Raw genomic sequence first — 57671 nt, 5'->3', positions numbered from 1 at the left:
AAATAAAATAATCGTTTGTGCACGTTATGAACCAAATAACCCGTTTTCGTCTGAATGCATGACGCGAACGTGTAAGGGGTTCTCGCTTGTCGCACACGCTCTGAACAAGGAGTTCATACCATCATGACCACGGCTGCTGATACGCAGACGCAATCTGTGCTGCCTTTGGGTTGCATATCCTTTGCGGTATTTCTCACTTATTTAACCGCAGGGCTGGCGCTCCCGGTCATCCCGCTGTACGTGCATCAGGAATTGGGCATGAGCAACCTGATGGTGGGTGTTGCGGTAGGGATTCAGTTCTTCGCCACGCTGCTGACGCGCAGCTTCGCCGGACGCCGAGCCGATCAGCACGGCGCAAAGCTCACCACGCAACACGGTATGATCGCCATCGCGCTGGTGGGTGTGGCGTATCTGGCCGCGGCGCTGTTGCCCGTATCGCCGTGGGCAAAATTTGGTTTGCTGGCAGTGGGGCGTTTGTTACTCGGATTTGGTGAAAGCTTGCTGCTCACCGGCAATCTGACCTGGGGCATGGGGTTGGTGGGCAGTAAACGATCCGGCCTGGTGATGTCGTGGAACGGTATGGCGATTTATGGATCGCTGGCCGCGGGCGCACCGCTGGGTTTGCTGATCAATCAGCATGGCGGATTTGCGGCACTCGGTGGTGTCGCGCTGTTACTGCCACTGCTCTCGCTGGCGATTAATAGCTGGGTCACTAAAGTGCCGGTGGTGGGTGGCGAACGTCCTTCATTGCTCAGCGTGGTGAAAACCATCTTTCAACCCGGCATGGCGCTGGCGCTACAGGGCACCGGCTTCGCCGTGATCGGCACCTTTACCTCGCTCTATTTTGCTGCAGAGAACTGGGGCAATGCCGGTTTTGCCCTGACCGCATTTGGCTGTGCTTTTGTATTGGTGCGTGTTTTCTTTGGTGGCCTGCCGGATCGTCACGGTGGCGTCCGCGTCGCAATGATTTCGCTGCTGGTGGAAACTGCCGGTTTGCTGGTGCTGGCATGTGCAACCTCTGGCTGGATGGCGCTGGTGGGTGCCGCGCTCACCGGTTGCGGCTGTTCACTGATCTTCCCGGCGCTCGGCGTCGAGGTGATCAAACGCGTCTCGCCGCAAATTCGTGGCACGGCGCTGGGCGGTTTCTCTGCTTTCCAGGATATCGCTTACGGTGCCAGCGGCCCACTGACCGGCCTGCTCGCCACGGCGTTGGGTTATGGCTCGGTCTACCTTGCGGGTGCCTGCTGCGCAGCCCTGGGCATTCTCGTCACCTGGTCGTTTGCGCGTAGCGCGACAGCAGCGTAACCAGTTTATCGCAGGCGCTGACAATCTCACCCGGCGTCAGCGCGGCAAAGCCCAGCAGCCAGCCCGGCTGCGGCTGACTGCTGGTGTACAACGGCGACAGACGTGGCAACAGCAGACCAATTTCACTGGCCTGCTGCGTGAGTTGTGCTTCCTCACCCTGATGCAATGATACCGTCAGCTGTAGCCCGCCAGACGCCTGCAGCGGCGTCAGCCACGGCTGCAGGCGCGTGTTAATCTGCTCCAGCAATCGATCGCGGCGGCTGTGATAAAGCTGACGCATTAGCCGCAGGTGGCTGGCAAAGTGACCTTGCTGCAGAAACTCTGCTGTGATCGCTTGTGGTAACAGCGCACTGTGTCCATCAAGAATGCTGCGTGCGCGACCAACGGCATCCACCAGCGCTGGCGGGACCACCATCCACGCCAGCCGCAAGGAGGGGAAGAGCGTTTTGGAAAAGGTGCCGAGGCAGATAACCCGGCTATGATTCTCCAGGCCCTGCAAGGCGGGAATCGGGCGATCGTCATAGTGAAACTCACTGTCGTAATCGTCTTCTATCAACCAGCTTTGATGTTGGCGCGCCCAGTCGAGCCATTGCAGACGGCGGGTCAGGCTCATCGCGGTGCCGGTGGGATAGTGATGTCCCGGCGTCAGATAAACCAGCCTGGCATCGCCTTCGAGCGGCATTGCCCCTTCGCCATCCAGCGGCATCGCGCGGCAGTGTGCACCCGCCGCGAGGAATGCATTACGCGCGCCGGGATAGCCCGGCTCCTCAAGCCAAACTTCATCATTGGCATCCAGCAACATCAGTGCCAGTAACTGCAAGGCCTGCTGTGAACTGGTTAGGATCACCACTTGCCCGGCAGCACAGCGTACGCCGCGTGATAATGCCAGATAATCCGCCACCGCCTCACGAAGCGGCATAAAGCCCAGTGGATCGCCATAGCCCATCACCTGGCTACCCAGCGAGCGCTGCACGCTGTTACTGATCCGGCGCCATTGTGTGTGCGGGAAAGCGCGTAATTCAGGCGAACCGGCGGCAAATGCATGGGGGAACGGCGGATCCTGGCAGCCGCCGGTCGCCAGGATCTGCTCGCCGCGTCGGGAGAATCGGGGTGAACTCTGTGCGGGTGTGGTCGCCGCCCGTGCAGGCATCGCAATCGATACAAAAGTACCCCGACCCGCCCGTCTCTCCAGATAGCCTTCACTCTCTAACTGCGCATAAGCGGCTTCCACCGTCACCCGCGACAGTGACAAATCCTCGGCTAACTGACGGCTGGAGGGTAAGCGTTGCTGATGGTGTAAATGACCGCTGGTAATGGCCTGGCGTAACGTATGGCACAAACGTTCACGCAAGCCGCCGGATGACGCATGATTAAACAGTGCTAAAAAAGAGTGGCGCATGGTGGTCTTATCACTGTGGAAAAAGTGGTATCAGATTGCAGACCACTTTGCCGTAAACTCAGGGAAAATTACACAAGGAGAATGCGATGTCATCAGTCTTACTCTTCCCACCCGCCGATCCTCAAGAGAGCGTGGCCTATCTGCAGCACAAACTGAGTTACTACACTGACGCCTGGGATTTGGCAGAAGATCTGGCGCAAGGCGTGAGCGCGATTGTGGTGATCGATGCACGATCCACTGAGGTTTATCAGGCGGGGCATATCACCGGGGCGCTTTCGTTTCCGCATCGCACTATGAATGCCGAATCCACAGCACAGTTGGATCGCAGCAAGGTGTATATCACTTACTGCGATGGCATCGGCTGCAACGGCTCAACGAAAGCGGCATGGAAACTGGCTTCGCTGGGTTTTCAGGTCAAAGAGTTGATAGGTGGGCTGGATTTCTGGAAACGTGATGGGCATCCGTTAACGTGGGGAATGTCGCCCGGCGAATGGCCACAGGCCGCACCCGGTGCGCACTGTGGCTGTTAAGTTACAGAAATAGCCAGAGTAAAAAGAAGAACAGCGCCAGGCCAAGGATTAACGTCAGTGCCGGGCGCTGAGCCAGTGGACGCGGTAATATCTCGATCCACGGCGACCAGATCGGCTGCGGGCGCAGATCGCTGGCAGTGTGCGGCTGCTCCAGCGTTTTCTCGACGCGACGACTGAAGAGTAAATTGAGGAGATCCTGGGTTTGCGCGGGCGTCAGCACTGTCTGTGGCGTGGCCTGGAAACGCTGCTGGCTGTAATCCTCCAGCAAACGCTGTTCGTCATGCGTCAACGGCTGCTTCAGCGAGGTTTCCAGCATTTGTAAGGTCGGTGCGCTGTGTTGACCCAACGTCTGACGTACCTGCAAATATTGTGTTAGCAGCGGGAAGTGGCGAGAGGGAATCGGATCGCCACTCTTCAGATTGACAAGTTTCAGCGCTTCAGACAGCAGCTTGACCGGTGATTCACCGGTCGTTGCCGCGAGGCGCGTTACCTGTTGATTCAGCGATTGCTGTTCAGCCGGCAGCAGCGTGCGGTCGGACGCGCGCGTTTGCTGTGGTTGCGGGATCGCCATCTGCCCATTTTGCAGCATGGTCAGCACCTGACGTAGCTGATCCTGCGAGAGCGCACTCAGCACCGTTTGATTGAATTGCTGACGGATAAAGTCACTCACCGCCTGACGATTATTTCCCTGCGGCAGCTTCTCCAATAGCTGCTGCAACAGCTGGCGTGTTGCAAGGCTGTTCTGCACCTGGGTTAAACGCCCATTCAAATGCTGTTCGGCAGCAGGAAAATGACGCGATTGCAGCTCAGCATCATTCTTTACGCCCACTTCATGGCGTACGCCAGCCCACAATTCAGGGGCTTTCAAGGTACTGAGTGACATGATGCGCACAATCAGACGTTCCAGCGTGGTGCGCTGGGCAGGGGAGAGTGGCTGTTCGCCCGCCGGTCCGCCAGGACGAGTGGGGCCAGTCGCATGAGTGAGCGTTGAACGATCGCCCGCAGGCACACCGGGACCGCTGAGAGGTTGCATGGCGGAATCCTTGAAAAACGAGGTCAGATCCGGGTGCGCCGGAAAAAAGAGGCCATATGATAACAAAAGCCCCCGGGAAATCCACGGGGGCAGTGAGGGGAAATCGCGTCAGGTCTGGATTTATTCAGCTTCAGCGAGTTTAAGACGCTTACGACGCCAACGTATCCACAGTGGCGGCACGACCAGGACGGCGATCGCCAGCACCAGCAGCACTTTGCAGATTAGGCTTTCCCACAGAATTGGCAGGTTGCCGTTACTGATGGAGAGCGCACGACGCAGGTTCTGCTCCAGCATCTCTCCCAGCACGAAGCCCAGAATCAGCGGCGACATCGGGAAGTCCATTTTACGCAAAATATAGCCAAAGATACCCAACCCGACCATCAGCAACAGGTCAAAGGTGGTGCTGTGCACGGCGTAAACCCCTACCGCAGATATCGCGGCGATGGCGGGTACCAGGAACCACAGTGGGATGGTCAGCATACGGGCGAAGATGTTGATCATCGGGATGTTCATGATCAGCAGCATGACGTTACCAATCAGCAGTGCTGCAATCAGACCCCAGACGATATCTGGCTGTTCGGTAAACATCGCCGGACCGGGTGTGATGTTGTACAGCGTCAGTGCACCGACCATCACCGCTGTGGTGCCGGATCCCGGAATCCCCAGTGTCAGCATCGGAATAAAGGAGCCGCAGGCCGAGGCGTTGTTGGCTGCTTCAGGCGCCGCCACGCCGCGAATATCCCCTTTACCAAACTGGTCGCTGCCGCTGATTTTCTTCTCGCTCATGTAAGCGATGGCACTGGCGATGGTGGCACCCGCGCCTGGCAGTACGCCAACAAAGAAGCCGATAAAGGAGGAGCGCAAGGTGGCACCGGTTGCCTGCGCTGCTTCTTTCATATTGAACATCATGCGACCACTGGCACGAACGACTTTCTGGCCGCTGCTGGTGGATTCCAGCATCAATAGTATTTCACTGACAGAGAACAGCCCGATCACCACAACCACAAACTGAATACCGTCGGAGAGGTGCACACTGTCGAAGGTGAAGCGATAGACGCCGGTATTCGCATCAACGCCAACGGTGGCCATGCCCAAACCGATCAGGGCTGCTAAAAACGATTTCAACGGATTGTGGCTCATCATGCTGCCCAGACAAGCAATGGCGAACACCATCAGCGCGAAATACTCGGCCGGACCGAAGGCGAGCGACCAGTTGGCCAGGATTGGGGCAAAGAGAATAATGCCGAGAATCGCGATTGTGGATCCAATAAACGAACTCACCGCCGAGATCGACAGGGCCACACCGGCTTTCCCCTGTTGCGCCATCGGGTAGCCGTCCAGCGCGGTCATGATCGCCCCGGCATCGCCTGGCACATTGAGCAGAATAGAGGAGATACGCCCACCGTACTCGCAACCTATGTAGACCGTAGCGAGCAGAATCAGCGCGGACTCGGCGGGTAAGTGCAGCGCAAACGCCAGCGGCATCAGGATCGCAACACCGTTAATAGGCCCAAGTCCGGGCAGTAAGCCGACTATGGTGCCAATAAAGCAGCCGATGAGTGCGATCATCAGGTTTTCCGGCGTCATCGCGACGGCAAACCCTTGCATCAGAAAAGACCAGGTATCCATGTGAGACTCCTGTTAATTGAACCAGCTGCCAACGGGCAAGGTGACATCGAGCAGGCGGTCAAAGGCATAAAACAGCGCGATGCCCATCACCACACCGGACACCGCAGCCGCCCACCAGCGCGCGCCAAACAACAGCCCAATGCCAAAGGTCAGCAGCGAAGTGCACAGAGCAAAACCCAGACGCTCAAACAGCCAGCCATATACCATCAGCATGACGCACATCAGCAGGAGCTTTTTCAGTGTGGCGGCGGAAGGCCACTGCACCAGATCGGGTTTGCGCATTAACATCATCACGGCGCAAATCGCCATTAATCCCAGCAGCAGCATCGGGAAAGGGCGTGGACCGACCGGTTCATAGCTGTATTCACTCTGGATTTGCCAGGCGATAAACAGCCCGGCAATGCACAGCAGTAGCCAGATACCGGCGAAGATACGATCGCTCATCATCGACTCCGTTATTTGGCCAGGCCAAAGGATTTGGCTTTCTCACGGTAATCAGCCACTTGTTTTTTCACATAAGCATCCAGCTCGTTGCCGAACATGTTGAACTCAAACAGTCCACGCATATCTCGCTGTTGCTGGAACTCTTTGGTGGTGACCAGCTTTTTGAAGGCGTCTTCCCACCACTGATACTCCGCGTCAGTCACTTTCGGGCCAAGGTAATAACCGCGAATAATCGGCCACTCGACGTTGTAGCCTTGCTCTTTGGCGGTCGGCACATTCGCCAGTTCACCCGGTAAGCGTTTGTCAGACATCACCGCCAGCACGCGTAACTTGCCCGCCTGCAGATGTGGCACCATCTCACTCATGTCACCGGAGACGACCTGAATATGGTTGCCAAGCAGTGCCGTTACCGGCTCACCGCCACCCTCAAAGGCCACATAGCGCATCTTGCGTGGGTCAATGCCCGCCTCGCGAGCCAGCAGGGCGGTTTTCATCCAGTCCTGGCTACCGATCGAAGCACCCGCGCCCACCACCACTTTGGTGGGATCGCTCTTCATGGCTTCCATCAGTTCGCCGAGGGTTTTCCATGGGGCGTCATTGCGCACCGCCACGATGCCGTAATCGGTGCCGACAGCAGCCAACCACTTCACGTCACTTTCTGAATAACGGCCAAACTTGCCCTGAGAGAGATTGAGCAACGAACCGCCGGAGAAGGCCACCAGCGTGCCTGCTTCGGCGGGGCGCTGAGCAATGATGGCGTTGTAAGCCACCGCTCCCACACCGCCAGGCATGTAGGTCACGCGCATCGGTTTACTGATTTCGCCGGTTTCCTGCATGGAAACCTGAATCAATTTACAGGTCAGATCAAAGCCACCGCCGGGTTTGGCCGGGGCAATACATTCTGTCCGGTCCGGCGCTTCCGCCAGCGCAGAGGATATCGACAAAGCCACCAGGGTTGAGGCGAGGGCGAGGGGTAAGATTTTTTTCATTATTCGCTCCATTCATGCTTCCAGAGTGTGACAACTGCCGAACATTCGGCGTTGCTGAATTGTTAATGGTGTAACCTTTCATTTACCTTTCAGCGTTCGGGAAAAATATCAGGATGTGATATGCGTCTCTTACTGGTGGAAGATACGGTTGACCTGGCCAGCTGGCTGCAAAAAGCCCTGACACAGAAAGGCTTTGCGGTAGATTGGGTCGCGGATGGCCTGGCGGCCGACCATGTGTTGCAGAGCGAAGACTATACGGTGGTGGTGCTGGATGTGTCGCTGCCGCGGTTGGATGGTTTGGCGGTGCTGGCGCGTTTGCGTAAGCGAGGGCAAACCACGCCAGTATTGTTGCTCACAGCCAAAAGCGCACTCGAACAGCGCGTACAGGGGCTTAATGCGGGCGCGGACGACTATCTCACTAAACCCTTTGAACTGGATGAGCTGGAGGCGCGCCTGCGTGCGCTGTTACGCCGCAGCCAGGGGCAAACCGCGCAATCACAGACCGTTGGACAACTGGAGCGTGACGGTGAAGGCTATTTTCTACTGAATCACAAACCGTTGATGCTCACCCCACGTGAATCCAGCGTACTCTCGACTTTGATGCAACGTCCTGGACGCCCGGTGTCACGCCAGCATCTTTATGAACAGACCTTTACCCTAACCGATGAAGCCAGCCTGGAAAGTATTGAGCTGTATGTGCATCGGGTGAGGAAAAAGCTGCAGGGCAGCGATGTTGCCATCGTGACGCTACGTGGGCTGGGATACAGTCTGGAGTGCCAGCCGTGCGCCTGAGCCATTCGCTGCGCGGTGAACTGCTGTTGTGGCTGGGCGCTCCGTTGATGTTGTTGTGGGGGTTGTCGGTTTATACCCATTACCAGAGTGCGCTGCAGGCGGCGAATCAAGCCTATGATCGCTCACTTCTCGCCTCGGCACGCACGGTGGCAGAAAGGCTGGTGGTGCGGCAGAACCATCTGGAGGTGGATGTGCCCTGGGTGGTGCTCGACAGCTTTGAGCGCAACATGAACGACCAGCTGTTCTATCAGGTGATTTCACCGGAAGGCAAAACCCTTTCAGGCTACCCCGATCTGCCCGCTTTACCGCGCAATGCGCCGCTTTCTGAAGCCTATCCCGCATTAGTGCACTTTTACGATGGCAGCTATCGTAAGCAGCCGATTCGTATTGCGGCGTTATGGCAACCGGTAAACGAGCAGGGCGTAGAGGGGATGGCGCTGGTTCTGGTAGCCGAAACCCTGAATTCTCGTCATGGGTTTGCGGAGGGATTACTGCGCACCGCTTTGATCAGTCAAAGCTTTCTGGTGTTGATTACTCTGTTGTTAGCCAGCTTGTTATTACGCAAAGTGTTGCGGCCGCTGCGCCGATTATCGCGCATCATGCTACGTCGTGCGCCTGGCGAATTGACGCCATTGCCGTCACTATTGCCCTGGTCGGAATTGCAGCCGTTAATTATTGCCTTTAATCGACATCTGGAACGACTGCGCGGTTTGCTGGCACGACAGGAACGTTTTAGTGCCGACGTTTCACACCAATTACGTACACCGCTCACCATTTTAAAAACGCAGGTTGGCGTTGCGCTTAACAGTGATGATCCTGCGCAGTGGCGGGAAAGTTTGCTCGGCATGCGCCACACGCTCAACGATACGGTGCAACTCACCGATCGGTTATTACAATTGGCACAAATCAAAGCCCGGCACGGTGAGGACAAGCCCTTTTCTCGGGTCAATTTGAATGAAATTGTGGAACAGGCTTGCTTCAGCAGCTATGCCGGCGCGCGCCACAAACACATCGATCTGGGGTTTGAAGGTGACATTCTCTGTGTTGTTCAAGGTGATGGCTTATTACTGGCCGAACTTTGTGCCAACCTGCTGGACAATGCGATTAAATACACACCAGAAGGTGGGATCGTCACGGCGCGATTGCGGGAGAAGCAGCTGGAAATTGAGGACAGCGGGCCGGGCATTAGTGCCGCGCAACAGCATCAGGCTTTGCAGCCGTTTGGTCGCCTGGATAATGCCAGCCAGCCCGGTGCGGGCATCGGGCTGGCGCTGGTCAAAGATATTTGTGCCTGGCACGGTGCGCAGTTGCTGCTGGATCGTAGCCCGCAACTGGGCGGGCTGCGCATCATCATCAGCTTTCGCTAAGCTGCACTGTGCCTTCACGTGGCTTGCGCAGGGGTGTTTTCAGGCGTTGCGCCAGAATCACACCGACTAAGGTCATCCCGCCACCTATCCAGTGATAAGCGTGCAACTGCTCATGCAGGAACATCACCGCGATAATGGCGGTAAACGCGGGTACAAAATTCATAAAAATGGTGGTGGTGCTGGCGCCCAGACGTTGCACGCCAAGGATCCACAAGAACGGCGCAATAATGGACGCGAATAGCCCGGCAAACAGCACCAGCGGAATGTTATGCAGATTCAGCGTGACGTCTGGTGCGCGCAAGAATCCAGGCAGTAACAGCAATACGCCAAAGAAAATCTGTACGTACAGGCTCTGCCAGGTCGGCAGAGGGATCGCCCAGCGTTTAGTCAGCACACCGTAAAGCGCATACGAGGTGGAAGCCGCCAGCATCATCAACTCGCCGTTGCCAAGACGCTGATTCAGTAACTGTGCCGGATTCCCTTCACTTACCAGCCAGACCAAACCGGCAAAGGACAACAGGCCACCAATTAAAATGCCGCGCGTCGGCGCAAGGCGTAAAACGAACAGGCTGAGCAGAATGGTCAGCAACGGAATCGTGGCGCCTAATATACCCATCATCACCGCCGACACGCTGTGGGCGGCATAGTAGGCGAGACTCTGATAAAGCACCATGCCCAACAGGCCGAGGATCAATAATCGCCACAGATTGGCCTTCACGGCGTGGCGATGGCGCCACACGCCGGGCAGGCAGAAGGGGGCCAGCACGATCAATGCCAGCAGCCAGCGATAAAAGGAGATGGCGGCAGGATCGATGCTCCCGGCAGAGAGTTTGCTGACAATGGTATTGATCGACCAGATCATGACCGCGATCAGCGGAAACAGTAAATTCATCGTACGACTCCTGAGTTTAATCGCGAATAGTTTACATTTGACCGGTTTTGTTTAGATAGTTAAAATCGGACAATATTCGTTAATGACCGGACAGAATGAATTTACAGATCGAGTATCAACCCCCCGTTGATGCCCCGCTGCTGCGCTATTTTATGCGCTACGAGCAGGCTAACGCGAAAACCGAATATCTGCCGCATCTTCACAGTTGGGGTCAGGTGATTTTCGTCACCAGCCACGTGCTTGAAATGGAAGTGGAAGGGGAACGGTTATTAACGCCAGCTGATATGCCGATTTGGATCCCGCCAGAACAACGGCACAGTAGCTATAACCATTGCCATGCCCAGTTTCGTACCTTCAACCTCGCCGCCGATCTCTGTGCGGGTATGCCCGACAATGCCTGTTTGCTGCACGTTGATGCGATTGTGCACGCCATCATGAATGACTTTGCGCAGCGCGAGTTGGAACAACCTCAGACCGAAGCGGACTGGCGATTGTGTGAGGTCTTAATTGATCGTCTGCGCCAGGCACCGGTGCACACCAGTTATTTGCCCCTGTCGGACGACAAATTCCTCGCGCCGATTTTGCGTGCCCTGGAGGAAAATCCCGGTGACAACACCACGCTGGCACAATGGGCGAAGCGCGTGTTCACCACCGAGCGTACGCTGGCGCGACGTTGTCAGCAGCAGTTGAAAATGTCTTTCAGCGAATGGCGCCAGCGTTTACGGTTTTTGCGGGCCATTGCACTCCTGGAGCAGGGCTGCAGCGTGCAGGGCATTGCACACGAACTCGGCTATAGCTCGTCATCAGCCTTGATTGTGATGTTCCAGCAGCAGGCCGGCACCACGCCGGATCGCTACCGCAGCCGGTTAAGTTGAAATGGGTTAGACCTGAAATCATTCGCGTCGCAGAAAGGCGGCAAAGGTGTGGGGCCCTTGGTCAGTAACGGGGGGTATCTACGCAGCCAACGTATCTGTGGCTTGAAGTATGACGGGTATATGTAAGAATACGCGCCTCAAACGCCTCAGCAGACAGGACCGCCGCAGTGAAAATTCTCGTCGATGAAAACATGCCTTACGCTCGTGAACTCTTCAGTCGCACTGGTGAAGTATTGGCCGTGCCTGGACGTCCGTTACCCGAAGCAGAGTTGCAGGATGCCAGCGGACTGATGGTGCGCTCGGTGACCAAAGTGAATGCGGCGCTGCTGGCCGGTACGCCGGTGAAGTTCGTGGGTACCGCCACGGCTGGCACTGATCATGTGGACGATGCTTCTTTGGCGGCCGCCGGAATCGCCTTTTCGGCGGCACCTGGCTGTAACGCGATTGCGGTGGTGGAGTATGTCTTCTCCTCATTGCTGCTGCTGGCCGAGCGCGATGGTTTTGAACTGCGCGATCGTACCGTGGGGATTGTCGGTGTTGGCAATGTGGGGGGGCGTCTGCAAAAACGTCTTGAAGCCTGGGGAGTGAAAACCCTGCTGTGCGATCCGCCGCGTGCGGATCGCGGCGATCAGGAAACGTTCCACTCGCTGGATGAGCTGGTGGCGCAGGCCGATATTCTGACCTTCCATACGCCGCTGTTTAAAGACGGCCCCTATAAAAGCTGGCATCTTGCCGACATGGCATTGCTGATGGCACTCAAACCCAACACCATCCTGATCAACGCCTGCCGAGGCCCGGTGGTCGATAACGCCGCGCTTTTGGAAGTGTTGAAAATGCGCAGCGACCTCAGCGTGGTGCTGGATGTGTGGGAGCCGGAGCCGGATCTGAACCTCGATCTGCTGGATAAAGTGGATATCGCCACGGCACACATTGCGGGCTATACGCTGGAAGGCAAAGCGCGCGGCACGACACAAGTATTTGAAGCCTGGTGCGCGTTTATTGGTCAGCCGCAACAGGTGGCGCTGGAGAGTCTGCTGCCTGCACCGGAATTTGGCACCATTACGCTGCACGGCAAGCTCGATCAGCCAACGCTGAAACGACTGGTGCACCTGGTGTATGATGTGCGCCGCGACGATGCGCCACTGCGAAAAGTGGCTGCCAAACCGGGCGAGTTTGATCGCCTGCGCAAGCAGTATGAAGAGCGTCGTGAATGGTCATCGCTACAGGTAAAATGTGATGATGCCGACAGCGCCGCGATGCTGGAAAAGCTCGGTTTCCGCGCCAGTTTGTAAAGTTAAATCAATCCCCTGCGTTTTCGCGCGGGAAAAGTCTTAAATGTCAGGCGGTGTCATCACCGCCTTCTGTTTTTATGTCATTGTCTGGAGTAAACCAACATGTCTGACGGCTGGAATATTGCGCTATTGGGCGCAACAGGCGCAGTAGGGAACGCTGTACTGGAATTGCTGGCAGAACGCCAGTTCCCGGTTGGTGAATTGTATCTGCTGGCGAGCGAAAACAGCGCCGGTGAAAGTGTGCGTTTTGATGGTCGCACCCTGCGCGTGCAGGATGCGGCTGAATTTGACTGGACTCAGGCGCAGCTGGCGTTTTTCGCTGCCGGACGTGAAGCTTCCGCGCGCTACGCGGATGAAGCCGCAAGCCAGGGTTGCCTGGTGATCGACAGCAGCGATCTGTTCGCGCTGGAGCCGGATGTCCCGCTGGTGGTGCCGGATGTGAACCCACAGGTGCTGGCCGATTATCGCAATCGCAACATCGTGACGGTGGCCGATGCGCTGGTCAGCCAGCTGTTAAGCGCTATCAAACCGTTGGTGGATACTGCGGGTTTAAGCCGTTTGCAGGTGACCAATTTGATTTCGGTTTCCAGCCACGGTAAAGCGGCAGTGGATGGCCTGGCGGGCGAAAGCGCGCGCTTGCTGAATGGTGTACCGGCAGATGAGCACTATTTTGGTCGTCAGTTGGCGTTCAACCTGTTACCGCAGCTAGCGGATAGCCATGGCAGCGTGGAGAGTGAACGTCGTCTGGTGGATCAAGTGCGCAAAGTGCTGCAGGACGAAGGCTTGCCGATTGCCGTCAGCAGCGTGCAGGCGCCGGTGTTTTACGGCAACACGCAGATTGTGCATGTCGAAAATTTACGTCCGCTGTCAGCCGAAGAAGCGCGAGATGAACTGGATCGTGCCGAGGACATTAACCTCAGCGCAGACGGTGAATACCCGACGCCCGTCAGCGATGCATCAGGTAATGATGCGCTGAGCATTGGCAACGTGCGTAATGATTACGGTCTCCCTGAGCTACTGCAATTCTGGTCCGTGGCTGACAACGTTCGCTTCGGCGGCGCACTGATGGCAGTAAAAACCGCTGAGAAATTGGTGCAGGAGTACTTCTATTAATGTTGTCTGAAGAAACGACATTTAAGCTGGCGTTAGGCATTGAGTACGACGGCAGCCGTTACTACGGCTGGCAGCGACAGAACGAAGTGCGCAGCGTGCAGGAAAAGCTGGAGAAAGCGCTGTCGAAAGTGGCGAATCATCCGGTGGTGGTGTTCTGCGCCGGACGCACGGATGCCGGTGTGCACGGTACCGGGCAAGTGGTGCATTTCGAAACCACCTCGCAGCGCGCCGACAGCGCCTGGACGCTGGGTGTGAACGCCAATTTACCTGACGACATCGCCGTACGTTGGGTGAAAGCGGTGCCGGAAGAATTTCATGCCCGCTTTAGCGCCACGGCGCGTCGTTACCGCTATGTGATTTTCAATCAGCGGCTGCGACCGGCGATTCTTGGCAACGGCATCACCCATTTTTATCATCCGCTGGATGTCGAGAAAATGCAGCGTGCCGGTCAGTGTTTAATTGGCGAGAACGACTTTACCTCGTTCCGTGCGGTGCAGTGCCAGTCGCGCACGCCGTGGCGCAACGTGATGCACCTGAACGTCACACGTTACGGGCCTTATGTGATTGTCGATATCAAAGCCAACGCGTTCGTGCACCACATGGTGCGCAATATTGTCGGCAGCCTGATGGAAATTGGCTGCGGCAACCAGCCGGAAAGCTGGATGGCTGAGTTGCTGGCGGCAAAAGATCGTACTCTGGCGGCAGCGACCGCTAAAGCCGAGGGGTTGTATTTGGTGGCGGTGGATTACCCATCCCACTTTGCGTTACCTCAGCCTGCGTTGGGGCCTTTGTTCCTCGCAGATTAATTTAAATGAGTAAGGATGTTTGGGAGCCGGAACATTATGGAATTCATCCACTTTTTGATCGACTTTATTCTCCATATTGATGTGCATTTAGCCGAACTGGTGGCGCAGTACGGCGTCTGGATTTACGCCATTCTGTTCCTGATCCTGTTCTGCGAAACCGGCCTCGTGGTCACACCTTTCCTGCCAGGGGATTCGTTACTGTTTGTTGCTGGTGCGCTGGCGGCTCTGCCCGGTAACGATCTCAACGTGCATTTAATGGTCACGCTGCTGGTGATTGCTGCCATCCTCGGTGATGCGGTGAACTACACTATTGGTCGGTTGTTCGGAGAAAAGCTATTCAGTAATCCGAACTCAAAAATTTTCCGTCGCAGCTATCTGGATAAAACCCACGCGTTCTACGATCGCCACGGTGGCAAAACCATTATACTTGCGCGCTTTGTACCAATCGTGCGAACCTTTGCCCCCTTTGTGGCGGGGATGGGACACATGTCTTATCGCCACTTTGCGCTCTTCAACGTCTCGGGCGCGCTGCTGTGGGTGCTGCTGTTCTCCTATGCCGGATACAAGTTTGGTGATTTGCCGGTGGTGCAGGAGAACCTGAAACTGCTGATTGTGGGCATTATTGTGGTCTCAATTTTGCCAGGCGTGATTGAAGTATGGCGCCATCGCCGTCAGGCACGTCAGCAGAAGCCACAGTAAGCCCGTCACCAGATTTTTATCCACAGCGTGAACGGGTTGTGGTTTAATGAGCGACATTTACGACCTGCTGAAGGTGATTTCAGCAGTCACAAGAAGACTGGACCAGGTCAGCATTAAACAGAAAGGTCATCAATGAGCTGGATTGAACGCATACTGAATAAAAGCACCACCACGCCAACGCGCAAAGCCAGTATCCCGGAAGGGGTCTGGACCAAATGCGATAGCTGTGGTCAGGTGCTGTACCGCGCCGAACTGGAGCGTAATCTTGAGGTCTGCCCGAAGTGCGACCACCACATGCGCATGCACGCCCGTGAGCGTCTGCACACCATGCTGGATGAAGGTTCTCTGGTTGAATTAGGCAGCGAGCTGGAACCGAAGGATCTGTTGAAGTTCCGCGATTCCAAGAAGTACAAAGATCGTCTGGTTGCCGCGCAGAAAGACACCGGTGAGAAAGATGCGCTGATCGCCATGAAAGGGACGCTGCACGGAATGCCCGTGGTGGCGGTAGCCTTTGAGTTCTCCTTTATGGGCGGCTCAATGGGTTCTGTGGTTGGCGCGCGCTTCGTGCGTGGCGTTGAGCAGGCACTGGAAGATAACTGCCCGCTGATCTGCTTCTCTGCGAGTGGCGGTGCCCGTATGCAGGAAGCGTTGCAGTCGCTGATGCAGATGGCAAAAACCAGCGCAGCGCTGGCGAAAATGCAGGAGCGCGGCTTGCCGTACATCTCCGTGCTGACCGACCCAACCATGGGCGGTGTCTCTGCCAGCTTCGCGATGCTGGGCGATTTGAACGTCGCAGAGCCGAAAGCACTGATCGGCTTTGCCGGCCCACGCGTTATCGAACAGACCGTGCGTGAAAAACTGCCACCGGGCTTCCAGCGCAGTGAGTTCCTGATCGAAAAAGGCGCGATCGACATGATCATCCGTCGTCCGGAAATGCGCTTTAAGCTGGCCAGCCTGCTGGCGAAAATGATGAACCTGCCAGCGCCGCTGCAGGATGGTGATCAGCCTTCTACGGCTGTGCCGGAGAGCAACGAGGCCTGACAGGCAACGAAAAGCGGTGGTTAACGCTTTTCACCAATGAACCGTAAACACCCTGTCATTCGAGTTGCAGCAAGGCGGCAAACGAATGAATCCCCCGGCAGCTTACTCAGTAAGGGACCGGGGGGGGATTGAGTGCAGCCCACGCCGCTGCGGCTTGAATGACGATGTGTAAGATGAGTAAACGGGACACATGGACACTCTGCAGCTTCCTCAAGCCACGTCGCCTTTGGCCACGTGGCTTCATTATCTTGAACATCTGCATTCTCAGGCCATCGAATTGGGTCTGGATCGTATTCAACGCGTCGCCGCACGCCTTGACCTGCTAAAACCCGCTCCGTTTATCTTCACTGTTGCCGGCACCAATGGCAAAGGGACCACCTGCCGCACGCTGGAAACGCTGTTGATGGCAGCGGGCTATCGCGTGGGCGTGTACAGCTCGCCGCATCTGGTGCGCTACACCGAACGCGTACGCGTGCAGGGCTCCGAGCTGGATGAAGCGCTGCACAGCGCCAGCTTCGCCAGTATTGAAGCCGGACGCGGTGACATTTCACTCACCTACTTTGAATTCGGCACCCTCTCCGCACTGAATCTGTTCCGTGAGGCCAATCTTGATGTGGTGATCCTCGAAGTGGGTCTGGGCGGACGTCTTGACGCCACTAACATCGTGGATGCGGATGTTGCGGTGATCACCAGCATCGCGCTCGATCACACCGATTGGCTGGGACCGGATCGCGAAAGCATTGGCCGGGAAAAAGCCGGCGTGTTCCGCGGCGGCAAACCGGCGGTCGTGGGTGAGGCGGATATGCCGCACACCATCGCCGAAGTCGCGACAGAGAAGGGCGCGCAGTTACTGCAAATCAATCGCGACTGGCAGTGGCAGAAACAGGAAAACAGCTGGACGTTACAGGATGCACACGGTGAGCTGAAAGACCTGCCGTTGCCGCAGGTGCCGTTACCCAATGCGGCGACTGCACTGACCGCGCTGCGCGCATCAGGACTCAACGTCAGCGAAGCCGTGATTCGCGAACATCTGCCTTTAGCGATTCTGCCCGGGCGCTTCCAGACGGTGAGTGAAAGCCCGCGCGTGATTCTCGATGTGGCGCACAATCCGCATGCCGCGCATTATCTGGCTTCGCGTCTGGCGGAGTTGCCGAAAAGCGGTAAAGTGCATGCAGTGGTCGGCATGTTGCATGACAAAGACATCGCGGGGACGCTGGCCGCGCTGGCACCGCAGGTGGATAGCTGGTTCTGTGCACCGCTTGACGGTCCGCGTGGCGCCACCGCCGATGAACTGATCGCCCACCTTGAAGGTGGCAATGCGTATGATAACGTCGATGCAGCATGGCAGGCCGCGCGTCAGCAAGCCGCGCCTGAGGATGTGATTCTGGTGTGTGGTTCTTTCCACACCGTTGCACAGATTATGGAATCGATGTCAGCGGAGAATGGCAGTGGCAAGTAAGTTTCAAAATCGCTTAGTCGGTACCGTCATTTTGGTGGCGATTGGCGTCATCGTGCTGCCGGGGCTGCTCGACGGCAAGAAAAAGCATTATAAAGAAGAGTTCGCGGCGATTCCGCTGGTGCCAAAGCCGGACGATCAGCAGGATAGCGAAATGGTGCCGCCGGTGACGCAACCGCTCCCGGCGCAGCCGCCGGAAGGGGCGAGCACGGCGCAAACCCCGGATAACGGTAAAGCCAGCAGCTCGGCCAGCAATGGCAATGCGCAACCGGTGCAGAACAGCGAGCCTACGCTGGTGACACCGCCGCCGGTGCATCAGCAGACGAAGCCGGTTGAGCAGCCGAAGCCGAAAGTGGTCGAACAGCCCAAACCTAAACCGGTTGAACAGCCGAAACCAAAACCGGTCGAGCAACCCAAACCAAAAGTGGTAGAACAGCCGAAACCGGTTGAGCAGCCAAAAGCGGTCGAAACACCGAAACAGAGTGAACCGGAAGCGGCTCCTGCGGGGCAGGCGTTTGTGGTTCAGCTGGGTGCGCTAAAGAACGCGGCCAAGGTCAGTGAGATCGTGGCGCAACTGCGTCTGTCGGGATATCGTGCCTTTACCGTGCCATCCACGCCGGTACAGGGACAAATCACGCGCATTTACGTGGGTCCGGATGCCTCAAAAGCGAAGCTGCAGAGTTCGCTGAGTGAGTTACAAAGCATCTCCGGGCTCGGTGGCGTGGTGAAACCGTACGGCACGCGTTAATGCTGTGATAAGCCGCGCCGATAGCAGTAAAAGGCGCGGTATAGCACAAGCAGTTAAGCGAAAATGTTGTGGTAAAGCTGTTTTATATCAGTGAGTTAAATTGCTGATTTTACTCAGGGCGAGGAAAGTTTTTTTCATCGCCCTTTTTATGGATACAGAACCGGAAAACCCTACGCAAACGTTTTCTTTTTCTGTTAGAATGCGCCCCGAACTGGATGCAGGGGTGCATAAGCACTGGGTTGGAAGCGTTCATGATCTGGATTGATTACGTCATTATTGCGGTAGTTGGTTTTTCGGCTCTGGTCAGCCTGATTCGTGGGTTTGTCCGGGAAGCCTTATCTCTCGTTACCTGGGGATGCGCGTTTTTTGTCGCCAGTCATTACTACACCTACCTTGCAGTCTGGTTTACAGGTTTTGACGACGAACTGGTTCGCAACGGCATCGCGATAGCGGTGTTATTCGTTGCCACCCTGATTGTGGGTGCCATCGTGAACTATGTGATCGGCTCGCTGGTGGAAAAAACCGGCTTGTCGGGAACCGACAGGGTGTTGGGGGTCTGTTTCGGGGCGTTGCGTGGCGTGCTGATTGTTTCCGCTATGCTCTTCTTCCTCGATACATTCACCGGCTTTTCCAAAAGCCCGGACTGGCAACAGTCGCAACTCATTCCCCAGTTCAGTTACATCATCAGGTGGTTTTTCGATTACCTGAAAAGCACGTCCAGTTTTATACCCCGGTAACGCCACCGGGAGTGCGGCCAATGAGGAAATGACAACATGTGCGGTATTGTTGGTATCACCGGTTTTATGCCAGTAAACCAGTCGATCTATGACGCGTTAACGGTGCTGCAGCACCGCGGGCAAGATGCCGCCGGCATTTGTACCATCGATGCGCTTAACTGCTTCCGTCTGCGTAAAGCGAATGGCCTGGTGAGCGATGTCTTCGAAGCACGCCACATGCAGCGTTTGCAGGGTAATATCGGGATTGGCCATGTTCGCTATCCAACCGCGGGCAGCTCCAGCGCTTCTGAAGCGCAGCCTTTCTACGTAAACTCCCCGTATGGCATTACGCTGGCGCACAACGGCAACCTGACCAACGCGCACGAACTGCGTAAGCATCTGTTCGAAGTGGGTCGTCGTCACGTTAACACCACCTCTGATTCTGAAATCCTGCTGAACATCTTTGCGCAGGAGCTCGACCGTTTCCAGCATGACCCGCTGGAAGCTGACAACATTTTTGCTGCGGTAGCGGCAGTGCACCAACAGGTGCGCGGCGCTTACGCAGTGGTTTCGATGATTATTGGCCATGGTTTAGTCGCGTTCCGCGATCCAAACGGGATTCGCCCATTAGTTCTGGGTAAACGCGTGATTGCTGATGGTCGCACCGAATATATGGTGGCGTCTGAAAGCGTGGCACTGGATACGTTAGGCTTCGAGTTCATCCGCGATGTGGCGCCTGGTGAAGCGGTGTACATCACCGAGCAGGGCCAGCTCTCCACGCGCCAGTGTGCTGAGAATCCAAAAACCAACCCATGCCTGTTCGAATACGTCTACTTTGCGCGTCCAGACTCCTTCCTTGATAAGGTGTCGGTCTACAGCGCACGTGTGCGTATGGGCACCAAACTCGGTCAGAAAATTGCCCGCGAATGGGAAGATCTGGATATCGACGTGGTCATTCCGATCCCGGAAACCTCCACTGATGCCGCGCTGGAAATCGCCCGTATTCTCGACAAGCCATACCGTCAGGGCTTCGTGAAAAACCGCTATGTGGGCCGCACCTTTATCATGCCGGGCCAGCATATGCGTCGTAGCGCGATTCGCCGTAAGTTGAATGCCAACCGTGCCGAGTTCCGTGATAAGAACGTGCTGCTGGTCGATGACTCCATCGTGCGCGGCACCACTTCTGAGCAGATCATTGAAATGGCGCGCGAAGCCGGTGCAAAACGCGTTTACCTGGCGTCTGCCGCGCCGGAAATTCGTTTCCCGAACGTCTACGGTATCGACATGCCAAGCGCTACCGAACTGATCGCGCATGGTCGTGAAGTGGAAGAGATTCGTCAGCTGATCAAAGCCGATGCGCTGATCTTCCAGGACCTCGATGATCTGATCGAAGCAGTACGTGAAGAGAATCCGGATATCGCACAGTTTGAGTGCTCGGTATTCAACGGCGTTTACGTCACCAAAGATGTCGACCAGCAGTACCTCGAGTATTTGCAGTCACTGCGTAATGATGATGCGAAAGCGATTCAGCGTCAGAACGAAGTGGAAGGTCTGGAGCTGCATAACGAAGGCTAACTGCCTCGTGGTGCTTATCTTTAACAGGGCGGGGGAGACTCCGCCCTGTTTGTTTTTGTATTTTTGTTCAGTGAGCGGCTATCATTGCCGCAATCTGAACGGGTAGGGCTGAATAATGAAACGACTGATCATTGGTATTTCCGGCGCCAGTGGCGCGATCTACGGCGTGCGATTGTTGCAAGTGCTGCAACCTTTGGCCGATGTGGAAACCCATTTGGTGATCAGTCCGGCTGCGCGTCAGACGTTATCGCTGGAAACGGATTACAGCCTGCGTGATGTGCAAGCACTGGCTGATGTGGTGCATGACGTACGTGATATCGCGGCCAGCATCTCATCCGGTTCCTTCAAGACACTCGGTATGGTGATTTTACCCTGTTCAATGAAAACCCTTTCCGGCATCGTGCACAGCTACAGTGATAGTTTGCTGACGCGCGCCGCCGATGTGGTGCTGAAGGAGCAGCGTAAACTGGTCCTGTGCGTGCGCGAAACGCCGCTGCATCTTGGGCATTTACGCATGATGACCACTGCCGCGGAATTGGGCGCACTGATCATGCCACCGGTGCCCGCTTTCTATCACCGCCCACAAAAAATTGAAGATTTGGTCGATCAAACCGTCAATCGCGTCATCGATCAATTCGATATTGAGCTGCCGCAAGACCTGTTTACCCGTTGGCATGGCGCATAATGGTGCAATTTTGCACTAACTGTGTGCAATTTCGCGTGCCCGATCACTCTTCGTGCATCTTGTGCACCAAAAGTTAACAATGTCGCTTTTTCTTCCTCACGCCGCTGTTATATTTCCCTCACAAACTAAGTGCTTGCGCCCCTGAAGGGCGCGGTATTTAGTGCGCCTGAGCACGCTTTCGCCGTTTTGCATAACTGGCATGAAACCTGCAAATCATTCAGCGCAAACACACATCACGACCATATAACAATAAGCACTTCACTTGAGGGTTACCTATGAAAAAGCGAGTTCTGGCTCTTTCCCTGATGCTGGCCATGTCCAGCGCTGCGAGCGTGTTCGCTGCGGTACCAAAAACGCTGCGCATCGGGACAGACCCGACATACCCGCCGTTTGAATCCAAGAATGCACAAGGCCAGTTAGTCGGCTTTGACATCGATCTGGCGAACGAAATCTGTAAGCGTATCGAGACCAAATGTACTTATGTGGAAAGTGATTTTGATGCGCTGATCCCGTCGCTGAAAGCGAAGAAGATCGACGCTATCATCTCTTCTCTCTCCATCACCGAGAAACGTCAGGAAGAGATCGCCTTCTCTGAAAAACTCTACGCCGCAAACGCGCGTTTAGTGGCGAAGAAAGGTTCCAGCCTGCAACCAACCATTGAATCGCTGAAAGGTAAAAACATCGGTCTGCTGCAGGGCACCACTCAGGAAACCTACGCGAACGAAAACTGGCGTCCTAAGGGTGTCACCGTGACGCCATACGCCAACCAGGATCTGGTGTATCAGGATCTGGATGCAGGTCGTATCGATGCGGCTTTCCAGGATGAAGTGCAGGCGAGTGAGGGCTTCCTGAAACAGCCGGTTGGCAAAAACTATGCGTTTGCGGGTCCCGCGGTCAAAGATGACAAAATCTTTGGTGTGGGTACCGGTATGGGCTTACGCAAAGATGATGCAGACCTGAAAGCGGCCATCGATAAAGCGTTTGATGCCATGCGTAAAGATGGCACTTACGACAAGATTGCGAAGAAGTACTTTGATTTCAACGTATACGGCGATTAATTGTCCTGTTTTCTGACCTTGATGATTGATTTGCAGCAGGGTTGGTCATAACTATTCACTCCGGGCGCTTACTTATGTAAACTCCCGGGGTTCATACGCTTGCCGCCATCTACCCTGTGATTCAAATCCTGGTCAGGACTGTCCGTTAGTTGGGCAGCGTTTGTTATTTTCCCTCACGACAGGATCGAACCCATGCTGTATGGCTATTCTGAAGTAATCCTAAAAGGCACCCTGGTGACCCTTGAGCTGGCACTCAGCTCGGTGGTGCTCGCCTTAGTGCTTGGCTTAATGGGCGCTGGCGCCAAACTCTCTCGCAGTCGCCTGTTGGTGATGATTGCTGAAGGCTACACCACCTTAATCCGCGGTGTGCCCGATCTGGTTTTAATGTTGCTGATCTTCTACGGTCTGCAAATCGCCCTCAATACGGTCACTGATGCGCTGGGCATGGCGCAGTTTGATATCGATCCGATGGTGGCCGGTATCATCACACTTGGCTTCATCTATGGTGCCTATTTCACCGAAACTTTCCGTGGTGCTTTCCTCGCTGTGCCAAAAGGGCAGATTGAAGCGGCTACCGCTTTCGGTTTCACCGGTTCGCAAACTTTCCGTCGTATTTTGTTCCCGGCGATGATGCGTTTTGCGTTACCAGGCATTGGTAATAACTGGCAGGTGATTCTCAAAGCCACGGCGCTGGTGTCGCTGCTGGGGCTGGAAGACGTGGTGAAAGCCACGCAGCTGGCGGGTAAAAGTACCTGGCAGCCGTTCTACTTCGCGATCGTCGCGGGGGTGATTTATCTGGTGTTTACCACGCTGTCGAACGGCGTGCTGTGGTGGCTTGAACGCCGCTACACGGTGGGTGTGAAAAGGGCAGAGCTATGATCGATATTATTCAGGAGTATTGGAAACAGCTGCTCTGGACCGATGGTTACCGTTTTACCGGCGTCGCCATTACGTTGTGGTTGTTGATTCTTTCCGTGGTGATCGGTGGTTGCATGGCGGTGTTGCTGGCGATTGCGCGTGTATCGCCGAATCGTTATATCTCAACGCCCGTCTGGCTGTTCACCTATGTGTTCCGCGGTACGCCGCTGTATGTCCAGTTGCTGGTGTTCTATTCCGGCATGTATACGCTGGAAGTGGTGAAAGGATCGGAGCTGCTGAATGCCTTCTTCCGCAGCGGCCTGAACTGTACGCTGCTGGCCTTTACGCTGAACACCTGCGCTTACACCACCGAAATTTTTGCAGGGGCCATTCGCGCGGTTCCCCATGGCGAAATTGAAGCAGCACGCGCTTACGGTTTCTCCCCGTTTAAAATGTATCGCTGCATCATACTGCCGTCGGCGCTGCGTACTGCGCTGCCAGCCTACAGTAATGAAGTGATCCTAATGCTGCACTCCACCGCGCTGGCATTTACTGCCACGGTGCCGGATCTGTTGAAAATCGCGCGTGATATTAACTCGGCGACCTACCAGCCGTTTACCGCGTTTGGCATCGCTGCGGTGCTGTATCTGATTATCTCTTACGTGCTGATTAGCCTGTTCCGCAAGGCGGAACGCCGCTTCCTGGCGCACGTGAAACCTTCTTCATCGCATTGAGTATCACTATGGCTGACAACAAATTAAGCGTTACCGAACTGCACAAGCGTTACGGTGAACATGAAGTTTTGAAAGGCGTATCACTGCAGGCGAACGCCGGCGATGTGATCAGCATTATTGGCTCGTCCGGTTCCGGGAAAAGTACCTTCTTACGCTGCATTAACTTCCTCGAAAAGCCGAGCGAAGGCACCATTTCGGTCAACAACGAGCAAATCAATCTGGTGCGTGATACCGATGGACAGCTGAAAGTGTCCAACAAAGAGCAGCTGCGTTCACTGCGCACTCGTCTGACCATGGTGTTCCAGCACTTTAACCTGTGGAGCCACATGACGGTGCTGGATAACGTCACCGAAGCGCCAATCCAGGTGCTGGGGCTGAGCAAAGCCGAAGCGCGTGAGCGTGCGATTAAATATCTGGATAAAGTCGGCATTGATGAGCGTGCGCGCGCTAAATATCCGGTGCATCTTTCCGGCGGTCAGCAGCAGCGTGTGTCGATTGCCCGCGCCCTGGCGATGGAGCCGGAAGTGCTGCTGTTTGATGAACCGACTTCTGCGCTCGATCCCGAGTTAGTCGGCGAAGTGCTGCGCATCATGCAGAAACTGGCTGAAGAGGGTAAAACCATGGTGGTGGTGACGCACGAGATGGAGTTTGCTCGCCATGTTTCCAATCACGTGATTTTCCTGCATCAGGGCAAGATTGAAGAGCAGGGCTCGCCAGATGAACTTTTCGGCAACCCGAAAAGCCCGCGCTTGCAGCAATTCCTGTCGGGATCGCTGAAGTAATTGACCAGGTCGCCATCAATGGCGACCCTACCAATGTAGGGTGCGCACTATGCGCACCTGGCCAATCGCCGCACGGGCGAGATGAGGCATCGATGCGCACCTGGCTGATAACCGCACGGGCGAGATGAAGCAGCGATGCGCATTTGGCCGATAATCGCACGGGCGAGATGAGGCATCGATGCGCACCTGGCCGATAATCGTACGGGCGAGATGAGGCAATGGCGCGCGTACAGTTACTCCCGCAGTAACCTCAGCGCCGTATCTTCATCGGTTACCAGTCCCGATACCCAGCCACCCTGCAATGCAGCCCGAATCGCCGGGTACTTCCGCTCGCTGCCGGAAAAACCAATAATCTTGCGCTGTGTCTGGCTCTCTAGCAGTACGCTGGTCAGTAGCTCATCGGTTTCGCCCCACACGCGCTCACCTTGCTGATTGAAAAAGTGGCCGAGCATTTCGCCCACCACGCCGCGTGCATTCAGTGCCTCAACCTGCGCATCGGTGATAAATCCTTCGGCATTTAACGGACAACCCGGCATCACTTCCCCAATACCAACAAAGGCCACGTCCGCCTGCAATGCGCGATCGGTGACGCGCTGATACACCTGATGCTGCACCCACATCGCTTTATCCTGTGGCGTGTCGGCGTACAGCGGCGCAGGAATGAAGAAATATTTTCCCTGCATCTTTTCGGCCATTTTCAATGGCACATCGTAGCGGGTACCGGAATCATCGCGTGCAATCGCCCCAATCATCGAAACACACTGATGCTGCGGGCGATCCACCCACGGCAATGCATCGATCATTGAGCGTAGCGTCTTGCCCGAACCAATGCCGAACACCTGTGGCGTTTCCTCATTGATAAACTGTGACATCACCGCCGCGCCTTCTACCGCCAGCATTTGTTGAATGGCGTCATCATTCAGATTGGCCGATGGCACCACGCGGCACAGATCCAGAGCAAATTTCTCCTGCACCTCGCGCGCCAGCTGCAAACAGTGCGTGACGGGATGATCGATTTTTACGCTCACCATGCCCATCTCGCGTGCGCTGGAGACCAGGCGCTGCGCGACCTGACGTGATAATCCCAATGCCTGCGCAATCTCCTGCTGTGTCACGCCTGCAACGTAATACATCCACGCGGCACGTGCGGCCAGCTCCTGCTTTTTCTCTTCTCTGCTCATCACGCTGTTCCGTCAAAATCGATGCGTCATCTTAGCGCGTGTTTTACGAAAAGCACTAACTGAGCAAAAGCCCTAAAAAAGAGCAAAAGTATTATTTGTGATAAGGCTCGCAGAAAGAACCTCACCACGCGCACTATGCTACTGGCTATCGGGCAAATGCCCTTTTTTGTGGCAAATGTTTAATTGAGGCGATTATGACCAATCAATCAGTGTGGATGCACATCGGCGCGGGATCATTTCATCGGGCACATCAGGCTTGGTATCTGCATAAACTGCGCGAGCAGGGAGACGAAAGCTGGAGCATCGCGCTCGGCAATATTCGCAATGACGCTGTACCGCTGCTCAATCATTTAGCGTCACAGAACGGCGAATATGTGCTGGAAACCGTGACGCCTGAAGGTGAGCGCGATTATGAAACTATCACTTCGCTGCGCAAAATCTTGCCGTGGGACAGTGAAATCAGCGCGCTGGTTGAGCAGGGAGCCAATGCGGAAACTCGTGTGATTGGCTTTACCGTGACTGAAGCGGGTTACTACCTGACGCCTGAATTCACCCTGGATCTTAACCAGGCAGACGTGAAGGCCGACCTGAGCGGCGATATCCGCACTATTTATGGCGCACTCAGCCGCATCCTGACGCAGCGTGTTGTGCAGGGCGGCGCGCCAGTCACACTGCTGAACTGTGACAACCTGCGCCATAACGGCGAGCGTTTCCGTGAGGGGTTCCTCGCCTTCCTTGCGGCTAAAGGCGATACCGCGCTAGCCAATTGGGTGCGCACCCAGACCACTTCACCGAATACCATGGTCGATCGCATCACACCGCGCCCTACGCCGGATGTGGCGGAGCGCGTGCAAGCCGCAACCGGCAAACAGGATCGCGCAGCGGTGATGGCGGAGTCCTTTATTCAGTGGGTGATTGAGGATGACTTTATTGCCGGGCGTCCGGCGCTGGAAAAGGTCGGCGTTGAGCTGGTGGAATCGGTACTGCCGTGGGAAGAGGCGAAAATCCGCATCCTCAATGCGACGCATGCCGCGATTGCCTGGGCGGGCACGCTGATTGGCTTAAACTATATCGATGACAGCACCCGTCATCCGGCGATTTATCAACTGGCGCACGACTACGTCACTCAGGATGTCATTCCCTCTCTGTCGCCCAGCCCGCTTGATTTAGCCGATTACCGCGACGTAGTGCTGGCCCGCTTTAGCAACCCATACATCAAAGACACCAATCAGCGCGTGGGCGCTGATGGCCTGTCCAAAATTCCCGGCATGGTGACGCCAACCCTGCAAGAGTGCTACCAGCGCGGTGCACAGCCCAGCGCAACGGCGGTGATTCCGGCGCTGTTCTTCCTGTTTATGCAGCGCTGGGCCAATGACGATCTGCCGTATTCCTATCAGGATGGCGCGCTACAGGCCGATGCGCTGCGTAAACAATTCGCCAGTGCCGACCCATTGAAATCCTTCCTGAGTGACAGCGCGCTGTTTGCGGAACTGGCCAGCGACAAGGTGTTTCATGCGTTGGTGACGCGTCGTGTTGAGAGTTTGCAGCAGTGGCTGAAACAGCCAGAACTGGCGGCGGTGTAATCATGTATCTCGGCATTGATATCGGCACCTCAGAACTTAAAGCGCTGATCGTTAATACAGACGGCGAGATTGTGGCGTCTCAGCACGCCACGCTGGCTGTGCAGCGCCCACATCCTCACTGGGCAGAACAAGATCCCGAACGCTGGTGGCAAGCCTGTACCGAGGTACTGGCGGGATTGCGTCATCAATCCCCTGATGCGTGGACTGAGATTCGCGCTATCGGCTTATCCGGTCAGATGCATGGCGCTGTGCTGCTGGATGCGGACGGCAAGGTGTTGCGTCCATGCATCTTGTGGAACGACACACGCAGTGCGCCGCAGTGTGATGTGCTGCGTAAATGCTATCCACAGATGATGGCGATCAGCGGCAACATGATCATGCCCGGCTTCACCGCGCCGAAACTGCGCTGGGTGGCTGAACATGAGCCAGCGATCTTCAGCCGCATCGATAAGGTCTTACTGCCAAAAGATTACCTGCGCTGGCGTCTTACCGGGCGCTTTGTCAGTGAGCCTTCCGATGCTGCCGGTACGCTGTGGCTCGATGTGTCGCAGCGTGACTGGTCTGATGAACTGTTGTCTATTACCGGACTGACGCGCGCGCAGATGCCTGAGCTGGTAGAAGGCAGCGCGGTGAGTGGCCGCTTGCAACCGGCACTCGCGAGCGAGTGGGGCTTATCCACTTCGGTAACGGTGGCCGGTGGTGGCGGTGACAATGCTGCTTCAGCGGTCGGCGTGGGTGCGGTCAATCCCGGTGATGCCTTTATCTCATTGGGCACGTCCGGCGTGATCTTCGTGGTGAACGATCGCTTACAGGCCGATCCTCAATCCGGTGTGCATGCCTTCTGCCATGCGCTACCGGGCCGCTGGCATCAGATGAGTGTGATGCTCAGCGCCGCCAGTTGTCTGCGCTGGCTGTGCAATCTGCTGTCGGTAAGCGAAAGCCAACTGATGGAGGAGATGGCACAGCTCAGTGATGAACAACTGCGTCGCGCACCGGTTTTCCTGCCTTATCTGTCAGGTGAGCGCACACCGCATAACGATCCTGACGCCTCCGGTTCTTTCTTCAATCTACGCCACGAAACGCCGCGTGCCTTGCTGGGCTATGCGGTGATTGAAGGTGTGGCATTTGGGCTGGCGGATGGGTTAGCCGTGCTCGGTGACGCTCAGCATCACATTCAGCAATGCAGCCTGACCGGCGGCGGTGCGCGTAGCACGCTGTGGGCACAGCTGATTGCCGATGTGCTGCAACTGCCTATCGTCACCCATCCGGCCAGCGCATCCGGTGCGCTGGGCGCCGCGCGTTTAGCCTGGCTGGCGGATGGCGGTCTTGAGCATGAGGTGTGTCTGAAACCGGCGGTACAGGCGCGCTATGAACCGGACGTGACGCGCGGTGCGGTGCTGCAACAGCGGCTGCGTCTGTTCCGCGAACTCTACATCCAACAACAACAGGTGCGCAGCTTGCTGCCTGCATAACGGCTTACCGAACAGAAGGTGATGGTGATGCAATCGAACGAATACTGGTTTGGCTTACCGAAAAAGATGTTCTGGGGCTTCCTCGCTATCGCGATTTTCATGGCGGGTGATGGCTTCGAAATGGCGTTTCTGTCGCGCCATATCACCGACATGGGCTTTACGCCTGCGCAATCTGCGGTGGTGTTTACCTTTTATGGTTTAGCGGCGGCGCTGGCGGCCTGGGCGTCTGGCGTGGTGGCTGAGCTGATTACCCCGCAGCGCGCGATGATGATTGGCTTTGTGCTGTGGATCGTGATGCATGCGCTGTTTATGTCGCTGGGGCTTGGCCTGCGCAACTACCCGCTGATGGTGCTGTTCTACGGCATCCGCGGGCTGGCTTATCCGCTGTTTATCTACTCGTTCATGATGATGTTGGTGCAGGTCTTGCCACGTGAGAAACTGGCAGCAGCAACCGGCTGGTTCTGGGCAATGTATTCCGTCGGCATCGGCGTGGTTGGCAGCTATTTGCCAAGCCTGACTATCCCGATGCTGGGAGAAACCGGGACACTGTGGCTGGCGATTATCTGGGTGGCCTGTGGCGGTATTCTGGCGTACTTCAGCTTGCGCAACGTGCCAGTGGATCGCTCACGTGTGAATTTACCGATGCGTGACAAAATGACCGAGATGTCGCGGGCCGTGACCATCCTGTTCACCAATCAGCATGTGTTTTATGCCTGCCTGATTCGCATCATCAACACGCTGTCGCTGTTTGGTTTTGCCATCATCATGCCACTGCTGTTTGTCGATCGTCTTGGCTTCACCATCTCTGAATGGCTGCAGATCTGGGCAGTGTTCTTCTTTGTCACCATTTTCACCAACATCTTCTGGGGCATTACCGGTGAGAAGCTAGGCTGGATCCGTCAGGTGCGCTGGTTTGGCTGCCTGGGGATGGCGATCTCCAGCCTGATGTTTTACTACCTGCCGCTGTATGCCGGTCACAACTTCTGGGTGGCGCTGATTCCGGCAGTGATGCTGGGGATCTTTGTGGCGGCATTTGTACCGATGACGGCGGTATTTCCGACGCTGGAACCGCATCACAAAGGTGCCGCCGTCTCGATCTACAACCTGTCGGCGGGCCTGAGCAATTTCGTGGCTCCGGCTATCGCCTCAGTGATGTTGCCGTTCTTTGATATTGTCGGGGTGGTATGGGCTTACACCGCGCTGTACGTATTTGCGGGGGTGCTGACCTTTATCATTCGCGTGCCGCAGCCGGGGCACACGCGTGAAGAGAGGGCGGTGAAATCGCGAGTAGCGGAACAACGCAGCTAAGCGAAAAAACGGCGGCTCAGGGCCGCCGTCTGTTTATCAGACCACATCCTGCAGCGCTTCCTGCAAATCATACCAACGGAAGCCAAAACCCGACTCCTCCAGCCGTTTCGGCAGAACATGCTGCCCACCCAGTACCAGCACGGCGGATTCTCCCATCATCAACTTAATCGCGCTGGCTGGGGTGCGCATAAACGCCGGTCGATGCATCACGTGGCCGAGTGTGGCGGCGAACTGCTCATTGCGCACCGCATAAGGCGCAACCATATTGAACGGTCCGCTCAGGTGGTTATTGTCGATCAGCCAGATGATGGCGTTAACCAGATCGTCAATGTGAATCCATGGCAGATACTGCTTACCGCTGCCAATCGGACCGCCGACACCCAGCTTGAACGGCAGCTTCATTTTCGCCAGCGCGCCGCCTTCCTCAGCTAGCACTACGCCAGTGCGTAATAAGCAAACGCGGGTGCGATCGCTCTGTGCGTTAAGCGCCAGTTGCTCCCAGCGCGCGCATAGAGCATGGGTAAACTCATCGTGACCAGGATCATCTTCCGTTAATACCAGATCGCCGGTATCACCATAAAAACCGGTTGCGGATCCGGAAATTAAAAAATGCGGTGGATTGCTGCTGGCGTGGATCAACGAAACGATTTGTTCGGTAATCTGCCAGCGGCTTTCACACAGCCGCTGTTTCTGTTGTTCGGTCCAGCGTTTATCGGCGATCGGCTCGCCTGCCAGATTAATCACGCCATCAATACCGTCGAGATCGGTTTGCTGATTGATGCCGGACCACAGCGAAACGCGAGGATCCAGTTTGTCCCGTGCCGCCGCGACATCTCGGGTGACGACGTTCACCTGATGTCCGAGCAACAGCAGACGCGGTATCAAATGGCGGCCTATCAAACCTGTGCCACCGGTAATAAGCAGGTGCATGCTGAGCCTCCTTGTAATTTATTTTCTGCTCAGACTGATCATAGAAGAGAAGCGCACGGATAGCGTGACAGCGCTTACGCTAATGAAGAAAAAGGGAAAGTTTGTGTTGGCCTTAAGGTCAAAGATCCGACCAGCGCACCATTGCCTTAACAAATAAAAATCGGTAAATAGAAAGCACACCTGATGCTTATTGAGGCAGCCGATGAACTATCCATCCATCACCTTGTGGTCCGATGCATCCTTTTTTAGCCCTTACGCTATGTCGGTCTACGTTGCACTCACCGAGAAGGGCATTCCCTTCACCCTGAAACGCGTGGACTTAGCGCAAAACGCACAGCTTGATGATGACTATCGCGCCCTGTCGCTCACCTGCCGCGTGCCCACGCTGCAAATTGATGATCTGGTGCTCAATGAATCTTCAGCGATTGCTGAATACCTTGAGGAGCGTTTTCCGGCACCTGAATTTGAGCGTCTCTATCCGCGCGATCGTGAAAAGCGTGCGCATGCGCGTGAAGTGCAGGCGTGGTTGCGCAGTGATTTAATGGCGCTGCGTGCTGAACGCCCGACGGAAGTGCTGTTTGCCGGCGAGCGCTTTGCGCCATTAACTCCGGCAGGCGAACAGGCGGCCAGCAAGTTGATTGCGGCGGTTCAGCGCCTGCTACCGGATGGACAACAAAACCTGTTTGGTGAATGGTCGATTGCCGACACCGATTTGGCGGTGATGATTAACCGCCTGGCACTGCATGGCGACACGTTACCGGTGAAATTGCAGCATTACGCCGAGTTTCAGTGGCAACGCGCGTCAGTGCAATTGTGGCTGGCTGAATCAGGCAAATCGCGCTAAGCACGAAGAGCCTTGCGGAGGCGAAAAGAACGCTTTACCTTACCGCTCATTCTAATAAGGCATCGCAAACAGGCGCGTGCTGGGCACGCCGAAAACAGAAAAGGGTTACGGATGGTGGATCAAACGGCAGATAGCGGTATCGAGTGGGTTGATATCGTTAGTGAAGAGAACGAAGTCATTGCGCAGGCCAGCCGTGCGCAGATGCGTGCGCAGAATTTGCGTCATCGTGCGACCTACATCGTGGTGCATGATGGTATGGGCAAAATTCTGGTGCAGCGTCGTACTGAAATCAAAGACTTCATGCCGGGTATGCTCGATGCGACCGCCGGTGGCGTGGTGCAGAGTGGTGAGGACCTGCTGGAATCTGCACGCCGTGAAGCGGAAGAAGAATTAGGGATCGCCGCAGTGCCGTTTGCCGAACATGGTAAATTCTACTTCGAAGATGAGCACTGCCGCGTCTGGGGCGGATTGTTTAGCTGTGTGTCACATGGCCCATTCGCCATGCAGGAAGAAGAAGTGGATGAAGTGTTCTGGATGACGCCTGAAGAGATCACTGCACGCTGCGATGAGTTCACCGACGACTCGCTTAAAGCCGTATCACTGTGGCTGAGCCGCAACAGCGATGCCGCGCGTCGCAAGCAGAGCAGCGAATCCTGATTCCCGCTACGTTCGAACAAGGCGCCCAACGGCGCCTTTGTTGTTTCTAATGCTCACGCAAAATGTCTCTAAGCAGTTGCAGGGCCTTATCAAACTGTGGCTGCGGAATCGTCAGCGGATAAAGAAAGCGGATCACATTACTGTGTACGCCACAGGTCAGTAAAATCAGCCCTTGTGCCAGCGCCTGTAACTGAATCGCTTTGGTGATTTCTGCTGATGGTCGGCCTGAGTCATCCTGAAACTCTGCCGCAACCATTGAGCCGTAGCCGCGCACCTCAGCAAGGGATGCGCATCCTGCACTCCGCAAAGTGGCACTGAGTTGTTCGCCCAATTGGTTAGCGCGTGCGCACAGCTGCTCTTCATCAATAATATCCAGCACGGCATGCGCGGCTGCTATCGCGGGCGGGCTGCCCGCATAAGTGCCACCTAAACCACCCGGTTCAGGGGCATCCATCACTTCGGCACGCCCGGATACGGCCGATAACGGAAACCCGCCCGCCAGACTTTTTGCCATGGTGATCAAATCTGGCTGCACATCGTAATACTCACTGGCGAACAGCTTGCCGGTGCGCGCAAAACCGCTCTGAATCTCATCGGCGATTAACAAAATGCCGTGACGATCGCATAAGGCGCGTAACGCAGATACAAACGCTGGCGGCGCAATATAAAAACCGCCTTCGCCCTGTACGGGTTCGAAAATGATCGCCGCCACCTGCTGTGGGCTGATATCACTGCGGAAAATGGCCTCAAGACTCTCCAATGACTGATGCAAGCTCACGTTGTGCAGCGCATTGGGATACTGGGCGTGAAATACCGAACCGGCGAACGGCCCAAAGCCGGTTTTGTAAGGCACGACCTTACCCGTCAGTGACATCGTCATATGGGTGCGACCATGAAATGCGCCTGTGAACGCGATAATGCCGGGACGCCCGGTCGCCGCGCGGGCAATCTTCACCGCATTCTCCACCGCCTCCGCGCCGCTGGAGAAAAAAGTGGTTTTCACTGCGCCGCTTATCGGAACGCACTGGTTAAGCCTTTCAGCGAGATGAATATAGCTTTCATAGGGGATGATCTGAAACGCAGTATGGGTAAAACAATCCAACTGCTGTTGCACGGCCGCCATCACTTTCGGATGACGATGCCCGGTATTCAGCACCGCAATACCCGCCGCGAAATCAGTGTATTCTCGCCCTTTCTGATCCCACACCGTGGCGTTTTCCGCCTTGACCGCATAGAAATCACACATCACACCCACGCCGCGCGGCGTGGCCTTCAATCGACGACTGTGCACATCACTGTTGCTCATCATTAACCTCGCAATTCACGGGGACTGTCATCAGTGTGAGCGGCAGGATGTTTTTTCGCCAGTAAACAACTGCGTGAAAATCGCCTCGTTATATAAGGTCTGAATGTGGAGGTGTGTACCCTAAAAGCGATGATGCAGTTTAAAGGAAAGGGAAGGAGAGTGCCCACTAAAACAGACGCTAGATCCGCCCTTCACAAACGGTAAGAACGCGGAGGTTTGCAGCACAAAAGCGATGATGAAGTTTGAAAGGCAGGGAAGGAGAGTGCCAACAGAAATGCACGAGAACCCTTCTCACAAACGGTAGGAATGCGAAGGTGTGCACTGCAAAAGCGATGATAATGTTTGAAAGACAGGGAAGGCCAGTGCGAAGAGCGAAGCGTCCGCGCCATGGACGGCGCGGCCGATCTGCAGGGATGCGTTTATCCTTCGCGATCGGACTGGCCTTCCCTGTCGATTGCACCCAGCCTGCAGCAACTATTGCACCCAGCTTTCAGCGACAATAGCCCCCAGCCCCAGCCCCCAGCAAAGACAGCACCAGGCAATCTACCGGTCGCATTTCACCAAACCTGAAGCAAAAAAAAGAGCACAAGGTTTAACCCTCATGCTCTCTACGCTCAGCAGGAAGAAAAAAGGCTTAGCCTTCTGCCTGCTGTGACTGAATCGCGGTCAGTGCGATGGTATAAACAATGTCATCCACCAATGCGCCACGTGACAAATCGTTCACCGGCTTGCGCATACCCTGCAGCATCGGCCCGATGGAAATCAGATCGGCCGAACGCTGAACCGCTTTGTAAGTGGTGTTACCGGTATTCAGATCCGGGAAGATAAACACGGTCGCACGACCTGCAACGGCAGAGTTTGGTGCTTTCGACTTCGCGACATCTTCCATAATCGCGGCGTCATACTGCAACGGACCATCGATCACCAGATCAGGACGTTTCTCCTGAGCAATACGCGTCGCTTCGCGTACCTTCTCAACGTCGCTACCCGCACCGGAGTTACCGGTTGAATAGGAAATCATCGCCACGCGTGGATCGATACCAAAGGCTTTGGCGGAATCCGCAGACTGAATCGCGATCTCTGCCAGCTGTTCTGGATTCGGATCCGGGTTAATCGCACAGTCGCCATACACCAGCACCTGCTCAGGCAGCAGCATAAAGAACACTGAAGACACCAGCGAACTGTTTGGCGCGGTTTTGATCAACTGCAACGGCGGACGAATGGTATTCGCGGTGGTGTGCACTGCACCCGACACCAAACCGTCTACTTCGCCACGCTCCAGCATCATGGTGCCGAGCATCACGTTATCTTCCAGCTGCTCCTGCGCGACCACTTCGGTCATGCCTTTGCTCTTACGCAACTCAACCAAACGCGGCACATAATTCTCGCGCACCACTTCTGGATCGACAATCTCAATGCCCTGGCCCAGCACCACACCCTGAGCGGCAGCCACACGCTGGATCTCGTCCGGATTACCCAACAGCACACAAGATGCAATGCCACGCTCGGCGCAAATCGCAGCGGCTTTCACCGTACGCGGCTCGTCGCCTTCTGGCAGCACAATGCGTTTGCCGGCTTTACGTGCCAGCTCGGTCAGTTGATAGCGGAAGGCTGGTGGAGACAGACGACGGCTACGCTCGGACGTGGCGGTGAGTGATTCCACCCAATCGGCATCGATAAAGCTGGCCACATACTCCTGCACCTTCTCAATGCGCTGGGTATCATCTGCAGGGACTTCCAGATTAAAGCTCTGCAGGCTCAGTGAGGTCTGCCAGGTATTGGTTTTCACCATAAACACCGGCAGGCCGGTCTGGAAGGCACGTTCACACAGACGCGCAATCGGTGCTTCAATCTGATAACCACCGGTCAGCAACACGGCACCGATCTCAATACCGTTCATGGCGGCGAGACAGGCTGCAACCAACACGTCTGGACGATCGGCTGACGTCACCAGCAGTGAACCCGGACGGAAGTGCTCCAGCATATGCGGAATACTACGTGCGCAGAAAGTCACCGATTTCACGCGGCGGGTCTGGATCTCACCTTCGTTAATGATCTCTGCATTCAGATGGCGGCACATATCGATGGCACGCGTCGCGATCAGATCGAAACTCCAGGGCACACAGCCGAGAATCGGCAATGGACTGTTAGCAAACAGCTGCTTAGGATCGATATTGGCAATATTTGCTTTCGTCGAATCATCGAAAATTTCAGACAGGTCAGGGCGCGTACGACCCTGCTCATCCACTGGCGCATTCAGCTTATTAATGATCACGCCGGTGATGTTTTTGTTCTTACTGCCGCCAAAGCTGCTTTGCGTTAATTCAATGCGCTCTTTCAACTGCGCAGGCGAATCATTGCCCAGCGCCGTCACGAACACGATTTCTGCATTCAGGGTTTTAGCGATTTCATAGTTCAGTGAAGAGGCAAACTGATGCTTACGGGTTGGCACCAGCCCTTCCACCAACACCACTTCCGCGTCTTGCGCGTTAGCGTGGTAGTTAGCAATGATCTCTTCCATCAACACGTCTTGCTGGTTCGAACCCAACAGTGACTCAACGCGTGACATCTGCAGCGGTTCAGCGGCAGGGATCGCGGAGTTCTTACGAATGATGGTGGTGGTCTGATCTGGCGCATCGCCGCCCGCACGTGGCTGGGCAATCGGCTTGAACACGCTCAGGCGAACGCCTTTGCGCTCCATGGCACGAATCACGCCGAGGCTGACGCTGGTCAGGCCGACGCTGGTGCCGGTAGGGATGAGCATGATTGTACGTGACACTATAAAAACCTCTCAGGTGTTGCAGACTAGCCAAAACAACTCCGTCAGCCTGAGCTGACGGAGAGAAGTGTATTTAGGCGGTCAGACGCGCGGCGTCCTGGGCGATGACCAACTCTTCGTTGGTTGGGATCACCACGGCCGGGCGGGTGCCCTCTTTGTTGATAAAACCAGACTTACCAAAGCGGGCAGCAAGGTTACGCTCGTGATCCACTTCGAAGCCCAGCAATGCGAGTTTTGCCAATGATAGCTCACGCACCATCGCCGCGTTCTCACCGATACCACCGGTGAACACCACGGCATCCAGACGACCTTCCATCAACGCGGTATAGCTGCCGATGTATTTCGCCAGACGGTGGCAGAACACGTCCATCGCACGCTTGGCATCTTCTTTGGTGGCGTAGTTGTCTTCAACATAGCGGCAGTCACTGGTGACTTCGGTCAGACCCAGCAGACCAGACTCTTTGGTCAGCAGCTTGTTGATCGCATCCACGCTCATACCCAGCGTGTCATGCAGGAAGAACACGATCGCCGGGTCGATATCACCACTGCGGGTGCCCATGACCAGACCTTCCAGCGGCGTCAGACCCATGGAAGTATCGACGCACTGACCGTTGCGGATAGCAGAAACTGAACCGCCGTTGCCGAGGTGGCAAGTGATGATGTTCAGTTCGTTGACTGGCTTGTTCAGCATTTTGGCGGCTTCCTGCGTCACATAGTAGTGGCTGGTGCCGTGTGCGCCATAGCGACGAACGCCGTGCTCTTTGTACAGTTTGTACGGCAGAGCATAAAGATAAGACTCTTCCGGCATAGTCTGATGGAATGCCGTATCAAAAACCGCCACATTTTTATCTGACAGGTGCGGGAAATTCTTCAACGCTTCGTCGATGCCGATAAGATGTGCCGGATTGTGCAGCGGGGCAAAAGAGGATGCATCTTTAATACCCTGAATCACTGATTCATCGATGATGACCGATTTAGTCAGCTGCTCGCCGCCGTGAACGATACGATGGCCGATTGCAGCGATTTGTGCCGAAAGCTCTGGTTTTTGTGCCAGAATAGTTTTAACAATGAAGTTCAGCGCTTCACTGTGCGCTGCACCTGCGCCGAGAGGCGCTTCTTGTTTGCTGCCTTCCAGTTTCCATTTGATACGCGCTTCAGGTAAATGGAAACACTCCGCCAGACCTGACAGATATTCGTCACCGGTGGCTGGATTGAGGATGGCAAACTTAAGTGAAGAGCTGCCGCAGTTCAGAACCAGTACTAACTTCGTTGACATGGAAGTACCTATTGATTAAAGAGTGGCTAAAAATAACGCAATCAGACTAACAGCGTAGCCCATGAATGCTGGTAGATTAATGATTAACATCATGCGGTAGTCAAAAAGAGACCGACATGCAAAAAAATTTCGGTAATTTTACGCAGATTTTTGAAATCTGCTTAGCGAAACATGGCTCTAAACCGCTCTTTTATTGAGCTGTAGCTTCCGGTAATGTTGCTAAAACGGCGTCAGAATACCCACTGTCACCCGCAAAGACAAAATCTTTTGAAGGATGTCACGTAAAGTTGTGTAGTTATCATTTTATTTTAATCGTTGCAGAATTAGTTGAGGTCTATCATGGCGAATGACACAAGCAATCCCGGCTGGTTTGGTTTATTCCAGAACGGTCAGCGTTACATGAAGACCTGGCCAGCCGACAAACGACTGGCACCGATGTTCCCTGAAAACCGCGTGGTGACGGCAACGCGTTTTGCCATCCGCTTTATGCCCCCGCTGGCGATATTCACCCTGACGTGGCAAATCGCCATGGGCGGACAGTTGGGACCGGCGATTGCCACCGCACTGTTTGCCTGCAGTCTGCCGATGCAGGGATTGTGGTGGCTGGGTAAACGCTCCATCACGCCACTGCCGCCGACTTTACTGCACTGGTTCCACGAAGTGCGCGCAAAACTGGAAGAAGCGGGACAAGCGATTGCCCCCGTTGATGGTAAACCGACTTACCAGGCGCTGGCCGATGTGCTGAAGCGCGCCTTCAAACAACTCGACCGTACCTTCCTCGACGATCTTTGACCGATCATCCCCTTTTACTGCCAGAGAATGTGTGCAGTAACCGGGTTTAAATCAAAGAAAAGTGATGCGGGCAAACACGCATCGCTTTCCTTGTGTAATCATTTATCCATTGTTTAAATCTTAAGCGGCCGTGATGGCCCGGGAGCGAACCGTGGAAATGACCCATGCACAACGACTGATCCTCTCCAATCAATATAAAATGATGGCGATGCTTGAGCCGGAAAATGCGGAGCGCTATCGCCGCTACCAGACCATCATCGAACGGGGCTACGGCCTGCAACTGCGCGAACTCGACAAAGAGTTTGGCGAGCTCACGGAAGCCACCTGCCGCCAACTCATCGATATTATGGAAATGCACCATGCGCTGCATGTCTCCTGGTCGAACCTGAAAGAAGCCAGTACTATCGAAGAGCGCCGTCTGGCATTTCTCGGTTTTGACGCGGCCACCGAAGCACGCTATCTCGGCTATGTGCGCTTCATGGTGAACGTTGAAGGGCGCTATACCCAGTTTGATTCCGGTACGCATGGCTTTAATGCCCAGACGCCGATGTGGGAAAAATACCAACGCATGCTGGCGGTGTGGCACACTTGTCCGCGTCAGTATCATCTTAGCGCGAACGAAATCGCGCAGATTCTCAATGCCTGAATAAGGAGCGACGCGTGAAGTACAGGGGTTTTCTGTTTGATTTGGACGGTACGTTGGTGGATTCATTGCCTGCGGTGATCCGCGCATGGTCATTGTGGGGCGAGCGCCAGGGTATTGCGGCGGAAGAAGTCCTGAACTTCATACACGGTAAGCCAGCTATCAATTCATTGCGCCATTTTATGGCAGGCCAGTCTGAAGAGGCGATTCAGGCGGAGTTTCTGTGGCTTGAACGTTTAGAAGCAGAAGACACGCAGGGCGTGCAAGCGATTCCGGGGGCGAAGGCATTGCTCGCCACGCTTAACGAACTGCAGATTCCCTGGGCGATTGTGACCTCAGGATCGATCCCGGTGGCTCACGCGCGTCACAAAGCGGCAGGTTTACCCATGCCGGAAGTGTTCATTACCGCAGAAAACATCAAATTGGGTAAACCGAACCCGGAGCCGTATCTGCTGGGTGCTGAACGCCTGGGGCTGCCTGCAGCGGAATGCGTTGTGGTTGAAGATGCTCCCGCCGGCATTATTGCCGGGCTGGAAGCGCGCAGTGCAGTGGTTGCCGTCAATGCACCCACGGATGCCCCGCGCCTGAATGAAGTGACCTGGCAGGTGAAAACACTGGAACCGCTGGTGGTTTCACGTGCAGAAAACGGCACGTTTACGCTTTCTGCCCACATCTGACAGAACGGGCCATAGCGGCCCGTTTTTTATAATGGGGTATCCTGAGAAATTTCATCCAGCGAGAGACTAAAGCTTGGAATGAATATCTCTACAAAGTAATCCATTTCTGGGGAACGACGCTGTGACAGTGTTTTCTCCAGGCGTGCCTTGGCCAGCAAAAACTCGTTATTTCCTGCTGACAGCTCTTCCAGACATTTCACGTAGGCGCACAGCGCGTCAGCCTGTTTCACCACCGCTTGTTCACTTTCGCTATGCAAATGCTCGTCAATCAACGGACGGTAGGCATCCTGCAATTCCGGCGGCAACATCTCGATCAACTTCTGCTGGGCGATCTTTTCGATCTTTTTGTACTCATGCGCAATTTGCGCGTTGTAATACTTCACCGGCGTGGGTAAATCACCGGTCAGCACTTCACTGGCATCGTGATACAGCGCCAGCATCGCAATACGCTCTGCATTGAGATTGCCGTTAAATTTTTTGTTTTTGATGATGGCTAACGCATGCGCCACCATCGCCACCTGAAGACTGTGTTCAGAGACATTTTCGGTGCGCACGTTACGCATCAATGGCCAGCGGTTAATCAGTTTAAGACGGGAGAGATGGGCGAAAAAGTGGCTACGGGTCATAGACGGTTCCTGTTCTCACGGCGGGGAAGGAGTGCCTTCCCCGAGATGAAAACAGTATATACCCTTCATACTTCGGGTTGCATGTGCGTGAGCTGAGTTCACTCACCCAAGTCGCTCACGCAGGTAAGCAACCTGGATTCATTCACTTGCTGCCTGCATGCATTGCGGGTCAGTGTGTCAGACTACTGACGATAGCCTTGCAGGAAACGACCAAATTTATTGATCGCCATTTCCAGATCATCAACACGTGGCAAGGTGACAATGCGCACGTGATCCGGCCATGGCCAGTTAAAGGCGGTACCCTGAACCAGCAGCACTTTCTCTTGTAACAGGAAATCCAGCACCATTTTTTGATCGTCAAAGATGTTGAATTTCTTTGGATCGATGCGCGGGAACATGTACAAAGCACCTTGCGGTTTCACGCAGCTGACGCCCGGAATATCGTTAATCAATTCCCAGGCACGTTGGCGCTGCTCATACAAACGACCACCAGGTGCAATAAACTCGCTGATACTTTGATAGCCGCCTAGCGCTGTTTGAATCGCATGCTGAGCAGGTACGTTGGCGCACAAACGCATCGACGCCAGCATTTCCAGCCCTTCGATATAGCCTTTAGCGTGTTTCTTCGGACCGTTTAACACCATCCAACCCTGACGGAACCCCGCAACACGGTAAGTTTTAGACAGGCCATTAAAGGTCACGGTCAGCAGATCCGGCGCCAGTGCCGCAATCGAATGATGCTGTGACTCGTCGTACAAAATCTTGTCGTAGATTTCGTCAGCGAAAATGATCAGGTTGTGCTGACGCGCAATCTCCACCACTTCCATCAGCAGTTCTTTGCTGTACACCGCACCCGTTGGGTTGTTCGGGTTGATGATGACGATGCCACGCGTGCGCGGGGTTATCTTACTGCGGATATCGTCCAAATCCGGGAACCAGCCCGCAGACTCATCACACAGATAATGCACAGCTTTACCGCTCGACAGCGACACGGCTGCCGTCCATAACGGATAATCTGGCGCAGGTACCAGCATCTCATCACCACTGTTCAGCAATGCTTGCATCGCCTGCACAATCAGTTCAGAGACACCGTTACCAATGTAGATATCTTCGACGGTAACATCGCGCATATCACGCGCCTGGTAGTGCTGCATAATCGCTTTACGCGCTGAATACAGTCCTTTTGAATCACAATAGCCTTGCGAACTCGGCAGGTTGCGAATCACATCAACCAAAATTTCATCAGGGGCTTCAAAACCAAACGGGGCAGGGTTGCCGATGTTGAGTTTGAGAACTTTATTACCTTCTTCTTCCAGACGCTTAGCTTCTTTCAGTACCGGGCCACGGATGTCATAACAGACATTTTCCAGCTTGCCGGATTTATCAATTTGAAAATTCATCGTTACCGCCTTAACGGGCAGAGTCCTTTAACCTGCCACCAAAATCAAACCTGCCCAATTTACTCCTCTCACTGTCACAAAAGAAGGGCGGCTTAAGGTTTTGGCGCGTTTGCCAATGATTCCCGCCTCGGGTGGCGCAAAACGCAGTATATGAGGGTTAATCTGGTTAATAACTCTATTGGTGTGTTTTTTTGTGATACAAAATGCTGGTGGTTTGTGCTGGCACTGTAAAGCCGCAAATCCATAGGTATTGGAGGTCATTAAGAAATTTTTTATTTACATCCTGCGAAAAAAACCATTAGCGACCTGATGAAATAGTTAAAGAAATCTTGTTGGATGTCGAAGAACTAAACAGTGCCGTTGCAGCCATCGCTGGTGCCATTGAATGTCACGCATTCTTAATCAGTTTAAGGTGGCAGCATGAAGCGCTGCGAAGTGACCTATTCTGATAACAGCAGCAGTTTAAATAGCATTTACACTGTAACTTTAACGCTGCTGCAGCAGTTTAAGAACCTGGGCGGTTAAAAAATGAGCGGCATTGTGGCAGGATGTAGCGGAAAAGGGATTTGGTCAAAAAATGCGATGATTTGATCGAAAACATTTCCCTTTAAAGCGTAAAAATGATTAAGTATAATTTATTATTTGATGCACTTTATCGCTTCGCATCAGCATAACATGATGTTATCTCTTTTTGACCCGCAGGCCGTTTTCGCGGGAAACTAGACAACTACGCAGCTTCCAGCACCTGTGCGACATACGTCTTCGGACCCGAAGTTGTTCTGTCTTATTAGACGGCGCTCCTCTGAATACAGAGTGACGTATCCGTCGGCATCCGCCTGACACGATTTTTCCATGACAGCTCCACACAGGGCTGTCATTAAGCACCATTACCTCTTATCTATTTGATAAGTAGGGTAATACACCAGGGTAGTAGTTTTAAAAAATCTTATAAGTGAAGAAAAAACATGACTAATGCAAATCGTCCGATACTGAATCTCGACCTCGATCTGCTGCGTACTTTTGTTGCTGTTGCTGACTTGAATACTTTTGCGGCGGCGGCTGCAGCAGTGTGCAGAACGCAATCCGCAGTAAGTCAGCAGATGCAACGTCTGGAACAATTGGTAGGTAAAGAGCTGTTTGCCAGACATGGACGTAATAAACTGTTGACGGAGCATGGCATCCAGTTGCTCGGCTACGCCAGAAAGATCCTTCGTTTCAACGACGAAGCGTGCACCTCTTTAATGTACAGCAACATCCAGGGCGTACTGACCATCGGCGCCTCCGATGACACTTCCGATACCATTCTGCCGTTCCTGCTTAACCGCGTAACGTCGGTCTATCCGAAGCTGGCCATTGATGTGCGCGTCAAACGCAACCCGTTCATGATGGAAATGCTGAATCAGGGTGAGGTTGATCTGGTTGTCACCACGTCCAGTCCTGGTAATTTCACCCATCAGGTCCTGCGTACCTCACCTACGCTTTGGTACTGTGCTGCGGATTACATCTTCCAGCGCGGCGAAGCCATTCCACTGGTGCTGCTGGATGAACCAAGTCCGTATCGTGACATGGCGATCGATCACCTGAATGAAGCGGGCATCCCATGGCGCATTTCGTATGTTGCATCAACGCTGGCAGCGGTGCGTGCGGCAGTGAAAGCGGGTCTGGGTGTTACAGCACGTCCGGTTGAGATGATGAGCCCAGAGCTGCGTGTGATGGGTGCAGCTGAAGGGCTGCCGGTATTGCCGGATACTCAGTACCTGTTGTGTCGTAATCCAGACAGTGATAACGAGTTGGCGCTGGCGATCTTCAATGCGATGCAGTCGACCAACGATCCTTACAATCTGACGGCAAATCCAGATGGCACCCTGCTGTTGGATGACGAAGAGTAAGGAGAACAATAGCGGGTTATTCCTTCACAGTGGAATACCGGTTAATTGTTAAAACTTATTAAAATGAGCCTTAGACTGATAAACATCAGCTAAGGCTTTTTTTATGCATTTTAATTCACGCTTTCTAACGCGATTCGCCATCAATAATTTTCCTGTCTTCCTGAAAAATGGAGATTGTTCCATTTTTGCTCAAAGTGGAACTTCTTTATCATTCCGTGCCATCTTTCCCAGGGCATTTGCCTGTACCGATCGCCGATTTTTACAGCAAAAAACACCATTATGTGTTCTGGATCAAAAAAATACCCCCTATAAGGGGGGGGAAATCCCTGTAAGACCTGTCAAAATATGATTGTTAAATGCACGATCCATGCATGTGAATACCCGCTACACTGAAATTAACCTCACAAACTGAAGCGATTTAGCTGGTATGATGGGGTTCGTTTGTTAATAATATGCTACGGGTGTTAATTAATGTTTGGATGCTTTTGTCAAAGTTGACAAAAGGTTATAGAAAGGAGTAAAAAACCCCATAAAATTGCTGCTTATTTGATAATGACAGCATAGTTTACAAGGTTTTTTATCCTTCCCTTGAATTCATGTGGTGTGTTTGCTGCAACAGTGCAGGATGCCAGCGCCACTTTTGATGAGTAAGCAAAGAGTATGTCGACAACCACAGAAGTGATCGCTCATCACTGGGCGTTTATTGTTTTTATTGTTATTGCATTTGGCCTGTGTGCCTTCATGTTGACCGGCGGTTGGTTATTAGGTGGTCGTGCACGGGCACGCCATAAAGACACCCCGTTTGAATCGGGTATCGAATCTGTCGGTGATACTCATATTCGCCTCTCCGCTAAATTCTATCTGGTTGCGATGTTCTTCGTTATTTTCGACGTCGAAGCCCTCTATTTATACGCATGGTCGACTTCAATCCGTGAAAGCGGTTGGGTTGGCTTTGTCGAAGCCGCAATTTTCATTTTGGTGCTATTGGCAGGCCTGGTTTATCTGGTGCGCATCGGTGCACTGGATTGGGCTCCTGCGCGTCGTCGCGTAGTGGTCAAATCAATCCCGGTCAGCCACAACCACACCAACCCTCATAAGCAGTAAAAGCGAGGCAATAAGATGGACTACACGCTGACACGCGTAGACCCGAACGGCGGCGGTGATAACGATCGTTATCCTCTGCAGAAACAGGAGATTGTTACCGATCCCCTGGAGCAGCACGTTCATCGCAGCGTCTACATGGGCAAGCTCGAGCACGCCCTGCATGACATGGTGAACTGGGGTCGTAAGAACTCTCTCTGGCCGTATAACTTCGGCCTTTCCTGTTGCTACGTGGAAATGACCACGTCATTCACTGCGGTGCATGACGTGGCACGTTTTGGTGCGGAAGTTATGCGTGCCTCTCCACGTCAGGCTGACTTTATGGTGATCGCCGGTACGCCCTTTACCAAAATGGCGCCGGTTATTCAGCGTTTGTATGACCAGATGCTGGAGCCGAAATGGGTGATCTCCATGGGCGCTTGTGCGAACTCGGGCGGCATGTACGACATCTACTCTGTGGTGCAAGGCGTGGATAAATTCCTGCCGGTTGACGTGTACATTCCGGGCTGCCCACCGCGTCCTGAAGCTTACATGCAGGCGCTGCTGCTGCTGCGTGAGTCGATTGGCAAAGAGCGCCGTCCACTGTCGTGGGTGGTGGGTGATCAGGGCGTTTATCGCGCCAATATGCAGCCAGAGCGTGAGAGAAAACGCGGCGAGCGTATTGCCGTCACTAACCTGAGAACGCCAGACGAAGTTTAAGCTTCCCGTACACGGATGGCACAACGGCCGCAGCAGAACATCACAATTTAATGTGCGCCGCCATCCTGACGCCTTCTTTTGAGTGCCTGATGACAGGCCGGAATGGTGAGTAACGTATGACAGATTTAACCACGCAAGATCTCGCTCAGCCTGCATGGCAAACCCGTGACCACCTGGATGATCCAGTGGTCGGCGAGCTGCGTAACCGTTTTGGGCCGGATGCCTTTACCGTTCAGGCCACCCGCACCGGTATTCCGGTCGTCTGGGTGAAACGTGAACAGTTACTGGAAATTGTCGAATTCTTGCGTAAGCTGCCAAAGCCGTACGTCATGCTGTATGACTTGCACGGCTTCGATGAGCGTTTACGTACCAACCGCGCCGGTTTACCCGCCGCGGATTTTTCCGTTTTCTATCACCTGCTTTCAATTGAACGCAACCGCGACATCATGCTCAAGGTGGCGCTGTCTGAAAACGATCTGAATGTGCCAACCATCACCAAAATCTTCGCCAATGCCAACTGGTATGAGCGCGAAACCTGGGAGATGTTTGGTATCACCTTTAATGGTCACCCGCACCTGACGCGCATCATGATGCCGCAGACCTGGGAAGGCCATCCGCTGCGTAAAGATTACCCGGCGCGTGCCACTGAGTTCGACCCATTCGAGCTGACCAAACAGAAAGAAGATCTGGAGATGGAGGCGCTGACCTTCAAGCCTGAAGACTGGGGCATGAAGCGTAGCACCACCAATGAGGACTTCATGTTCCTCAACCTGGGTCCTAACCACCCGTCCGCGCACGGTGCCTTCCGTATCATCCTGCAGTTGGATGGCGAAGAGATCGTCGACTGCGTACCTGATGTCGGTTATCACCACCGTGGTGCCGAGAAGATGGGCGAGCGTCAATCCTGGCACAGCTACATTCCGTACACTGACCGTATCGAATATCTCGGCGGCTGCGTGAACGAGATGCCTTACGTGCTGGCGGTGGAAAAATTAGCCGGGATCACCGTGCCAGATCGCGTCAATGTGATCCGCGTGATGCTGTCTGAGCTGTTCCGCATCAACAGCCACTTGCTGTACATCTCCACCTTTATCCAGGACGTTGGCGCGATGACACCGGTGTTCTTCGCCTTTACCGACCGTCAGAAAATTTATGACGTGGTTGAAGCGATTACCGGTTTCCGTATGCACCCAGCCTGGTTCCGCATCGGCGGTGTGGCTCACGATCTGCCGAAAGGGTGGGAGCGTCTGCTGCGTGAGTTCCTCGACTGGATGCCGAAGCGTCTGAAAGAGTATGACAAAGCCGCACTGCGCAATACCGTGTTGATGGGTCGTTCGCAAGGCGTTGCGGCGTACAACATGGACGAAGCGCTGGCGTGGGGCACCACCGGTGCTGGCTTACGTGCCACCGGCCTCGACTTTGACGTACGTAAATGGCGTCCGTATTCAGGCTATGAAAACTTCGATTTTGAGATCCCGGTTGGCGCAGGCATTAGTGATGCCTACACCCGCGTTCAACTGAAAATGGAAGAGATGTGGCAGTCACTGCGCATTCTGGAACAGTGCCTGAAAAACATGCCGGAAGGCCCGTTCAAAGCGGATCACCCGCTGACCACGCCGCCACCGAAAGAGCGCACGCTGCAACACATCGAAACCCTGATCACGCACTTCCTGCAAGTTTCGTGGGGCCCGGTGATGCCGGCCAACGAATCCTTCCAGATGATTGAAGCGACGAAAGGGATCAACAGCTACTACCTGACCAGCGATGGCAGCACCATGAGCTACCGCACCCGTGTGCGTACGCCAAGCTTCCCGCATCTGCAGCAGATCCCATCGGTGATCCGCGGCAGCCTGGTATCCGACTTGATCGTATACCTCGGTAGTATCGATTTTGTTATGTCAGACGTGGACCGCTAATTATGCACGATCAAAAAATTGCCATTCACACTATCGACCCTGATGAGGTCTTTGTGCTGAGCGAGACCGAGCACCACGCTATCGAGCACGAAAAACACCATTACGAAGATGCGCGCGCCGCTTCGATTGAAGCGTTGAAGATCGTGCAGAAACAGCGTGGTTGGGTACCGGACGGTGCCATCAATGCCATTGCTGACGTGCTGGGTATTCCAGCCAGTGACGTGGAAGGTGTGGCCACTTTCTATAGCCAGATTTACCGTACGCCGGTAGGCCGTCACGTTATTCGTTACTGCGACAGCGTGGTGTGCCACATCACAGGTTTCCAGGGCATTCAGGCCGCGCTTGAGCAGAACCTGAATATCAAGCCTGGCCAGACCACAGCCGATGGCCGCTTTACCCTGCTGCCAACCTGCTGCCTGGGTAACTGTGACAAAGGCCCAACCATGATGGTGGATGAAGATACCCATGTTCATCTGACCCCGGAAGGCATCGCCAATCTGCTGGAGCAGTATCAATGACCATTAAACAGATCATTCGTACTGCGGAAACTCATCCACTCACCTGGCGTCTGCGCGACGACAAGCAACCGGTGTGGATCGATGAATATCGCAGTAAAAACGGTTATGTCGGCGCTGATAAGGCACTGAAAGGCATGAGCCAGGACGAAATCGTTGCGACAGTGAAAGACTCCGGTCTGAAAGGTCGCGGTGGCGCAGGCTTTAACACCGGCCTGAAGTGGAGCCTGATGCCGAAAGACGAATCCATGAACATCCGTTACCTGCTGTGTAACGCCGATGAAATGGAGCCAGGCACCTATAAAGACCGCCTGCTGATGGAGCAAATGCCGCACCAGTTGGTGGAAGGTATGCTGATCAGTGCGTTCGCCTTGAAAGCCTACCGTGGCTACATCTTCTTGCGTGGCGAGTATATCGAAGCGGCCGTGCATCTGCGCCGTGCGATTGCCGAAGCCACCGAAGCGGGCTACCTCGGTAAAAACATTCTCGGTACCGGTTTCGATTTTGAACTGATCGTGCACACCGGCGCGGGACGTTACATCTGTGGTGAAGAGACCGCGCTGATCAACTCACTGGAAGGTCGCCGCGCGAACCCGCGTTCTAAGCCACCGTTCCCGGCGAGTGCGGGCGTGTGGGGCAAGCCAACCTGCGTCAACAACGTGGAAACCTTGTCCAACGTCCCAGCCATCTTCCTCAACGGCGTTGACTGGTACAAGAACATCTCTACCAGCGAAGACACCGGCACCAAAATGATGGGCTTCTCTGGCCGCGTGAAAAATCCAGGCGTGTGGGAACTGCCGTTTGGCACGACCGCGCGTGAAATTCTGGAAGATTATGCCGGTGGCATGCGTGATGGCCTGAAGTTTAAAGCCTGGCAGCCAGGCGGTGCAGGTACGGATTTCCTGACCGATCAACATCTCGACCTGCCAATGGAATTTGCCAGCATCGGTAAAGCCGGTAGCCGTTTAGGTACTGCGCTGGCGATGGCGGTCGATCATGAGATTGGTATGGTGTCGCTGGTGCGTAACCTCGAAGAGTTCTTTGCGCGTGAATCCTGTGGCTGGTGTACGCCGTGCCGTGATGGCTTGCCATGGAGCGTGAAGATCCTGCGTGCGTTGGAGCAGAAAAAAGGCCAGCCGGGTGACATCGAAACCCTGCTGCAACTTTGCCGCCAACTCGGCCCAGGTAAAACCTTCTGTGCCCACGCACCGGGTGCCGTTGAGCCATTGCAGAGCGCGATTAAATATTTCCGTGAAGAGTTTGAAGCCGGCATTGCGCCGCAGGTGTTTGGCAATACCCGATCGATCGGTGGTATTCAGCCCAACCTGCTGAAAGCGCGCTGGTAATCAGCCGCCGTACACGGAATTCACCCTGCGCCGACACGGCGCGGGGGACAGAATTAGATGTTTAACGCTCGTCTTAGGGCGAGCCTTACGGAAGCATGTTCACTATGGCTACAATCCATGTAGACGGTAAAGAATATGATGTGAACGGAGCCGACAACCTGTTGCAGGCGTGTCTCTCTCTGGGCCTTGATATTCCTTATTTTTGCTGGCATCCGGCGCTGGGAAGCGTGGGAGCCTGCCGCCAGTGCGCGGTGAAGCAATTCCAGAATGCCGAAGATACCCGTGGTCGTCTTGTTATGTCATGCATGACACCGGCGTCGGACGGCACCTTTATCTCCATCGACGATGGCGAAGCGAAAGAGTTTCGTGAAAGCGTGGTGGAATGGCTGATGACCAACCACCCGCACGACTGTCCAGTGTGCGAAGAGGGCGGTAACTGCCATCTGCAAGATATGACGGTCATGACGGGCCACAGCTTCCGTCGTTACCGCTTCACCAAACGTACGCACCAGAATCAGGACCTCGGCCCGTTCATCTCCCATGAAATGAACCGCTGTATTGCCTGCTATCGCTGCGTGCGTTACTACAAAGATTACGCAGACGGCAAAGATCTTGGCGTTTACGGTGCCCATGACAACGTTTACTTCGGTCGCCCGGAAGATGGCACGCTGGAGAGCGAGTTCTCCGGTAACCTGGTCGAAATCTGCCCGACCGGCGTATTTACCGATAAAACGCACTCCGAACGCTACAACCGTAAATGGGATATGCAGTTCGCACCGAGCATCTGCCAGCAGTGCAGCGTGGGTTGTAACACCAGCCCAGGCGAACGTTATGGTGAATTGCGTCGTATTGAAAACCGCTACAACGGCACCGTAAACCACTATTTCCTGTGTGACCGTGGTCGCTTTGGTTACGGCTATGTAAACCGCAAAGATCGTCCACGTCATCCAGTACAGAAACGCGGTAACGATTGGGTCAGCCTCAACGCTGAACAAGCGGTGAATGCGGCGGCTGACGTACTGCGTCAGGCGAAGCGTGTGATCGGCATTGGATCACCGCGTGCCAGCATTGAAAGCAACTTTGCGCTGCGTGAACTCGTCGGCGCAGAAAACTTCTCCACCGGTATGCCTGCCGCTGAGCAAGCACGCGTGGAGTTGATGCTGAAAGTACTGCAGGAAGGCGGTATCTATACGCCATCACTGCGTGAAATCGAAAGCTACGATGCGGTGCTGGTGCTGGGTGAAGATCTGACGCAGGTTGGTGCGCGTGTCGCACTCTCTGTACGTCAGGCGGTGAAAGGCAAAGCGCGTGAAATGGCAGCAGCCCAGAAAGTGGCTGACTGGCAGATCGCGGCGATCCTGAACATCGGTCAGCACGCCAAACATCCGCTGTTTGTCACCAACGTTGATGAAACCCGTCTTGATGATATCGCGGCGTGGAGTTATCGCGCACCGGTGGAAGATCAGGCTCGTCTCGGTTTCGCCATTGCCAATGCGCTCGATGAAACAGCTCCAGCTGTCAGTGGCTTTGATAGCAAGCTGAACGGCAAGCTGGATGTGGTGGTACAGGCGTTAGCCGGTGCCAAAAAGCCACTGATAATTTCTGGTACCCACTCTGGCAGCACCGCGATGATTGAAGCGGCCGCCAACGTGGCGAAAGCACTGAAAGGTCGCGGTGCCGATGTCGGTATCACCTTCCTTGCGGGTGCCGCCAACAGCTTTGGTCTCGGCCTGATGGGTGGACAATCGCTGGATAGCGCGCTGGAACAGCTGGATAAAGGCGAAGCGGAAGCGCTGGTGGTGTTGGAGAACGATCTTTACCGCCACGCACCGAAAGCCATCGTGGATGCGGCTTTGCACAACACCGCACACGTGATTGTGGTTGATCATCAGCGCACGGCGACACTGGAAAAAGCCGGTCTGGTGCTCTCGACCGCGAGTTTCGCAGAGAGTGATGGCACCTCGATCAACCAGGAAGGCCGCGCACAGCGTTTCTTCCAGGTTTACGATCCGTCTTACTACGACAACAACATTGTGATGCTGGAGAGCTGGCGCTGGCTGCACTCGCTGCACAGCACTGTTGAAAGCCGTCAGATTGACTGGACGCTGCTTGATCACGTGATCGATGCCACCGTTGCAGCATTGCCGCAGCTGAAAGGTATTAAAGACGCGGCGCCGGACGCAAGCTTCCGTATTCGCGGTCAGAAACTGGCGCGTTCACCGCACCGTAACAGTGGCCGTACCGCGATGCGAGCCAATATTAGCGTGCACGAACCGCGTCAGCCGCAAGACAAAGACACCATGTTTGCTTTCTCAATGGAAGGTAACAACCAGCCGAATGCACCACGTTCGCAGATTCCATTCGCCTGGGCTCCAGGCTGGAACTCCCCGCAAGCATGGAACAAGTTCCAGGCTGAAGTCGGTGGGAAACTACGTCATGGCGATCCGGGTGTGCGTCTGTTTGAAGCGAGCGAAGGATCACTGCCGTGGTTCACCGCCGTGCCAGAAAGCTTTGTTGAAGGCAGCCAATATCGCGTTGCACCTTACTATCAGCTGTTTGGTAGTGAAGAGATGACTCAGCGTTCACCGACCTTCCAGAAGCGTATGTCGCCAGCCACGCTGGTGATTAACCCGGCTGATGCGGAGAAACTGGGCGTCAACAACGGCTCTGCGGTTGAACTGGTTTGTGCCGGTGAAACGCTGCGTCTGCCAGTACGCTTCTCCACTTCCCTGCAAGCAGGGCAGGTGGGTCTGCCGCTGGGTATGCCAGGTGTGCCGCCGTTCCTCTCAGGTGCGCAAGTTGACAAACTGCAGGAGGCTGCACAATGAGCTGGCTGACACCGGACGCTATCGACATCCTCATCCAGATCCTGAAAACCATTGTGATCCTGCTGGTGGTGGTGGGTTGTGGTGCCTTTATGAGTTTCGCCGAGCGTCGTCTGCTCGGCTTATGGCAGAACCGTTATGGACCGAACCGTGTTGGTTGGGGCGGCTCGCTGCAGCTCGCCGCTGACATGATCAAAATGTTCTTCAAAGAGGACTGGGTTCCGCCGTTTACCGATCGCTTCATCTTTACTCTGGCACCGGTTATTGCCTTTGTCTCGCTGCTGCTGGCGTTTGCTATCGTGCCGGTTTCGCCGACCTGGATGGTCACCGACCTGAATATCGGTCTGCTGTTCTTCCTGATGATGGCGGGCCTGGCAGTCTACGCTGTGCTGTTCGCCGGTTGGTCGAGTAATAACAAATACTCGCTGCTGGGTGCGATGCGTGCGTCGGCGCAGACGCTGAGCTACGAAGTGTTCCTTGGCCTGTCGCTGATGGGTGTGGTGGCGCAAGCCGGTTCATTCAACATGAACGCCATCGTCGAGAGCCAGACGCACTTGTGGAACATCATTCCGCAGTTCTTCGGCTTCGTAACCTTCTGTATCGCGGGCGTCGCGGTGTGTCACCGTCATCCGTTTGACCAACCAGAAGCGGAACAGGAACTGGCCGATGGTTACCACATCGAATACGCCGGTATGAAGTTCGGTTTGTTCTTCGTCGGTGAATACGTGGCGATCACCACCGTTTCAGCGCTGATTGTGACGCTGTTCTTCGGTGGCTGGCACGGTCCATTCCTGCCGCCATTCATCTGGTTCGCGCTGAAAACGGCGTTCTTTATGGTGATGTTTATCCTGATTCGTGCTGCGCTGCCGCGTCCACGTTATGACCAGGTGCTGTCGTTCGGCTGGAAAGTGTGTCTGCCGTTGACGTTATTGAACCTGCTGGCGACCGCCGCAGTGATTCTGTACAGCGCGCAGTAAGGGGTTTTGAGATGACTTTAAAAGATATTGTCGTTGGCTTCGGCACGACAGTGCGCAGTATTTGGATGATAGGCATGCACGCCTTCGCCAAGCGCGAAACCCAGATGTATCCAGAAGAGCCGGTGTATCTGCCGCCGCGCTACCGTGGTCGTATCGTGCTGACGCGCGATCCCGACGGCGAAGAGCGTTGCGTTGCCTGTAACCTTTGTGCGGTAGCCTGCCCAGTGGGTTGTATCTCACTGCAGAAAGCGGAAACGGTTGATGGTCGTTGGTATCCGGAGTTCTTCCGCATCAACTTCTCGCGCTGCATCTTCTGCGGTCTGTGCGAAGAAGCCTGCCCGACCACGGCGATTCAGCTGACCCCCGATTTCGAGTTGGGTGAGTTCAAGCGTCAGGATCTGGTGTATGAGAAGCAGGACCTGCTGATTTCCGGTCCGGGTAAATATCCGGAGTACAACTTCTATCGCATGGCGGGTATGGCGATCGACGGGAAAGAGAAGGGCGAAGCGGAAAACGAAGCCAAGCCAATCGACGTCAAAAGCTTGTTACCTTAAGGAGCCAGGTATGGAATTTGCGTTTTATCTTTGCGGACTGGTGGCGGTGCTGACGACATTGCGCGTCATCACGCACACCAATCCGGTACATGCGCTGCTGTACCTGATTGTGTCGCTGCTTTCGATTGCGGGTGTGTTCTTCTCGATGGGCGCCTACTTTGCCGGTGCGCTGGAGATCATCGTTTACGCCGGTGCCATTATGGTGCTGTTCGTGTTCGTGGTGATGATGCTGAACCTGGGCAAAACCCAGCAGGACCAGGAGCGCGAGTGGCTGAAGCCTTCGCTGTGGATTGGGCCGGGCATCGTCTCCCTGTTGCTGCTGGTGGTGATGATTTACGCCATTAGCACCGCGCACGATCAGGGTATCGATGGCACCGTCATCGATGCGAAAGCGGTCGGTATCAGTCTGTTTGGTCCTTACGTACTGGCGGTTGAGCTGGCGTCAATGCTGCTGCTGGCCGGTCTGGTGGTGGCCTTCCATATCGGACGTGAAGAGCGTCAGGGCGAAGTGCTGAGCAATCGCCATGCTGATGCACATGCGAATAAGGAGGATCACGCATGATCCCGTTACAACACGGCCTGATGTTGGCTGCTGTGCTGTTTGTTCTCGGCCTGACCTCGCTGGTACTGCGCCGCAATTTGCTGTTCATGCTGATTGGTCTGGAGATCATGATCAACGCCGCGGCACTGGCGCTGGTGGTAGCAGGTAGCTACTGGGGACAAGCTGACGGCCAGGTGATGTACATTCTGGCGATCAGCCTCGCGGCGGCGGAAGCCAGCATTGGCCTGGCCCTGCTGCTCCAGCTCTATCGTCGTCGTCAGACGCTGAACATTGACACAGTGAGCGAGATGCGCGGATGAATCTTCTCTATTTAACCGTATTATTTCCGCTGATTGGCTTCCTGCTATTGGCGTTTTCCCGTGGTCGCTGGTCGGAGAATCTGTCGGCAGCGGTGGGAATGGGATCGGTCGGTCTGGCGGCATTGACCACCGTTTTCGTTGGTATGGATTTCTTCAGCAACGGTCAACAGCCTTTTACTCAGGCGCTGTGGACCTGGATTCAGGTCGGCCACTTTGATATCAAAGTGAACCTGGTACTGGACGGCTTGTCACTGACCATGCTGTCGGTGGTCACGGGTGTCGGTTTCTTCATCCACATGTTTGCTTCATGGTACATGCGCGGTGAAGAGGGCTATTCACGCTTCTTCGCTTACACCAACCTGTTCATCGCGAGCATGGTGGTGTTGGTGCTGGCCGACAACCTGATGCTGATGTATCTCGGTTGGGAAGGCGTGGGCCTGTGCTCTTATCTGCTGATTGGCTTCTACTACAGCAACCCAGAGAACGGCAAAGCGGCGATGAAAGCCTTTATCATCACCCGTGTCGGTGACGTGTTCCTGGCATTCGCGCTGTTCATTCTCTACAACGAGCTGGGTACGCTGAACTTCCGCGAGCTGGTGGAGCTGGCGCCTGCGCACTTCGCCGCTGACAACCACATGCTGCAGTGGGCAACCCTGATGCTGTTGGGTGGTGCGGTCGGTAAATCTGCACAGCTGCCACTGCAAACGTGGCTGGCCGATGCGATGGCGGGTCCAACACCGGTTTCAGCACTGATTCACGCCGCCACCATGGTGACTGCGGGTGTCTACCTGATTGCGCGTTCACACGGCCTGTTCCTGTTAACACCGGAAGTGCTGCATCTGGTGGGCATTGTGGGTGCGATCACCTTGGTGTTGGCGGGCTTTGCTGCCTTGGTGCAAACCGACATCAAGCGCGTGCTGGCTTACTCTACCATGAGTCAAATCGGCTACATGTTCCTCGCGCTGGGCGTACAGGCATGGGACGCGGCCATTTTCCACTTGATGACGCACGCCTTCTTCAAAGCACTGCTGTTCCTTTCTTCTGGTTCGGTCATTCTGGCCTGCCACCACGAGCAGAACATCTTCAAAATGGGCGGCCTGCGTAAGAGCATCCCATTGGTGTACACCTGCTTCCTGGTCGGCGGCGCAGCGCTGGCGGCACTGCCGCTGATTACCGCAGGTTTCTACAGTAAAGATGAAATCCTGTTTGGTGCGCTGGCGAATGGTCACATCAATCTGATGGTGGCGGGTCTGGTCGGTGCATTCCTGACCTCAATCTACACCTTCCGCATGATCTTCATCGTGTTCCACGGCGAAGAGAAAATTCATGCACATGCGGGCAAAGGCATTACTCACCATCTGCCACTGATTGTTCTGTTAGTGCTCTCCACCTTCGTTGGCGCCATGATTACGCCACCGCTGGCGGGCGTGCTGCCGCAGAATGAATTCGGTGAGGGCGGAAAAGTGGCGCTGGAAATCACCTCAGGCGTGGTCGCGATTGTCGGCATCCTGATTGCTGCTGCCCTATGGCTCGGCAAACGCCAGCTGGTCACCAGCGTTGCTAACAGCGCGCCGGGCCGTTTCTTCGGCACCTGGTGGTTTGCGGCATGGGGCTTCGACTGGCTGTATGACAAGGTGTTTGTGAAACCTTATCTCGGCATTGCCTGGTTGCTGAAGCGCGATCCGCTGAACTCACTGATGAACCTGCCTGCGCTGCTGTCGCGTGTCGGTAATAAAGGCCTGGTGGTGAGCGAGAACGGTTACGTGCGCTGGTATGTGGCTTCCATGAGTGTCGGTGCCGTGGTGGTACTGGCGCTGATGCTGGTGATTTAAAGATTGATGAGCGGGGGCGAGAGGATCAAGGGTTCTTTCTCCCCAGAAGCGAATGTGAAAAATTGCCTGAATGACGAAGCGTTATTGATATAGCCCGTTTCGTTGCCGTTAGTGTGCAGCAACCAAAGCGTATTTTGTACGTGAGGGTGGCGAGCGCTGACGGTGATGGAAGTGGCAAGCAAGATAGCTCGAAATCAGGTTGAAAAAAGGGAAGTATGCCGTGCTATTACCTTGGCTAATAATCATACCTTTTGTTGGGGGTCTGCTTTGCTGGTTAGCAGAGCGCCTCGGCGCAAAAGTGCCGCGTTGGATCGCCATGATCACCATGGGGCTGACGCTGGCACTCGGTCTGCAGTTGTGGCTGCAGGGAGGCTATTCACTCACCCAGGCTGCTGGAATGCCGCAGTGGCAGTCGACTTTCTCGGTGCCATGGATTCCACGCTTCGGTATTAACTTCCATCTGGCTATTGACGGTTTGTCACTGCTGATGGTGGTGCTGACTGGCCTGCTCGGTTTGATGGCGGTGCTCTGTTCCTGGAATGAAATCGAGAAGTATCAGGGCTTTTTCCACCTCAACCTGATGTGGATCCTCGGTGGTGTGATTGGCGTGTTCCTCTCCATCGACATGTTCCTGTTCTTCTTCTTCTGGGAAATGATGCTGGTGCCGATGTACTTCCTCATCGCGCTCTGGGGTCACAAAGCCTCTGACGGTAAAACGCGTATCAGTGCCGCAACCAAATTCTTCATCTATACCCAGGCTTCGGGTCTGGTGATGTTGATTGCGATTCTGGCGCTGGTGTTTGTGCACTACAACGCCACCGGCGTCTGGACCTTCAGCTACGAAGAACTGCTGAAAACGCCAAT

53 protein-coding genes (1 of these 53 cut by a window edge) are annotated in these 57671 nt (G+C 54.9%); 40 read left to right on the top strand and 13 right to left on the bottom strand.

Features of this window, described 5'->3' with window-relative positions:
- The first annotated feature begins 123 nt into the window (after positions 1-123).
- Positions 124-1305 (top strand): MFS transporter, encoded by a 1182-nt coding sequence (locus ACCW76_RS07620; protein ID WP_436338194.1) that lies wholly within the window; start codon positions 124-126, stop codon positions 1303-1305.
- On the opposite strand, the gene ACCW76_RS07615 is transcribed toward ACCW76_RS07620, so the two are convergent.
- Positions 1268-2704 carry a PLP-dependent aminotransferase family protein gene (locus tag ACCW76_RS07615; protein WP_436338193.1) on the bottom strand — a complete coding sequence of 479 codons (1437 nt, stop codon included), beginning with the start codon at positions 2702-2704 and terminating at the stop codon, positions 1268-1270. The two genes, ACCW76_RS07620 and ACCW76_RS07615, sit on opposite strands and share 38 nt — an antisense overlap.
- An 86-nt stretch (positions 2705-2790) precedes the next feature.
- Here ACCW76_RS07615 and ACCW76_RS07610 point away from each other — a divergent pair, with 86 nt between their 5' ends.
- Complete coding sequence (locus ACCW76_RS07610; protein ID WP_436338192.1) at positions 2791-3234, top strand: rhodanese-like domain-containing protein; 444 nt, start codon at positions 2791-2793, stop codon at positions 3232-3234.
- Between the two features lies 1 nt (position 3235).
- On the opposite strand, the gene flk is transcribed toward ACCW76_RS07610, so the two are convergent.
- From flk to ACCW76_RS07590, 4 genes are all read right to left on the bottom strand, one after another.
- Positions 3236-4267, bottom strand: a complete 1032-nt coding sequence (gene flk / locus ACCW76_RS07605) for a flagella biosynthesis regulator Flk (protein ID WP_038645684.1) — start codon at positions 4265-4267, stop codon at positions 3236-3238.
- A 120-nt stretch (positions 4268-4387) separates the two neighbouring features.
- The gene (locus ACCW76_RS07600) at positions 4388-5896 is read right to left on the bottom strand and encodes a tripartite tricarboxylate transporter permease (RefSeq protein WP_436338190.1); all 1509 of its coding nucleotides are present in this window, start codon (positions 5894-5896) and stop codon (positions 4388-4390) included.
- A 12-nt stretch (positions 5897-5908) separates the two neighbouring features.
- A complete protein-coding gene (locus ACCW76_RS07595) occupies positions 5909-6340 on the bottom strand; it encodes a tripartite tricarboxylate transporter TctB family protein (protein ID WP_436338229.1) in 432 nt (143 codons plus the stop codon).
- Between the two features lie 11 nt (positions 6341-6351).
- A complete protein-coding gene (locus ACCW76_RS07590; protein WP_436338189.1) occupies positions 6352-7329 on the bottom strand; it encodes a Bug family tripartite tricarboxylate transporter substrate binding protein in 978 nt (325 codons plus the stop codon).
- Between the two features lie 120 nt (positions 7330-7449).
- Here ACCW76_RS07590 and tctD point away from each other — a divergent pair, with 120 nt between their 5' ends.
- Complete coding sequence (tctD, locus tag ACCW76_RS07585; RefSeq protein WP_436338188.1) at positions 7450-8121, top strand: transcriptional regulator TctD; 672 nt, start codon at positions 7450-7452, stop codon at positions 8119-8121.
- Positions 8112-9488 carry a sensor histidine kinase gene (locus tag ACCW76_RS07580; RefSeq protein ID WP_436338187.1) on the top strand — a complete coding sequence of 459 codons (1377 nt, stop codon included), beginning with the start codon at positions 8112-8114 and terminating at the stop codon, positions 9486-9488. The genes tctD and ACCW76_RS07580 overlap by 10 nt, the downstream gene beginning before the upstream one ends.
- On the opposite strand, the gene ACCW76_RS07575 is transcribed toward ACCW76_RS07580, so the two are convergent.
- Positions 9475-10380 carry a DMT family transporter gene (locus ACCW76_RS07575; RefSeq protein ID WP_436338186.1) on the bottom strand — a complete coding sequence of 302 codons (906 nt, stop codon included), beginning with the start codon at positions 10378-10380 and terminating at the stop codon, positions 9475-9477. The genes ACCW76_RS07580 and ACCW76_RS07575 overlap by 14 nt on opposite strands.
- A gap of 95 nt (positions 10381-10475) precedes the next feature.
- Here ACCW76_RS07575 and ACCW76_RS07570 point away from each other — a divergent pair, with 95 nt between their 5' ends.
- The 15 genes from ACCW76_RS07570 to hisP all read left to right on the top strand — a co-directional run bounded on the left by ACCW76_RS07570 (position 10476) and on the right by hisP (position 24818).
- Complete coding sequence (locus tag ACCW76_RS07570; protein ID WP_436338185.1) at positions 10476-11255, top strand: AraC family transcriptional regulator; 780 nt, start codon at positions 10476-10478, stop codon at positions 11253-11255.
- Positions 11256-11422: 167 nt separating this feature from the next.
- Positions 11423-12547, top strand: a complete 1125-nt coding sequence (pdxB, locus tag ACCW76_RS07565; RefSeq protein WP_436338184.1) for a 4-phosphoerythronate dehydrogenase PdxB — start codon at positions 11423-11425, stop codon at positions 12545-12547.
- A 102-nt stretch (positions 12548-12649) separates the two neighbouring features.
- The gene (locus ACCW76_RS07560) at positions 12650-13660 is read left to right on the top strand and encodes an aspartate-semialdehyde dehydrogenase (protein WP_045813661.1); all 1011 of its coding nucleotides are present in this window, start codon (positions 12650-12652) and stop codon (positions 13658-13660) included.
- Complete coding sequence (gene truA, locus ACCW76_RS07555) at positions 13660-14466, top strand: tRNA pseudouridine(38-40) synthase TruA (RefSeq protein WP_097116567.1); 807 nt, start codon at positions 13660-13662, stop codon at positions 14464-14466. Before ACCW76_RS07560 ends, truA begins: the two co-directional genes overlap by 1 nt.
- 36 nt (positions 14467-14502) lie before the next feature.
- Positions 14503-15165, top strand: a complete 663-nt coding sequence (locus ACCW76_RS07550; protein ID WP_045813660.1) for a DedA family protein — start codon at positions 14503-14505, stop codon at positions 15163-15165.
- A gap of 132 nt (positions 15166-15297) precedes the next feature.
- On the top strand, positions 15298-16206 hold the full coding sequence (gene accD, locus ACCW76_RS07545; protein WP_034825118.1) for an acetyl-CoA carboxylase, carboxyltransferase subunit beta: 909 nt from the start codon (positions 15298-15300) through the stop codon (positions 16204-16206).
- Positions 16207-16396: 190 nt separating this feature from the next.
- Positions 16397-17665, top strand: a complete 1269-nt coding sequence (folC, locus tag ACCW76_RS07540; RefSeq protein WP_436338182.1) for a bifunctional tetrahydrofolate synthase/dihydrofolate synthase — start codon at positions 16397-16399, stop codon at positions 17663-17665.
- Positions 17655-18410 carry a cell division protein DedD gene (dedD, locus tag ACCW76_RS07535; protein ID WP_160869149.1) on the top strand — a complete coding sequence of 252 codons (756 nt, stop codon included), beginning with the start codon at positions 17655-17657 and terminating at the stop codon, positions 18408-18410. The genes folC and dedD overlap by 11 nt, the downstream gene beginning before the upstream one ends.
- Positions 18411-18661: 251 nt before the next feature.
- Positions 18662-19147, top strand: coding sequence for a colicin V production protein (cvpA, locus tag ACCW76_RS07530; RefSeq protein ID WP_034825265.1), 486 nt, complete (start codon positions 18662-18664; stop codon positions 19145-19147).
- Positions 19148-19183: 36 nt separating this feature from the next.
- Positions 19184-20701, top strand: coding sequence for an amidophosphoribosyltransferase (gene purF, locus ACCW76_RS07525; RefSeq protein WP_034825114.1), 1518 nt, complete (start codon positions 19184-19186; stop codon positions 20699-20701).
- 115 nt (positions 20702-20816) lie between these two features.
- On the top strand, positions 20817-21386 hold the full coding sequence (locus ACCW76_RS07520) for a UbiX family flavin prenyltransferase (protein ID WP_038645698.1): 570 nt from the start codon (positions 20817-20819) through the stop codon (positions 21384-21386).
- A gap of 275 nt (positions 21387-21661) precedes the next feature.
- Positions 21662-22444 carry a lysine/arginine/ornithine ABC transporter substrate-binding protein ArgT gene (argT, locus tag ACCW76_RS07515; RefSeq protein WP_034825110.1) on the top strand — a complete coding sequence of 261 codons (783 nt, stop codon included), beginning with the start codon at positions 21662-21664 and terminating at the stop codon, positions 22442-22444.
- Between the two features lie 192 nt (positions 22445-22636).
- Positions 22637-23323, top strand: a complete 687-nt coding sequence (locus ACCW76_RS07510; protein WP_038645701.1) for a histidine ABC transporter permease HisQ — start codon at positions 22637-22639, stop codon at positions 23321-23323.
- On the top strand, positions 23320-24036 hold the full coding sequence (locus ACCW76_RS07505) for an ABC transporter permease (RefSeq protein ID WP_034825106.1): 717 nt from the start codon (positions 23320-23322) through the stop codon (positions 24034-24036). The genes ACCW76_RS07510 and ACCW76_RS07505 overlap by 4 nt, the downstream gene beginning before the upstream one ends.
- 8 nt (positions 24037-24044) lie before the next feature.
- Complete coding sequence (gene hisP / locus ACCW76_RS07500; RefSeq protein ID WP_038645703.1) at positions 24045-24818, top strand: histidine ABC transporter ATP-binding protein HisP; 774 nt, start codon at positions 24045-24047, stop codon at positions 24816-24818.
- A gap of 233 nt (positions 24819-25051) precedes the next feature.
- On the opposite strand, the gene ACCW76_RS07495 is transcribed toward hisP, so the two are convergent.
- Entirely contained in the window at positions 25052-25999 is a 948-nt protein-coding gene (locus ACCW76_RS07495) for a sugar-binding transcriptional regulator (protein ID WP_436338181.1), read from the bottom strand.
- A 194-nt stretch (positions 26000-26193) separates the two neighbouring features.
- On the opposite strand from ACCW76_RS07495, the gene dalD reads away from it, so the two are divergent.
- Genes dalD through ACCW76_RS07480 form a run of 3 tightly spaced genes read left to right on the top strand, consistent with a single transcriptional unit; the run spans position 26194 to position 30362 of the window.
- Positions 26194-27582, top strand: a complete 1389-nt coding sequence (dalD, locus tag ACCW76_RS07490; RefSeq protein WP_436338179.1) for a D-arabinitol 4-dehydrogenase — start codon at positions 26194-26196, stop codon at positions 27580-27582.
- Positions 27583-27584: 2 nt separating this feature from the next.
- On the top strand, positions 27585-29054 hold the full coding sequence (gene xylB, locus ACCW76_RS07485) for a xylulokinase (protein ID WP_436338178.1): 1470 nt from the start codon (positions 27585-27587) through the stop codon (positions 29052-29054).
- Positions 29055-29081: 27 nt separating this feature from the next.
- Positions 29082-30362: an MFS transporter gene (locus ACCW76_RS07480; RefSeq protein WP_038645712.1), complete on the top strand. Its 1281-nt coding sequence runs from the start codon at positions 29082-29084 to the stop codon at positions 30360-30362.
- Positions 30363-30398: 36 nt separating this feature from the next.
- Here the strand turns inward: ACCW76_RS07480 and ACCW76_RS07475 are convergent, their stop codons facing one another.
- Positions 30399-31292 carry a TIGR01777 family oxidoreductase gene (locus ACCW76_RS07475; protein WP_436338176.1) on the bottom strand — a complete coding sequence of 298 codons (894 nt, stop codon included), beginning with the start codon at positions 31290-31292 and terminating at the stop codon, positions 30399-30401.
- A 202-nt stretch (positions 31293-31494) separates the two neighbouring features.
- On the opposite strand from ACCW76_RS07475, the gene yfcF reads away from it, so the two are divergent.
- Together yfcF and yfcD are read left to right on the top strand one after the other, a co-directional pair.
- Positions 31495-32136, top strand: coding sequence for a glutathione transferase (gene yfcF, locus ACCW76_RS07470; RefSeq protein WP_038645717.1), 642 nt, complete (start codon positions 31495-31497; stop codon positions 32134-32136).
- A gap of 111 nt (positions 32137-32247) precedes the next feature.
- Entirely contained in the window at positions 32248-32793 is a 546-nt protein-coding gene (gene yfcD / locus ACCW76_RS07465; protein WP_038645719.1) for an NUDIX hydrolase YfcD, read from the top strand.
- A gap of 46 nt (positions 32794-32839) precedes the next feature.
- On the opposite strand, the gene ACCW76_RS07460 is transcribed toward yfcD, so the two are convergent.
- The 3 genes from ACCW76_RS07460 to ackA all read right to left on the bottom strand — a co-directional run bounded on the left by ACCW76_RS07460 (position 32840) and on the right by ackA (position 38154).
- Positions 32840-34099, bottom strand: a complete 1260-nt coding sequence (locus ACCW76_RS07460) for a 4-aminobutyrate--2-oxoglutarate transaminase (protein ID WP_436338228.1) — start codon at positions 34097-34099, stop codon at positions 32840-32842.
- A gap of 634 nt (positions 34100-34733) precedes the next feature.
- Positions 34734-36878, bottom strand: coding sequence for a phosphate acetyltransferase (gene pta / locus ACCW76_RS07455; protein ID WP_182058733.1), 2145 nt, complete (start codon positions 36876-36878; stop codon positions 34734-34736).
- Between the two features lie 73 nt (positions 36879-36951).
- Positions 36952-38154, bottom strand: coding sequence for an acetate kinase (gene ackA / locus ACCW76_RS07450; RefSeq protein WP_045813654.1), 1203 nt, complete (start codon positions 38152-38154; stop codon positions 36952-36954).
- A gap of 339 nt (positions 38155-38493) precedes the next feature.
- Between ackA and yfbV the strand changes: the two genes are divergently transcribed.
- From yfbV to ACCW76_RS07435, 3 genes are all read left to right on the top strand, one after another.
- Positions 38494-38946 (top strand): terminus macrodomain insulation protein YfbV, encoded by a 453-nt coding sequence (gene yfbV, locus ACCW76_RS07445; RefSeq protein WP_034825085.1) that lies wholly within the window; start codon positions 38494-38496, stop codon positions 38944-38946.
- Between the two features lie 151 nt (positions 38947-39097).
- Positions 39098-39592, top strand: coding sequence for a YfbU family protein (locus ACCW76_RS07440; protein WP_045813653.1), 495 nt, complete (start codon positions 39098-39100; stop codon positions 39590-39592).
- A gap of 14 nt (positions 39593-39606) precedes the next feature.
- Entirely contained in the window at positions 39607-40266 is a 660-nt protein-coding gene (locus ACCW76_RS07435) for a sugar phosphatase (protein ID WP_436338175.1), read from the top strand.
- Between the two features lie 26 nt (positions 40267-40292).
- On the opposite strand, the gene yfbR is transcribed toward ACCW76_RS07435, so the two are convergent.
- Positions 40293-40892: a 5'-deoxynucleotidase gene (yfbR, locus tag ACCW76_RS07430; protein WP_034825080.1), complete on the bottom strand. Its 600-nt coding sequence runs from the start codon at positions 40890-40892 to the stop codon at positions 40293-40295.
- A 182-nt stretch (positions 40893-41074) separates the two neighbouring features.
- Positions 41075-42292 (bottom strand): pyridoxal phosphate-dependent aminotransferase, encoded by a 1218-nt coding sequence (locus ACCW76_RS07425; RefSeq protein ID WP_034825078.1) that lies wholly within the window; start codon positions 42290-42292, stop codon positions 41075-41077.
- A 965-nt stretch (positions 42293-43257) separates the two neighbouring features.
- Between ACCW76_RS07425 and lrhA the strand changes: the two genes are divergently transcribed.
- The 13 genes from lrhA to nuoM form a co-directional block, all read left to right on the top strand.
- Entirely contained in the window at positions 43258-44181 is a 924-nt protein-coding gene (gene lrhA / locus ACCW76_RS07420) for a transcriptional regulator LrhA (RefSeq protein ID WP_034825076.1), read from the top strand.
- A 660-nt stretch (positions 44182-44841) separates the two neighbouring features.
- Positions 44842-45285, top strand: coding sequence for an NADH-quinone oxidoreductase subunit A (locus ACCW76_RS07415; protein WP_034825074.1), 444 nt, complete (start codon positions 44842-44844; stop codon positions 45283-45285).
- Between the two features lie 15 nt (positions 45286-45300).
- Positions 45301-45981, top strand: coding sequence for a NuoB/complex I 20 kDa subunit family protein (locus ACCW76_RS07410; protein WP_007889318.1), 681 nt, complete (start codon positions 45301-45303; stop codon positions 45979-45981).
- Positions 45982-46097: 116 nt separating this feature from the next.
- Positions 46098-47897 (top strand): NADH-quinone oxidoreductase subunit C/D, encoded by a 1800-nt coding sequence (gene nuoC / locus ACCW76_RS07405; protein ID WP_045813647.1) that lies wholly within the window; start codon positions 46098-46100, stop codon positions 47895-47897.
- Between the two features lie 2 nt (positions 47898-47899).
- Positions 47900-48415, top strand: a complete 516-nt coding sequence (gene nuoE, locus ACCW76_RS07400) for an NADH-quinone oxidoreductase subunit NuoE (RefSeq protein ID WP_038645741.1) — start codon at positions 47900-47902, stop codon at positions 48413-48415.
- Between the two features lie 2 nt (positions 48416-48417).
- Positions 48418-49758 (top strand): NADH-quinone oxidoreductase subunit NuoF, encoded by a 1341-nt coding sequence (nuoF, locus tag ACCW76_RS07395; RefSeq protein WP_436338227.1) that lies wholly within the window; start codon positions 48418-48420, stop codon positions 49756-49758.
- 104 nt (positions 49759-49862) lie between these two features.
- Complete coding sequence (gene nuoG, locus ACCW76_RS07390; RefSeq protein WP_436338174.1) at positions 49863-52586, top strand: NADH-quinone oxidoreductase subunit NuoG; 2724 nt, start codon at positions 49863-49865, stop codon at positions 52584-52586.
- A complete protein-coding gene (nuoH, locus tag ACCW76_RS07385; RefSeq protein WP_045813644.1) occupies positions 52583-53560 on the top strand; it encodes an NADH-quinone oxidoreductase subunit NuoH in 978 nt (325 codons plus the stop codon). Before nuoG ends, nuoH begins: the two co-directional genes overlap by 4 nt.
- A gap of 11 nt (positions 53561-53571) precedes the next feature.
- A complete protein-coding gene (gene nuoI / locus ACCW76_RS07380; protein WP_034825061.1) occupies positions 53572-54114 on the top strand; it encodes an NADH-quinone oxidoreductase subunit NuoI in 543 nt (180 codons plus the stop codon).
- 10 nt (positions 54115-54124) lie between these two features.
- Entirely contained in the window at positions 54125-54676 is a 552-nt protein-coding gene (gene nuoJ / locus ACCW76_RS07375; protein ID WP_034825059.1) for an NADH-quinone oxidoreductase subunit J, read from the top strand.
- Positions 54673-54975: an NADH-quinone oxidoreductase subunit NuoK gene (nuoK, locus tag ACCW76_RS07370; protein WP_034825057.1), complete on the top strand. Its 303-nt coding sequence runs from the start codon at positions 54673-54675 to the stop codon at positions 54973-54975. The genes nuoJ and nuoK overlap by 4 nt, the downstream gene beginning before the upstream one ends.
- Positions 54972-56807 (top strand): NADH-quinone oxidoreductase subunit L, encoded by a 1836-nt coding sequence (nuoL, locus tag ACCW76_RS07365; protein WP_436338173.1) that lies wholly within the window; start codon positions 54972-54974, stop codon positions 56805-56807. The genes nuoK and nuoL overlap by 4 nt, the downstream gene beginning before the upstream one ends.
- 220 nt (positions 56808-57027) lie before the next feature.
- On the top strand, positions 57028-57671 hold the 5' portion of the coding sequence (nuoM, locus tag ACCW76_RS07360; RefSeq protein WP_045813694.1) for an NADH-quinone oxidoreductase subunit M. The gene runs 877 nt beyond the window's last position; the window shows 644 of its 1521 coding nt (coding positions 1-644); its start codon is at positions 57028-57030; its stop codon lies beyond the right edge, outside the window.

The organism is Pantoea sp. C8B4, from assembly GCF_051336905.1.
GTDB classification, from domain to species: domain Bacteria; phylum Pseudomonadota; class Gammaproteobacteria; order Enterobacterales; family Enterobacteriaceae; genus Pantoea; species Pantoea rwandensis_B.
Note: the sequence above shows the minus strand (reverse complement) of the source record. Positions and strands in the feature narration are given on the sequence as shown.

Bases quoted from the DNA above. Each gene is read 5' to 3' on its own strand.
- ACCW76_RS07620 (WP_436338194.1), top strand. From the start codon at position 124: ATGACCACGGCTGCTGATACGCAGACGCAATCTGTGCTGCCTTTGGGT.
- ACCW76_RS07615 (WP_436338193.1), bottom strand. From the start codon at position 2,704: ATGCGCCACTCTTTTTTAGCACTGTTTAATCATGCGTCATCCGGCGGC.
- ACCW76_RS07610 (WP_436338192.1), top strand. From the start codon at position 2,791: ATGTCATCAGTCTTACTCTTCCCACCCGCCGATCCTCAAGAGAGCGTG.
- flk (WP_038645684.1), bottom strand. From the start codon at position 4,267: ATGCAACCTCTCAGCGGTCCCGGTGTGCCTGCGGGCGATCGTTCAACG.
- ACCW76_RS07600 (WP_436338190.1), bottom strand. From the start codon at position 5,896: ATGGATACCTGGTCTTTTCTGATGCAAGGGTTTGCCGTCGCGATGACG.
- ACCW76_RS07595 (WP_436338229.1), bottom strand. From the start codon at position 6,340: ATGAGCGATCGTATCTTCGCCGGTATCTGGCTACTGCTGTGCATTGCC.
- ACCW76_RS07590 (WP_436338189.1), bottom strand. From the start codon at position 7,329: ATGAAAAAAATCTTACCCCTCGCCCTCGCCTCAACCCTGGTGGCTTTG.
- tctD (WP_436338188.1), top strand. From the start codon at position 7,450: ATGCGTCTCTTACTGGTGGAAGATACGGTTGACCTGGCCAGCTGGCTG.
- ACCW76_RS07575 (WP_436338186.1), bottom strand. From the start codon at position 10,380: ATGAATTTACTGTTTCCGCTGATCGCGGTCATGATCTGGTCGATCAAT.
- ACCW76_RS07570 (WP_436338185.1), top strand. From the start codon at position 10,476: ATGAATTTACAGATCGAGTATCAACCCCCCGTTGATGCCCCGCTGCTG.
- ACCW76_RS07560 (WP_045813661.1), top strand. From the start codon at position 12,650: ATGTCTGACGGCTGGAATATTGCGCTATTGGGCGCAACAGGCGCAGTA.
- truA (WP_097116567.1), top strand. From the start codon at position 13,660: ATGTTGTCTGAAGAAACGACATTTAAGCTGGCGTTAGGCATTGAGTAC.
- ACCW76_RS07550 (WP_045813660.1), top strand. From the start codon at position 14,503: ATGGAATTCATCCACTTTTTGATCGACTTTATTCTCCATATTGATGTG.
- accD (WP_034825118.1), top strand. From the start codon at position 15,298: ATGAGCTGGATTGAACGCATACTGAATAAAAGCACCACCACGCCAACG.
- folC (WP_436338182.1), top strand. From the start codon at position 16,397: ATGGACACTCTGCAGCTTCCTCAAGCCACGTCGCCTTTGGCCACGTGG.
- cvpA (WP_034825265.1), top strand. From the start codon at position 18,662: ATGATCTGGATTGATTACGTCATTATTGCGGTAGTTGGTTTTTCGGCT.
- purF (WP_034825114.1), top strand. From the start codon at position 19,184: ATGTGCGGTATTGTTGGTATCACCGGTTTTATGCCAGTAAACCAGTCG.
- ACCW76_RS07520 (WP_038645698.1), top strand. From the start codon at position 20,817: ATGAAACGACTGATCATTGGTATTTCCGGCGCCAGTGGCGCGATCTAC.
- argT (WP_034825110.1), top strand. From the start codon at position 21,662: ATGAAAAAGCGAGTTCTGGCTCTTTCCCTGATGCTGGCCATGTCCAGC.
- ACCW76_RS07510 (WP_038645701.1), top strand. From the start codon at position 22,637: ATGCTGTATGGCTATTCTGAAGTAATCCTAAAAGGCACCCTGGTGACC.
- ACCW76_RS07505 (WP_034825106.1), top strand. From the start codon at position 23,320: ATGATCGATATTATTCAGGAGTATTGGAAACAGCTGCTCTGGACCGAT.
- hisP (WP_038645703.1), top strand. From the start codon at position 24,045: ATGGCTGACAACAAATTAAGCGTTACCGAACTGCACAAGCGTTACGGT.
- ACCW76_RS07495 (WP_436338181.1), bottom strand. From the start codon at position 25,999: ATGAGCAGAGAAGAGAAAAAGCAGGAGCTGGCCGCACGTGCCGCGTGG.
- dalD (WP_436338179.1), top strand. From the start codon at position 26,194: ATGACCAATCAATCAGTGTGGATGCACATCGGCGCGGGATCATTTCAT.
- xylB (WP_436338178.1), top strand. From the start codon at position 27,585: ATGTATCTCGGCATTGATATCGGCACCTCAGAACTTAAAGCGCTGATC.
- ACCW76_RS07480 (WP_038645712.1), top strand. From the start codon at position 29,082: ATGCAATCGAACGAATACTGGTTTGGCTTACCGAAAAAGATGTTCTGG.
- ACCW76_RS07475 (WP_436338176.1), bottom strand. From the start codon at position 31,292: ATGCACCTGCTTATTACCGGTGGCACAGGTTTGATAGGCCGCCATTTG.
- yfcF (WP_038645717.1), top strand. From the start codon at position 31,495: ATGAACTATCCATCCATCACCTTGTGGTCCGATGCATCCTTTTTTAGC.
- yfcD (WP_038645719.1), top strand. From the start codon at position 32,248: ATGGTGGATCAAACGGCAGATAGCGGTATCGAGTGGGTTGATATCGTT.
- ACCW76_RS07460 (WP_436338228.1), bottom strand. From the start codon at position 34,099: ATGAGCAACAGTGATGTGCACAGTCGTCGATTGAAGGCCACGCCGCGC.
- ackA (WP_045813654.1), bottom strand. From the start codon at position 38,154: ATGTCAACGAAGTTAGTACTGGTTCTGAACTGCGGCAGCTCTTCACTT.
- yfbV (WP_034825085.1), top strand. From the start codon at position 38,494: ATGGCGAATGACACAAGCAATCCCGGCTGGTTTGGTTTATTCCAGAAC.
- yfbR (WP_034825080.1), bottom strand. From the start codon at position 40,892: ATGACCCGTAGCCACTTTTTCGCCCATCTCTCCCGTCTTAAACTGATT.
- ACCW76_RS07425 (WP_034825078.1), bottom strand. From the start codon at position 42,292: ATGAATTTTCAAATTGATAAATCCGGCAAGCTGGAAAATGTCTGTTAT.
- lrhA (WP_034825076.1), top strand. From the start codon at position 43,258: ATGACTAATGCAAATCGTCCGATACTGAATCTCGACCTCGATCTGCTG.
- ACCW76_RS07415 (WP_034825074.1), top strand. From the start codon at position 44,842: ATGTCGACAACCACAGAAGTGATCGCTCATCACTGGGCGTTTATTGTT.
- ACCW76_RS07410 (WP_007889318.1), top strand. From the start codon at position 45,301: ATGGACTACACGCTGACACGCGTAGACCCGAACGGCGGCGGTGATAAC.
- nuoC (WP_045813647.1), top strand. From the start codon at position 46,098: ATGACAGATTTAACCACGCAAGATCTCGCTCAGCCTGCATGGCAAACC.
- nuoE (WP_038645741.1), top strand. From the start codon at position 47,900: ATGCACGATCAAAAAATTGCCATTCACACTATCGACCCTGATGAGGTC.
- nuoG (WP_436338174.1), top strand. From the start codon at position 49,863: ATGGCTACAATCCATGTAGACGGTAAAGAATATGATGTGAACGGAGCC.
- nuoH (WP_045813644.1), top strand. From the start codon at position 52,583: ATGAGCTGGCTGACACCGGACGCTATCGACATCCTCATCCAGATCCTG.
- nuoI (WP_034825061.1), top strand. From the start codon at position 53,572: ATGACTTTAAAAGATATTGTCGTTGGCTTCGGCACGACAGTGCGCAGT.
- nuoJ (WP_034825059.1), top strand. From the start codon at position 54,125: ATGGAATTTGCGTTTTATCTTTGCGGACTGGTGGCGGTGCTGACGACA.
- nuoK (WP_034825057.1), top strand. From the start codon at position 54,673: ATGATCCCGTTACAACACGGCCTGATGTTGGCTGCTGTGCTGTTTGTT.
- nuoL (WP_436338173.1), top strand. From the start codon at position 54,972: ATGAATCTTCTCTATTTAACCGTATTATTTCCGCTGATTGGCTTCCTG.